We start from the raw sequence: 57,671 nt of genomic DNA, 5'->3' as shown, positions 1-57,671 counted from the left end.
AAATTTCCGATGCTCTCCATTTAAGAAACGAACCTCAATGACGTCCTGCTGAGAACTAGCTTTCACTTCAGCGATGCTTCCAAGTCCATACTGTTCACGTTCTTTGCTTGATAAAGATAATAAATGCTTTTGATGTGCTTGAATAAATAATCTGCGCTCGGCATCGGTTAAGTTTTCATATCCTTCAATTGGTTTCATAACAATTTTCCTTTCTAGATTATTTGCCTCGGATTTCCATCCTTAGGTTATCCAGATATCGGCTGAACATCCGATGCCCGTCCAGGATTTGTGCTGGTTCTGTTTCCCCGCAAGCAATGATCATTTCAACTACACCCATTTCCTTGCCCTTTTCTCGATGGTGATTGACTAGTAGCTGGCATACTTGGTGTCTGTTCACGCAGCATCACCTCCTGCTTTCTCTTCTTTAAGTCGTTTGCGGGCTTCTTCAATGCGCTTATCAAATGCCACCCTTCTGGCCTGCCATTCTTCATCCGTGAGCGGCTTTCGCCCAGGCTGCGGCTGAAACGTATACATTCCAGCTCCTTTATATGCCACCTGACGCGAATCACTGCTTTGTAAAATGATTGAATTGTTTTGTTCAGACACCCTTTAATCCCTCCAAACGATGATTTAATTCCAGTCGATTCCCTTCGATCACAACCGTGAAATCTTGGCACATTTCATAAATTCGGGAGCCAAGCGCCTCATCCACTTCATCAAGCTGATCAACATCCAGTTCGGATGAAACCAGGATTGGCAGATGGTTTAGGTATCGGTAGTTGATTACTGCATACATTTGCTCGATCTGCCACTCGGTTGCCCGAGGCTTACGATTTGTTCCCCGGCCTACCGGCTTAAACAGATCATCAATAAACAGCACATCTGCTTTTTTCATTCGGTCTAGCTTGGGTGCTATCTGCTCAAAATCTTCTTTCAGGTCATTAAAGCCTTCCACGTAAGGAAAGTAGTGAACTGAAATGCCTTTCTTAATGAGCAAGTTATTCGATATCGCCATCAGCAGGTGTGTTTTTCCGCTGCCAGGCTGTCCGAGGAGCGCCATGCTGTTAGCTCGCCCGCCACGGATTTTATCGAATTCTTTGTAGTAATCCATGGCACATTCTTTCATGTCAGCAACAATCGCAGCTTTGCCGTCCGTTCTGAAATTTTGGAAGCCAAGTTGTTTGAATTCGTCCGTAATGTCACTGGATTTCATCAGCCGATGCAGACGCACCTTCTTCACACAGTCACACCGTACAGAATGTTTTTGCTGCCACTGATTTGCTTCTTCCGGTCCGCATACCCTCATTGCAAGAAAATCGAATTCAAGCACCATTCGGTTCGGATCTGGAGTCAGCTTTCCGGTGTCAGGGTTTTCAGTCCATTCAGCATCTTTATGAACACGGTAATTGATCATCAGCTGGTCTTCACACTTTAAGCAATTAACCTTTTTTTCTGCCAAGCCAACCGGTTTTGCCGCCGGTGAGGGAATCCCTCTTTGGTGAAGTTCGGCCATGATGTCCGCTAGTTTTCTTGCCATCGTCTGGTATCCTCCGTTTCGCTAAAATTTTGGCAGCCTCTTTTGCTTCTAAGGCTTGATGGTGATCAAGGATATAGTCCTTGCAATATTTAAAACTGGTAATCTTGCCGTTTGGCTTACGCTTTTTATAATCCGCAAAGCATTGCTCAAGAAATTCGATAGTTCGGGAGACCGACACTCCGTGGACGACTATCTGGGCGATTTCTTGATAATCTTCAATGCTCGGAAAACTTACTTTGCCTTGCTGGGCTGTTTTCAAATCTGCAAACCGTTCAGCGATTAAATCGACAGGGTCAGATTCTTTAGTAGTATTAGTATTTTTGTTTATCCCTGTAATATCTTTATTAGATGCGACACTTTTGTCGCTTCTCTTGGACAAATATGTCGTATCACTATCCGACTGATCAGACATTTTTGTCTCATCACTGAGTGAATGAACCGACATATCTGTCGTATCACTTTTTTCTGATGCGACAGATATGTCTGGCTTATTAATGTACTTCTTCGAATTTCTTACTGAAAAAATTAATCCATGAGGAGCACGGGTAGTTTTGATATACTCGTATTTCTCCAGGTCATTGATCCAGCGCTCTACTGTCTTTTCGCTAACTCCGAAAATTGGCGCAATGTCTTTCTTCTTCAACGGCTTGTTTCCTAGCACGATGCCCCAGTTCACCCCGTCTCGCTCGACTTCTTTTGTTGTTGAACTGACACACCAGAGAAATAGCCACAATGCTGAACCGATCTTTTTGTAATGTTCTGGCTCCAACAAACCGGAGTACATTGGAAACGGATAACTGTCTGGCACCAAATCACCGCCTTAGTGTTCTTTCTTAACCAGTACTGCCTGTTTTTCAATGCGCAGAAGCTTTAGATGAGGATGAGAAGACTTAAAGTAGCCTCTCACCCATCGGATATATTCATCGTTGTCTTTGCTCATCTGCCTTATAAAACTCGGTATCACCATTTTGTATTCCATTACTACTTACCGAATGGAAGGTCTTCTTCTGCTATATCAATCGAGTCAAAATCAATATCCTTTGCTGACGGCTTTTTTCCTTCTTTCTTCTCAGGCTGTTCAAGCTGTGTCTCCTGGTGTTCTTCCGGCAGCTCAATTAGCTCAGGCTGCACATCGATTACTTCACTCATATCTGGAGCAATTTCTTTCTTAATAGTTGAATCAGCTTCAACTGTCTTTTGAAATTCAATCGATTTTGGAGCATACTTTAAAACTTCCTTCAAAACAGTCTTCTTTGCCATCGCGTCATAGTTAGTTTTCCAAGGGCTTGTCCACCCTTTCTGAACAGCCTGGCTAAACTTCTTGGCATGCTGATCAATGCGTTCACGCGTCCAGTAAACAAAATCAAAACCGCCATTCTGTAAGTGATACACTGCGTAATAGCCAATTGGTTCTCCTTCTGGAACACTCGCCGGAATATGTTTTAAATCCTTATACAGACCATATTCAAAAGTTAATTCGTCGTTCTTATACACCTCGTGTGCGTAGATCGCTTTGTACTGACCACTTCGCACTGCTAGATCGATAAGTCCTTTATAGGAAAGCTGAAATTGTACCTGCTTGCCATACGGAATCAAATAAGCCTGGCCAAGTCCTGTATTTGGTTCAACGCCCAGCTGAGCTGACTGCATAAGTGCTGCAAGGAATGACATTTGATCACACTCAAGAAGTTTAGGTGTAGTCCGGACTGCAGTTAAAGCAATACGTGCCATTCGATCAGCATCCATATGTTTTGGAAGAGCCCTTTGAATTTCAGGACCCATTCGTTTTAATAAGCCATTCAGCTGCTGTTCTGGCGCTACCTGTTTAGACGGTGCGTTCTGCTGTTTCTTAGCTAACTCATTTTTCATAGTGTTATTTGTCGCCACAGTAAAACCTCCAATTATTTAATTTTGAAAGGACGGGAAATGCTTTGTTTGACGTATTCTTCGTAAATTTCCGGTTTTTCTTTCTTGAGCCGGGCAGAATCAATTCGGTTTGAAAACTGAGCTTTCCATGTAATCTTTTGATCACCGATAAAAGCTGTTTCGTTCTCTTTCATGGCATCTTTCAAGATGTTTTGGCATTCAGCCATTTTAAGTTCAATCTCTTTTTTGTCTGCTTCCAGCGCTTTATATGAGTCAATGTAGACCTGTAGATCGGTCGTCAAATTGATAGAAGTTCCTGGTTCATGCTGCGGATAAAGAGCTTTAAGCAGGTCGCTTGAAGCAGCTGTTCCATCAAATGGCGGTGGGTTATTGGTCAAGACATGATTTTCCCAAAACTCTTTTTCAATATTGATGAGGTAATCAATCAGCTCTTTATCTCTCTCAATTCGTTTATGGATAAATTTATTGCCGCCAATCAGGACTGCAATCCACCAAGCCTCATATCCGGTTACTGCCATGTAATGCTGGCACTGCAGCAAATAAGACGCTGGGATTTCATCGCCTTCCCATTCTCCTTTTAAAAACTCAGAAGCTGTTTTACATTCAAGTCCCTCTTTTTTGCCAGCAATCAACCGGTCCACATTCGCGTAGATAAAATCATGCTCAGGATGTTTTAAGATCGCGTTCCGCCGGCGAACTTTTAATCCAGTACGACGGGAAAACTCTTGGGCAACTAAGTCTTCGTTTAAGACCCCGAAATAAGCAGCTTCACTTCCGTCTTCAAATCCGCCCTGATCGTTCACCGTAAAAATCTCTTCCGATTCAATTTGATTCGTTTTCTCCAGATATACTTTCATCGGTGAGCTGTACTTATTGACACCAGCAATGGCAGCACAATCACTGCCACCAATGCCATTGCGTCTTGCCATAAGCCAGTCATGGCGGGATAGATCAACTGTTGAAATGGCACCCATGTTCTTTGCCAAATTCTTCACTCCCTTGATTGATTTTTTGAAGTACAGTAGAATGTTCTTAACGAAATATTTTTAAACAGTCGACTCCTGCTCCAACAGGAGTCTTTTTCATGCTTCCGCTTGTTTTTCGGATGCGTCTAAATACTGGACTGCATATTCAGCAAGATTTTGTTCCAATACAACTGAGCCATCTTTCATAACGAAATAAATATCGTTGCTCATAATCTCATCACCAAAAATGTCTTCTATTGGATAGTCAGATTCACGCTCTTGAAAATGCTCTGGAAAACCTGTCCGTTCAATTTGCTGTATAAGTGGATGATCCATTTCGTTTACCTTCTTTCTGTTGGATGATGTTTTATTGATAGGGTGCGAAATTATGTGAGACGAAAATTTTTCGACATTTATCGACAAATACTTAGTGCATATCGATTAACAACGTGGTATGATGTACCCATACATAAGTAACGTTCGCTCCGATATTTTTATCAGCGGGCGTTATTTTTTTGCTCTTTTTTATATCGATCCCACACAGGCCGTGTCACCCAGGCCATTAACCAAATACTGATTCCCATGATTGTTAAAAGGATTGTTTGCGCCGCATCAAATATCCAATACATAACGTTTCACCGCTTTCACTGGAATGTTTTTTTGATTTAATCGAATAACCATTTTCTTAATCCTTGAATATGGCTGACGCCGCTTCCTTGGCTTGTCCTTCTTTTTCATGCTTCGTACTTCCTTGCCTTGAGACTAACCCGCCACTGTCGGAAGATGGCTTTCATTGATAAGTGGTTCTCCTTGCAAAGCTCCGCAACTAAATTCACCATTGAAGCAGCTGCATCGAGCAATTCTAAAATCGTTCTCTCAACTGCTTCTTTTTCAGATTCATCACGTTGATTAGCCGGCTTAAACCATGTCATCTGCTCTACATGAAGGAGCGCTTCACTTGTTTCGCTTTTGACCAGATACACCATGGAAGATGCCTTGCGATCTATATAAGCCCCGTCAAAATAAGGAATGCTCACAAACCCTGTGGTCTCTTCCCACACTTCGAAATAAAACTGTTCATCATCAAGTGCTTCGGCAACCGGCTTATGCATATTCTTTGGAAACCGCCGGCTGCCATTTTCGTATTTAGATATGGATTCTTGCGACATAAATACTTCTTCGGCTAACGACTTTTGTGAATCGCCTGTTCGCCCTCTTGCTTCTGTAATTTTCTTTCCAATGCTCATGCATGGTTCCCCCTTTTCTTCTTTGAACGCTGCTCCTCAAACCAAGTGATAAGAAACGCTTCCGCTTCTTTCGCTGGGAAGTACCACTTGTTACCGATTAAGTATTTTGGAAAGCGTTCGTCGAAAAAGAAGTACTTCTGCATGGTGTTCAAGTTCATACATGTACGGCGCGATAATTCTTTTGTATCCCACAGAATCAAATCTTTACTGGTTTCCTCGAGCTTCTTTTGGACTTCTTCACGGTAGATTGCCAACAATGCTTCCTGATCCACAGAAACAGAAATTAGATTTTGCATGTTATCCCTCCTTTTGTACTAAGTTTCAGATTATGGATGTACATCTGTTCCAGTAAGCTTGTCTTATGAAAAAAATTCGCCGTTTGTGGAAGGCGAGGCCGTGAAGCGCCTCTATTCTTGATCACCTTCCTTTCCTAGCTGACTTCCTTTTTGATACCGCACGTTTTGTGTTGTTTATCTTCAAAAAAAAGCTCTTGAACTGTGACGCCGTAGTATCCTGCAATTTTAACCTTGATTTCATCTCTTGGGATACGTTTGCCATTCTCATACATTTGGAGAGCGCTAATGCTAATTTCCAAATCTAAGGCAACTTTATCTCTTGAATTGTTGCCTCTTAATTTTAAAAGCTTTTCACCAATTACTTTTGCGTTCATATTCACCACCCTATCCGCACAATGCGTGCTGTTTGTAAATCAAATATACACCCGCACAATACGTGTTGTCAACACATATCGTGTTGTTTTTAAAGTTTTAATATAAATAAAGTTAAATTGGTAACACGTTATGTGTTATTATTGAGAAAGGGTGATGCTTTATGAAACAATTAGGAGATCGTTTAAAAGAACTTCGATTGACTAATACACCAAGGCTCTCACAAAAAGAATTTGGCAAAAAATTTGGATTAAGTGAGAGTACAATTGGTATGTATGAGCGCAGTGAAAGAAAACCTGATTATGATATACTTCAAAAATTCGCTGAGTTTTACAATGTAACGATTGATTACTTAATTACAGGAAAAGAAAAAATTTCAAACAAAGAATCAAACTTAAGTGATGAGGAACGCGAAATGCTCGAATTTTTTAATGATCCAGAAACAGGACTGTTCTTTCGTGAAATGAAAGAAGCACCAGAAGATCAACTTGAAGAAATAAGACAAATATGGGAAGTATTGAAGAGACGTGGATTAAAATAAAAACACCGGACACTAATTAAAGTGATCCGGTGTTTTTACATTCATTTATTTATTTCGTTTTAGCAGCTCTTCTTTTAAACGGTGTGCCTGCTCTTTTATACTTTCTGTTTCTTCTTTTAACACTTCAGCCTGTACACTGCCATCCAGCAATTCGACCTTCAAAATATCGCCTTCTTGCAGTTCAGTGGCCAGTTGCTCAGCCGATACAACTTCTTCAACCAATTCATCCTTACGTAATAGCAATTTTACTAGCCCTTTTTCGATCGAATCAACAGTGTAGATGCCAGGCTTCATCTTTCACACGCCCATCCATCTTGATCACGATCCATTTTGTCTTGATAAGCTGGATGGCCACGTTTCACACCGTCCGGATACACTTCACGTAATTCGGTGCAGTTGGTGAAACCTGTTTGAACTGGTGGTTCTGGTGTTGGTTCAGGTTCAGGCGTTGGTTCTGGAGCCGGTTCCGGCAAAATAACAGTACCTTCATCGTCCTGGCTAAAATACACATACTGGCCATCAGTCCAGGTTTCAATGTTACCTTCAGGCGTATGCCATATATCAGCACCCGCAGCCGTTAAGCGATTCACAACGTTTGATGTAGGATGGCCATATTGATTGCCTTCACCATACGATAAAATCGCATCTAACGGATCCACCGCGTCAACAAATGCCTGTGAAGTACCTGTATCCGAGCCGTGGTGTGACACTTTCAATACTTCCGCATCTAAATCATACTGCTCAATCAGCTCTTCTTCCACTTCAATACCGGCATCTCCAGTTAATAGATACTCAATGTCACCATAGCTGACCATAAGTACAATAGAACCGTCATTTAGATCTGCAGCATCGCTGTCAACGTGCAGAACTTCTACCGATATTCTTTCATCGAGAGAAATATCTTGTCCTTCTTTAGCCATCTTAAAAGAAGCCCCAGATGCTTGGATAGCCGCAAGGTAGTCAAGGTAGGTTTCCGTTGTATGATCCTGGCCAGAATCAATAACATTTTTCACGCCGTAGTTTTTAATGACGTAATCCGCACCACCGATATGATCGGCATCCGGATGGGTTGCGACAAACGTATCAATAGAAGAAACGCCTAAATCAGTCAATGCTGTTGAAATGGCCGTATCCCCGCGCGCTGCATCGATCAGCATCTTTTTCCCTTCTGGGAACGTCAGCAGAATTGCGTCTCCTTGTCCTACATTAAGAAAATCTACATGGAAATCAGGCAGTTTGATACCCGGCATAATGTCTAATGCTCTCGACATAAAAGCTGCAAATTGGCCGCGTGTCACAGCTGTGTCTGGTCGGTATGTATTATCTGGATAGCCTGCAGTAATATTTGCCGCGATGATTTTGCCAATGTAAGGATACGCAGCACTGCTTTGTGAAACATCTTTGAATGTCACCGGTGCTGAATTCTCCAGTTCAAATGCACGTGTCAACAAAATTGCAAGCTGACCACGTGTGACGGTCTGATCCGGTTTAAATGTGCCATCCGGAAATCCTGAAATAATGCCCTCTTCAACGGCCGCCGTGATATACCCTGACGCTGCCGTATTAATACCTACATCCATGAATGGCGTCGGTCGTTTGGTACCATCAAGCTCAAGAGTCCGTCCAATCATAATCGCAGCCTGGGCACGGGTTACCTGGTTGTCCGGTGCAAACCGCCCATCTGGAAAACCACTAATGATCCCTAGATCTGACAGAAAATCAATTTCTTCCTGGAATCTGTAGCTCTCTGGCACGTCTTTAAACGAAGCTGCTTCCGCAAATGGAGCAGCGATGCCAAGCGCAAAGATAGCACTTGATAGTAAAGCAAAGGGTTTCTTCAAAATGGTTTCCTCCTCTATGTATTATCTTGATTATAACCTCCCACCTGTTAATTTGTAATAGTTTTTCCAAAAATGAAAGAGTATTTACAAAAAATAACCTTATTCGCTTTTATTTTACTAGAATGTATTATATACTATTAACCAAACGTATATTCCCATATTTGTAAATTGGAAAAGAGGCGGTCGCATGAGCTATACAAAAACACACCTTGAAGAGTTTGTTGAAGCACTTTATAGAAACATGAATATTGAACATCCCGAACAAATCGACATGGAGTTAATCTCTCGTAGACTTGGCATTCTTATTGATTACATTGATACACCCAGTAAAAGCGTTTATGATGCAGGATTCGTGATGATCTTAATTAACAAACAAGTACCTCTCCCTGTTCAATGGCAAGAATTTGCCCATGAATTAGCTCACATATTGCGCCATGCTGGCAATCAAACTCTGTTGCCTGATGGTTTACGTATGATGCAAGAATGGCAGGCTGAGCACTTTGCAGCTTATTTCTGCGTACCAGGATTCATGCTTGAAAAGATTGAACTTCCCTCTTCCTTACAAGAAGCTATTCCCATTATTTCTGAGAAATTTAATGTGATGCCCTGGTTTGCTGCAGCTCGATTTAATCAGTGGTTTCATCGCTATTTTTTTTAACCCCAAAAAGAACATATATTCTCAAAAAGATAACTTAGTTGAGAAATAGTACAAAACTTACTTTCTTATTTACTCTCAACAACCATTTTAGTCATGCTTTGTCCTAGGACAGATATCGATCAAGTATTGTATTATCGTTACACTCAAAACAACGTACCAGAAGGGAGATCGTTCACATGGCTTCATTTCGAAAACGCGGAAAATCATGGGAGTACCGTATTTCTTATAAGGACCCCTTTGATCAGGAATACAAAATAAAATCTAAAGGCGGTTTTCGTTCAAAAAAAGAAGCTCAAGCTGCAGCATCTTTAGTAGAAGTTGAGATCGAGGAGGGTTTTGAAATTAATCGTCAACCTTTATCTCTCTCTTCCTTCCTAAGAAGCTGGCTACTCGAGTACAAAAAAGGCACAGTACGCAAAAATACATATATTCTACATGAGAGAAATGTTGAAAAGCATCTTCTACCCCACTTTAAAAATTTGAACTTGCAAGATATAAAGCCTTTTATGTATCAGAAGTTTTTGAACCAATTAGCTGACCAAAACTACAGCAAACGCACTATTGAGATCATTCACGGAACCATGTTTAATGCTATGCAAAAGGCTGTTGTTCTTCAAAAGCTCAAAAGCAATCCATGTATTGGTGCCACTATACCAAAGCAACGCGAGCCACAAAGAAAGGAATTAAAATACCTTTCTCCCGAAAATATTACTTTGTTTCTGAAAACGGCCTATGAAGATAATTATATTTACTATATGTTCTTTAAAGTATTAATCGAGACAGGAATGAGAAAAGGAGAAGCTGCTGCTCTTCAATGGTCTGATGTTGATTTAAACGAGGGGAAAATTTCTATTACAAGATCGCTGGATTTTCAAGCTAATGATGAAGAAGAACTTTTTGGAGACACCAAGACCTTTAGTTCATCAAGAACAATTATTATGGGTCCTTCTTTATGTAGCGAATTAAAAGATCATTTAAAGTGGCAAAATAAAAATAAATTGATGTTAAATGATTTGTACCGTCATGATTACAATTTAGTTTTTTGCCGGAATAATGGTGACTTCTTGCCAAAATCAACTTTATTTAATGCTTTCTCACGCACTTTAAAGAAAGCCGGCCTTCCACAACTGCCAATCCATTCACTGCGTCACACGCATGCTGTTATGCTGCTCGAGTCAGGCGCCAGCATGAAATATATCCAGGAACGCCTTGGACACGGAAGCATGGCCGTTACAGCCGATGTGTATTCACATATTAGTGACCGGTTAAATAAGGAGACAATTAAGGAGTTTGAGAAGTACGCAAATCGGTTTTTAAAATAATTTTGGTCCGATTTTGGTCATTAGCTAAAATAAACTATAAAAATAGCTTTTGACCAAAACAAGAAAAACCCCTTGAAGCCATACGGCTCAAGGGGTTGTCCATTTTAGTACATTGACATGTACTGTTCGCGCTCCCATGGGTGTACTTGAGTGCGGAACATATCCCATTCAATTTCTTTTGCTTCGATGAAATGCTCAAGAATGTGCTCGCCTAGCGCGTCTTTGATTGTGTCGTTTTGCTTCAACACTTCAAGAGCTGCTGCTAGTGTCGCTGGAAGGTCGCGTACGCCTTCTGCTTCGCGCTCTTCTTTGTCCATTGCGTAGATGTTGCGGTCTACTGGAGCTGGAGCTGGCATTTTGTTTTTAATACCGTCAAGACCTGCTTTTAGAAGCACAGCCATTGCAAGGTACGGGTTCGCTGATGGGTCAACAGAACGTACTTCTACACGTGTGCTCATGCCGCGTGATGCCGGGATACGGATAAGCGGGCTGCGGTTTTGTGCTGACCATGCAACGTAGCAAGGAGCTTCGTAACCTGGTACAAGGCGTTTGTAAGAGTTAACTGTTGGGTTACAGATCGCTGTGAACGCTTCTGCGTTTTTCACTGTACCTGCGATAAATTGGTAAGCTGTTTCGCTTAGTTTCAATTCGCCGCTTTCATCAAAGAACGCGTTTTTGCCGTCTTTGAATAGAGACAAGTTCATGTGCATACCAGAGCCGTTTACACCGAACAATGGTTTTGGCATGAATGTCGCGTGCAAGCCGTGCTTGCGGGCAATTGTTTTAACAACAAGTTTAAATGTTTGAATGTTGTCACAAGCTGTAACGGCATCCGCATATTTAAAGTCGATTTCGTGCTGTCCTGGTGCTACTTCGTGGTGAGATGCTTCGATTTCAAAGCCCATTTCTTCAAGCTCAAGTACGATGTCGCGGCGGCAGTTTTCACCAAGGTCTGTTGGCGCAAGGTCGAAATATCCACCGTTATCATTTAGCTCAAGAGTTGGTTCACCTTTTTCGTCCAATTTGAACAAGAAGAATTCCGGCTCAGGCCCAAGATTGAAGTCTGTGAAGCCAAGCTCTTCCATTTCTTTTAAAACACGTTTTAAGTTTGCACGCGGATCGCCTGCGAACGGCTCGCCTTCTGGAGTGTAGATATCACAGATAAGACGCGCTACTTTACCTTTTTCAGCAGTCCAAGGGAATACAACCCAAGTGTCAAGGTCTGGATAAAGCTGCATGTCAGATTCTTCAATACGCACAAAACCTTCGATTGAAGATCCATCGAACATCATTTTGTTATCAAGCGCTTTGTCAAGCTGGCTCACTGGAATTTCTACGTTTTTGATTGTGCCAAGAATGTCTGTGAACTGAAGACGAATGTATCTTACGTCTTGTTCTTTCGCTAAGCGCTGAATGTCTTCACGTGTGTACTTACCCATTTGTATCCATTCCTCCTCAAATATGTAAACCTTGTATGCAAAAGATTAGTGAAAAAACCGCCGGTCCATTCCAGAAGAACGGTTGAAGCGCCCAGCATTGATCAGTTCTTTGCGAAGCAGCTTGCGAAGTTCTTCATCCGTGAACTCTTTTTTCGGTTTTTGGCCACTATCTCTTGTTTCTAATTCGAGCTCCTGCGATCCGTCTTTAAGCAGGATTTTTTTAATCCCGGCCATATTGATGCCCTGGTCCAGAAGATCTTTCACTTCTAAGAGGCGGTCAATATCGTTCAATGAATAGAGACGCCGGTTTCCATCAGAACGATCCGGGGTAATTAATTGATGCTGCTCATAATAGCGAATCTGCCTTGCGGTTAAATCCGTTAATTTCATGACGGTTCCCATTGGAAAAAGCGGCATCGTCCGGCGTATTTGGCTGCTCATATTATCCCCCTCCTTTTTCTTATCTGATCTGATACCTTTACTATAAATCATGTAAGATCATTTGTCAACTCGGTGTAACGTTTTGTCACACTTCATTCATTTGTTGACTCATAGGTTGTCAGATTTTTTCTGTTTCCATTAAATAGTCAATCGCGCTTGCCACCGCGATTTTTACATGCGCATACGTAAGTCCGCCCTGTACGTATGCCGCATATGGCGGACGCAGCGGCCCGTCTGCGGTCAGTTCGATGCTGGCACCCTGTACGAATGTGCCTGCCGCCATAATTACGTCATCCTCATAGCCCGGCATATAAGCAGGCTGCGGGGTTACATGCGAGTTTACAGGCGAGGCAAACTGAATTGCCTGGCAAAAAGCGACCATTTTATCGCGGTCACCAAACTCTACCGCTTGAATTAAATCTGTGCGTGGCTCGTTCCATGCCGGTGTGGTATTCATGCCAAAGCCTTCAAGCATTGCTGCTGTAAACACAGCGCCTTTTAAGCTTTCCGCCACTACATGCGGAGCGAGAAACAGCCCCTGGTACATTTCCTGAAGGCTGTAAAGGCTGGCGCCTGCTTCCGCTCCGATGCCCGGTGAGGTCATGCGGTACGAACAGCTTTCCACATATTCCTTTTTGCCAACAATGTAGCCGCCGGTTTTAGCAATGCCGCCGCCCGGGTTTTTAATGAGGGAGCCGGCCATCAAATCAGCGCCGGCATGCAGCGGCTCTTCCTGCTCCACAAATTCCCCGTAGCAGTTGTCTACAAACACGACAGCATCGGGCTTGGTTTCTTTCACAAACGAAACCATTTCTCGAATGTCTTCTATCGTAAAAGACGGCCGCACGGCATAGCCTTTTGAACGCTGGATCGCAATCATCTTCGTCCGTTCGTTGATACTGGCGCGGATACGGTCAAAGTCCGGCCGGCCGTTTTCATCCAGATCTACATGCCGATAGGAAATACCAAATTCACGAAGTGAACCATTGGATGGTCCGTTTATGCCGATAATTTCATCTAATGTATCGTATGGTTTTCCGGTAATATAAAGCAATTCATCGCCGGGACGCAAAATGCCGAACAGTGAAATGGTGATCGCGTGCGTACCTGAAATAATTTGTGGACGCACAAGGGCATTTTCACCGCCGAATACGTCTGCGTATACTTTTTCAAGTGTTTCCCTTCCCGCGTCATCATAACCATAGCCGGTAGATGGGGTAAAGTGAAAATCACTTACTTGATTCGATTGAAAGCTTTTGAGTACACGAAATTGATTGAACTCCGCCCGCTCGTCAATCTGCCGGTGAGTACCGGCAATTTTCGCCTCTGCCTCTGCCGCTTTTTCGCCGATGGCAGCGCCGTTTTTCAGTAAATCAAATATGCTGGTCATTATTGTGTTCCTACTTTCTTATTCGCTTTTTTCATCATAGCAAAATACCGAATTTCTTGAAAGAAAAAGTAGATGTGAATTAAAAGAATGGTTTATAATAGAAGCCGAACATTAATCATTTTGAATGAAGGAAGGTTCGGAATGGAGCTTACATGGGATGTTTTTACGATCCTTGGCACGATTGCGTTTGCGATTTCAGGGGCAATTGTGGCAATGGAAGAAGAGTATGATTTGTTTGGCATATATATTTTAGGGATGATTACCGCGTTTGGGGGCGGTGCCATCCGGAATTTATTGATCGGCGTTCCGGTTTCCGCGCTGTGGGAGCAGGGAGAATTTTTTACGATCGCAGCTCTTTCCATTACGGCGGTCATTTTGTTTCCACAAAATCTGCTCCGCCACTGGCCGGTATGGGGGAATTTTTTTGATGCGATCGGCCTCGCTGCTTTCGCTGTGCAGGGCGCATTATATGCAGCCGGCATGAATCATCCGCTCAGTGCTGTTGTTGTGGCAGCTGTACTGACTGGAAGCGGCGGTGGGCTTGTACGAGATGTGCTGGCACAGCGAAAGCCTGCGCTGCTTCGCGATGAAGTATATGGCGTCTGGGCGGCGCTTGCCGGCTTGATTATTGCCCTTGGCGGTGCAGAGACGCCGGCGCAGCTTATTATTTTATTTCTGTTTATTACGGTGCTGCGTATTCTTTCTTACAAATACGGCTGGCATCTGCCAAAACGTACGGTTAAACTGTAAGAGCCCGTCTCAGACGGGCTTTTTTTGTGCAAAAAAGAACCCGTTTACTGAACGGATTCTTTCTTTAGCAGGAATTGATCTCCTTTCCCGGCTTTCATGGCGCTTTCGGTCAACAGGGAATGCAGCATCATATCATTAAAAATACGGGCGATATCTTCAATCGATAATTCGCCTTCTTTTTTAAACCATTTGTACATCCAGTTGATCATTCCCATAATCGCCATGGTGGAAATTTCAGCCGGCACTTCTGGACGGAAATCGCCATTCTCCTGTCCTTCACGGATAATCTGGAGAAGCAGCTGGCGGTACTGGTCACGTTTTTCGTTAATCTGCTTTTCAAAATCTCCTTTTAAATACGTACTTTCCTGGTAGAATACCGTAATATGCGGCTTATACAAATCAAAGATTTTTGTAAACGAAGTAATGATTCCGCACATTCGTGAAACAGGGTCTGTTTCTTTTTCGTACGATTCTTTGGCTTTATTAAGCAGATACGAAATAAACACGTCATGAATATGGTACAGCAGCTCATCTTTTGAGCGGAAATTGTGATAAAATCCGCCTTTTGACGTTCCGCACTCATCTACAATCTGGTCGATGGTCACTCCGTGGTAGCCGTGTTTTTCAAACATTACTAAAGCGGTTTCAATGATTCTTTCCTTCACAGGCTTTTTTTTCATCTTCATCATCCTTTTGGACATTCTAACATATGTTTTTTTATTGTGACAATTGAAAATCTTCCCCTTTCAATGTTTTCAGCTCTTTTTTTGAATGGGCGGTCTGCTTCATCAGCCGGATCGCCTGGCGCCGGGCCGCTTTTTCAATGAGCGTCCGCACATTCCTCCCGTTTGCGAAACGAAACCCCGCCCGCCGTTTTTCCTGTTCAATCATCGCCTGAAGGACAGCCCGGCCTTCCCGGTCGATTTCATAATTTTTTTCTCTGGCGATCACATCCGCGATTTGAAGCAGCTCCTCCGTTGTATAATCCGGAAAGTGGTGAACAATTGGAAATCTTGACTGAAGCCCCGGATTCATCGACAAAAAGTGCGCCATTTCCCGTGGATAGCCGGCCAGTATTAAAATAAAGCTGTTTTGATGATCCTCCATTTGTTTCACAAGCGTATCAATCGCTTCTTTGCCAAAGTCTTTTTCTCCGCCCCGCGCCAGAGAGTAGGCTTCATCAATAAACAGCACGCCGCCAAGCGCTTTTTTAACGAGATCGCGTGTTTTTTGTGCCGTATGACCGATATATTCCCCGACCAGGTCCGCCCGCTCAGCTTCAATAAAATGACCTTTTTCCAGCAGTCCGATCCGCTTAAACATCGAAGCAAACAGCCGCGCAGCGGTTGTTTTTCCGGTGCCCGGGTTTCCGGTAAACAGCATATGCAGCATTTGCCCGCGCGTATCGATGCCGGCTTCGATGCGCTTTTTGCTGATATAGGCTGCTGCATACAGCTCCCGTATGAGTATTTTGAGGCCGCTCAGGCCAATTAACGTATCCATTTCTTCTTCAATCTTGCGAAGCACCCCGTGTTCCGGATGCTCCGGCCAGCCGTCAGCAAGCGGCGCCGGCTTTTCTTTTGGGTTGAGGACGACATGAATACGGCCTTCCTTGTTTGTCTGCTTCATGCTGCGCCCCTCCTTTATAAGAAAAGATATGCAGGCGCACAAAAAAAAGACCCGCCCTAGGCGGATCTCTGGAGTCTTCTCTTATTGTTCTTCGAAATTCAAATTGACGCTGCGCTGAGGAGCAAATGTCGAAATGGCATGTTTAAACACAAGCTGCTGTTTCCCATCGGTTTCTACCAGAACGGTAAAGTTATCAAATCCTTTAATCAGCCCGCGCAGCTGAAATCCATTCAGTAAAAATACGGTAACCATCGTATTTTCTTTGCGCAGCTGGTTTAGAAATTGGTCTTGAATGTTAATTGGCTGTTTCATGCTTGGTTCCTCCTCTTTCTCTCTGAATCCATTATTACTAATTCTACCTTAGATTCAGCTTTCCTGCCAGCAGCGAGCAAATTTGTTGTTTTTTTTCTTTTCGTGCAGCTTCATCCGTTACATCAAACCAGTCAATCTCCATTTTATTGCGAAACCAGGTAAGCTGGCGTTTGGCGTACCTGCGTGAATTTTGCTTGAGCACATCGAGCGCTTCTTCAAGCGTCTGCTCACCGCGCAAAAACGGAAACAGCTCTTTGTAGCCAATCGCCTGAACAGCCGGCACATCGGACAGCTGCTGGCGGTACAGCCATTCTGCTTCTTCCAATAAGCCCTGCTCGACCATCAAATCTACCCGGCGGTTGATTCGGTTATACAGCACATCTCGGTCCATCGTCAGCCCAATCATGGCACTTTCGTATTTTTCTGTTGGTGCTTCGGCACTTGGCCGCTGGGATGGCGGCTCGCCTGTTGTCCGGTAAATTTCAAGCGCCCGGATCGTCCTGCGCACATTGTTCGGATGAAACGTGGCAGCTGTTACAGGGTCCACCTGCTTCAACTCATCATGGAGCGCTTGTGGCCCTACTCTGTCCGCTTCTGCTTCAAGAGCTGCCCGAACGGTGCCGTCTGTCTCTTCACGGGCAAATTGGTAGTCGTATAAAACAGATTGAATGTAAAGACCCGTGCCGCCGCATATGATGGGCAGCCGGCCCCGCGCGTTGATATCCGCGATTTTTTCGCGGGCGAGCTGCTGAAACTCGGCAGCAGAAAAAGGTTCATCTACATTTTTAATATCAATTAAATGATGCGGGACCCCGTCCATTTCTTCTTCTGTTACTTTTGCGGTTCCGACGGAAAGCCTCCGGTAAATCTGCATGGAATCCCCGCTGATCACCTCACCGTCGAATTGTTTGGCCAGGTGAATACTTAAATCGGTTTTTCCGGATGCTGTCGGGCCAATCACGACAGCGACTTTGTTTTTTGTCACGTTTTTCACAGCCTTTTATGGATAAGTATCCTTATTATAGCGGATACGGACCCTTACGAACAGGCATCGATCTCTTTTTGAAGCTCTGTGGCATGTTTGGCCCTTTCTTCTTCTGACCAGCCGAACAGCCGGGCCATTTTGTTTATCACCTGCTCTTTGTACATAAGGACAGTTTGGATATCAAACAGCAGGGCCCCTGTACGGCGGATGAAAAAGTCTGCCGGCGTATACGCCATTTCTTCCTCAATTGCATACATGAGCTGGGCATGTAACAAGTCCGGCAGTTCACTGTCTTCCTTGTAGGCAAATACTTTTTCCGCATTGGACCCGTACATACGGGCAATTTTTTCTGCATCCTTTTGAGTAAAGCCTTTGGCTGCACCGGCTGCTGTTTTCGATTGTACAAACGCCTGGAAGTTCGCCGAGCCGCCCACATCACCGCCTGAGATCGGCAGGTGCTTCGTTTCGGATGGGCTGTAAAGAACGCCCCGTTCCTCCTTCAGCCGCTTGGCAACCAGGTCCACAATGGTTTCGGCCATTTTTCGGTAGCCCGTCAATTTCCCGCCAGCGATCGTCAGCAGGCCGGATTCAGTTTCCCAGATTTCATCTTTACGGGAAATTTCAGACGGGTCTTTGCCCTCTTCGTAAATAAGCGGGCGGACACCCGACCAGGACGATTCAATATCGGCTTCGCCTGCCTTTACGGAAGGAAACATAAACCGGATTGCATCAAGCAGGTAAGCGCGGTCTTCCGCTGTAATATCTGGGCGGATCGGATCGGTGTTGTAGAATGTATCAGTTGTACCGACATACGTTTTGCCGTCACGCGGAATCGCAAACACCATCCGTTTGTCCGGCGTATCAAAGTAAACAGCCTGCTGAAGCGGAAAAACGGACTGATCGATAACAATATGAACGCCTTTTGTCAGGCGGAGGTGCTTGCCGTTTTCACTTCCGTCTTTTTTACGCATTTCATCTACCCATGGGCCGGAAGCGTTAATCACTTTGGCGGCCGTAATAGTCAGCGCTTGGCCGGTTAATTGATCAATAGCTTGAACGCCGGTTACTTTGCCGTCCTCATATGTAAAGCCTTCCGCTTTCACATAGTTCAGGCAGTGTGCCCCTTTTTCGGCTGCCCGCTTCATCACTTCAAGTGTCAGGCGTGCATCGTCTGTCCGGTACTCGACATAGTAACCGCCGCCTTTTAAGCCTTCACGCTTTACAAGCGGTTCCTGCTTCAGCGTTTCTGAAGCCGAAAACATTTTCCGGCGCTCTGACCGCTTGACACCTGCTAAAAAATCATAAACGCGGAGACCGAGAGACGTGGAAAGCGGGCCGAATGTACCGCCTGCGTGAAACGGAAGCAGCATCCATTCCGGCGTGGTTACATGCGGGCCGTTTTCATATACGATCGCCCGTTCTTTGCCGACCTCTGCCACCATTTTCACTTCAAATTGTTTTAAGTAGCGAAGACCGCCGTGCACAAGCTTGGTGGAACGGCTCGATGTACCTGCCGCGAAATCCTGCATATCAATTAAAGCGGTTTTCATGCCGCGCATGGAAGCATCAAGGGCAATGCCGGCGCCGGTGATGCCACCGCCAATTACGAGAATGTCATACTGCCCGTTTTGCAATGTCTGTATCGCTTCTGACCGCTGGTGATTAGTGAACTTCATTTTGTCATCCCCTTAGTGTTGGTTGTTTCTTTTTACCCCTGGATAAACAAAAAGAGACCTGAAAGAACAAAACAGCGATGCTGTCTTGCTTTCAGGTCTCTCCCGTTTCTCCGGACAATGTATTAACTTATATTTATTGTACCATTGCTGTTATTGAAACGCAATAGCAGCCTTTATCGCTTTTTTCCAGCCTGCGTATAATGTTTCACGGACCTCTTCCGTCATTTCCGGCTCAAATGTGCGGGCTACCTGCCAGTTTTGCGCGATTTCCGACCGGTCGTTCCAAAAGCCAACTGCAAGACCGGCTAGGTAAGCCGACCCAAGCGCTGTCGTTTCATTGATTTGAGTACGTTCAACCGGCACATTCAGCATATCGCTTTGAAACTGCATTAAAAAAGCATTCATGACGGCGCCGCCGTCTACACGGAGCGTTTTCAGCGAAATGTCGGAGTCCGCTTCCATCGCTTCAAGCACATCTCTCGTTTGATACGCAAGAGATTCGAGCACCGCACGAATAAAATGCTCTTTCTCCGTTCCGCGTGTAACACCAAACACGGCTCCTCGTACATCACTTTCCCAGTATGGCGTACCCAGTCCCACAAAAGCCGGTACCACATAAACGCCATCGGTGGACTCTACCCGCTCCGCATATTTCTCACTGTCTGCCGCTGTTTTGATCATCCGCATGCCATCACGTAGCCACTGAATCGCAGAACCAGCTACAAAAATACTTCCTTCAAGCGCGTATTCTACTTTTCCGTCAACACCCCAGGCAATCGTTGTCAGCAGACCATGCTCTGATTTCACGGCTGTTTCACCAGTATTCATAAGCATAAAGCAGCCGGTGCCGTATGTATTTTTCGCCATGCCTTTCTCGAAGCATGCTTGTCCGAAGAGCGCTGCCTGCTGGTCTCCTGCAGCACCGGCAACCGGAATTTCCTGTCCAAAAAAGTGAAACGGCGCCGTTTTTCCATATACTTCCGAAGAAGGACGAACGTCCGGCAGCAGCTGCTTTGGCACCGTTAAAATCTCGAGCAGTTCCTCGTCCCATTCCAGCGTATGAATGTTAAACATCAGCGTCCGCGCCGCATTTGAATAATCGGTCACGTGCGCTTTTCCGCCTGTCAGCTTCCAAATCAGCCACGTATCGATCGTACCGAATAATAGTTCGCCTCTTTCCGCCCGCTCGCGTGCTCCTTCTACGTGATTCAAAAGCCATTTTACTTTCGTTCCGGAAAAATAAGGGTCAACCAAAAGCCCTGTTTTATCACGGAATGTCTGTTCATGGCCTTTCGCTTTAATATCCGCGCAGATATCTGCCGTCTGGCGCGACTGCCAGACGATGGCGTGATAAATGGGACGGCCGGTTTCTTTGTCCCAGACGACTGCTGTTTCACGCTGGTTGGTAATGCCGATCGCTTCGATTTGGTCGGCATGAATATCCACTTCACTTAACACCGTTGCGATACAGGATAAAACGGATGCCCAAATTTCATTTGCATCATGCTCCACCCAGCCTGGATTCGGGAAATACTGCTTAAATTCTTTTTGTGCAGAATGAACGATTTCTCCTGCTTTATTAAACAAAATCGCCCGTGAGCTGGTTGTTCCTTGATCAATTGACATAATGTACTTTTCCATTCCAAAATCCCCCTTATTTATGTGTATAGCTTTGCACAGCAGTCCCCGCTGAAGCAAGCTTGATCATGAAAATAAAAACAGCCGACAGTGCCAGTGTAATAAAAAATGCGCCTGTTCCTTCATTCAGGAAAAATCCTTTATAAAAGAAGGCAGCCAGTACCGAGCCCAAAACCGGCCCTACTACCGGAACCCAGGCATACTTCCAGTTCGAACCGCCTTTACCGGCAATCGGAAGTAGAAAATGCGCAATGCGCGGGCCCAGGTCACGGGCCGGGTTGATCGCATAGCCCGTTGTACCGCCCAGCGACAGCCCAATGGCAATAATTAAAAACCCGACAATTAATGGATTCAATCCGTCCGTAAACTTATTCGCTCCAATAGTTAATAGTCCAATCACTAAAATAAAGGTTCCAATCGCTTCACTCACTACGTTGGCATACGGGCGGTTAACCGCCGGCGATGTAGCAAAAACACCAAGCTTCGCGCCAGGGTCGTCCGTTTCTTCCCAATGCGGCAGAAAGTGCAGAAACACAACCGCCGAGCCGATGATGGCACCGATCATTTGAGCTGTTACATATGATACAACATCTGTCCATGGAAAAGAACCAGTAATCGTCAGTGCAATCGTAATCGCCGGGTTCAAGTGCGCCCCGCTGGCTCCACCTACCGCATACACAGCCATTGTAACGGCCAGTCCCCAGCCAAACGCGATCACCATCCACCCGCCTCCATTGGCAAATGATTTTTTTAAACTTGTGTTAGCGCATACACCCGCTCCAAAAATAATGAGCATCGCCGTTCCAATCAACTCTCCCATAAAAGGTGTCATTCTGTTTTCATCCCTTCTTCTCGTTGTTTCGCCTTTTATGCCCGGGACGTTTAAAGCAGAAAACAAAAAAACTCACACTGGTCCCTTTGAAGGGTGTCAATGTGAGTCTCCATGTTCTCGGTCACAAATTTATGAACTTGCTGTTTATGATAACGCCAACTGAAAGCGGTGTCAAATATTTTTAAAAAATGTTGAAAAAGCGCGATAATGGGTATGGGAAAGAAAAGGAGGAATGAAGATGAAAATCCAATTGGAAAAATTAAAGCAGGACAAGCAGTTCACCGATAAAAAGGTGTATAAAGCCGAACTGGAAAAATACCAGCGGCGCCTTCTTGCCCTGCAGCAAACGCTGTTTCATGAAAAAATCGGCTTAATTATTGCATTTGAAGGCATGGATGCGGCCGGTAAAGGCGGGGCAATCAAGCGGATGAATGAACAGCTCGATCCGCGCGGCGTATTGGTTCATCCGATTTCTGCTCCCCAGCCGCATGAGCTGCGCTACCATTACCTGCAGCGGTTCTGGCGCAAGCTTCCGCAGCATGGGCAAATTGGGATTTTCGATCGCTCCTGGTACGGCCGTGTACTCGTTGAGCGAATTGAAGGCTATGCCGTCAACTGCGAATGGAAGCGGGCGTACGATGAAATTAATGCATTTGAAAAATCATTAACAGATGAACGATACATAATGATGAAGTTTTGGGTGCACATTTCCAAGGACGAGCAGCTGCGACGTTTTGAAGAACGGCAGCAAAACCCTTTAAAACGCTGGAAAATTACCGATGAAGACTGGCGCAACCGGAAAAAGTGGGATCAGTATGTGGAAGCAGCCGAAGAAATGCTCGAGAAAACAGATTTTGCTCACGCACCATGGTTCGTGATTGAAGGAAATGATAAAAAGTTTGCACGGGTAGAAGTTCTCAAAAGGGCCGTCTCGCATATTGAAGAATCGCTTCTGCAGCTTGAGCTGCCGCTGCCCGACTATGCCCTTTACGGTGCCAATTAAAAAAGCGCAGCCTTATTTGGCTGCGCTTCAATGTGTAGACAAAGTCTTTCGCTTTTAAAAGAGAGCCGATAAGTGGTGTTGAAGATCAAAGGACCGAATAGACATTTCTTCTTTTTTAAATAGAAAGATATGACCTTATGAGCTCTATACCATCTTGTTGCAAGCCACTTGGCGGCGGAAGGGCGGCGCAGACTCCTATGGGACTAGCGGTCAGCTGAGACCGGTGGAGGCGCTAGGCGAAGTCGGGCTCAGCGCCTGCCCCATGGAAAGCGGAGCTGCCTGGACGCCGGTCCATCCCATTCATGTGCACGGTCATCCATATTATTTGTCTACGGTCTGAAGCGCAGCCTTATTGACTGCGCTTCTTTTTAGCTCCCGGCAAATTCTTTCCACAGGGCGACATCTGATGTGGTTACAGCAGACGCACCTGCCGAAAGAGCGGCTTCTACTTCCTCTTTTGTTTCGATCAGCCCGCCCGCAAAAACCGGCTTTCCGGTTTCACGGCGGATCAGCTGGATAATCTTTGGCGCTACACCCGGCAGCACTTCAATAAAGTCCGGCTCCGCTTTTTGTGCAAGCCGAACGCTTCTGTTGACCGCATTCGAATCTAGAATAAAGGCCCGTTGCGTGGCCACGAGCCCTTTTTGCCTTGCTTTGACGAGGGCGCTTCCTTTTGTAGAAATAATGCCGTATGGCTTGGCGTATCGGGCAATAAATTCCACACCATGATCATCACCGGCAAGCCCGTTTATTAAATCAAGGTGAACAAACATCTTTTTCTCATTTTGCTGGGCAAGATCAAGCACACTTTTTACCTGCCCGATGTGCAGATCTAAAAACACACCGTATTCATACTTCATGGAGAGCATTTTCTCAAAGTCTTTCATTGACCGGATTGCCGGCAGAATTACTTGTCCATTAAAAGACATCGTGCCACCTCTTTACATAATTCGTTTGAACATTTTTTCAATATCATAGTTGGACAGATGAATGGTGATGGGCCGGCCATGCGGACACGTAAAAGGGTCTTCGCTGCGTCGCAGATCGGCCAGCAGCTGCTCAATTTCATCATTCCGCAGATGGCGGTTCGCTTTGATTGATCCTTTGCAGCTCATTAAAATCGCTGCTTCTTCGCGAATTTTTTTCACATCCGGTTTTTTCATCGCCAGTACTTCTTCAATCATTTCTTCGATCACATCGCGCTCTTCATTTTTCGGAAACCAGACTGGATGCGCACGGACAACGTACGACCGGTCGCCGAATGGCTCTAAAAATACACCGACGTCTTCAAGTGCGGACCGGTTTTCTTCGATTTTCATAAACTCGTCCGCTGAAAAATCAAACGTGAGCGGAATAAGCAGTTCTTGAAGCTCCGGTTCCGTTTGTCCGACTTTTTCCCGGAAGTATTCATATTTAATCCGCTCTTGAGCGGCATGCTGGTCGATCATATACAAGCCGTTTTCGTTTTGGGCAAAAATATACGTGCCATGCATCTGGCCGATAGGATACAGCATCGGCATGCGCTCTTTCGACTCTGCCGGTTCGGCAAGCACAATTGGTGCTTCCTCTTTTACCTGCTTTAGTTCTTTTACCGGATCCGGTTCGGCAGGCGTTTCGTGATCGGCTGGATAAAACGCGGTGTGCGGCGGCACTTCTTTTACCGTCTCCTCGTAATACTCAGGCTTGTACAGCTTTTCCACTTCCGACGCCGGCGGCATGGCCGGTTTGTGCGGAGGAGGCGGCGCATCAAATTGAAAGGCCGGCTGCTCTGTAAAGTCTTTACGCTTTTTCAGTACAGGCAGTGCATCTGGAATCAGCGTTTCCTTTTGCAGCGCTTCTTTAATGGAGGAGGCAATCAGTGCGCAAAGCTCCGCTTCTTTACTAAAGCGCACTTCCAGCTTCGCTGGGTGCACGTTTACATCAACAAGCAATGGGTCCATTTCAATATTTAACAGCACGATCGGATAGCGTCCAACCGGCAGAAACGTGTGATAGCCTTCTAAAATAGCGTTAGAGATCTTAAAGTTTTTAATAAACCGTCCGTTAACAATCATCGACATATAATTTCGCGACGCACGTGTCACTTCCGGAAGCGACACGAAGCCGGACAGCCGAAAATCGAGCGACTGCGCTTCGACCGGAATCATTTGCTTGGCAATAGACGTTCCGTAAATAGCGGCAAGTACCTGTCTTGCATCGCCGTTTCCGTTTGTTTTTAATAGCTCACGGCCATTATGGCGGAGACGGAACGACACATCCGGGCGGCTTAAAGCCATCCGGTTGACTCCGTCGGTAATATTGCCGAGCTCGGTGTGAACGCTCTTCATGTATTTCAGCCGGGCCGGCGTATTAAAAAACAGGTTCGAAACTATAATTTCCGTTCCTTTACGGGCAGGCCCCGGCCGCTTGGACCGGATGGCGCCGCCGGACAAAACAATCTCCGTACCGGCGCCGTTCCCTGTAGACGTAGCCATCGTTATATCAGATACCGAGGCGATACTCGGCAGCGCTTCGCCCCGAAAGCCGAGTGTGCGGATGCGGAACAGGTCATTTTCATCTTTTATTTTGCTTGTAGCGTGCCGGTAAAAAGCCCGCTCTACATCATCCGGCTCTATCCCGGACCCGTTGTCGGTAATTCGGATCAGCCCAAGACCGGCTTCTTCCACATCAATTTCAACAACCGTGCTTCCGGCATCAAGCGCATTTTCGGTTAGTTCTTTCACAACTGAGGCCGGGCGCTCCACCACTTCACCGGCCGCAATTTTATTGGATAATGACTCGTCAAGCTGGCGGATAATCCCCATTTATGTTCACCTCATTTTTTTGCTTCTTTTTGCAGAGCATATAATATATTCATTGCTTCCATCGGCGTCATTTCCATAATGTCATAGCTGAGCAGCTTGGCGACAATAGACGGATCTTCCTTGGATTGCTTTGGCTCCTTCTCAACCGGAGCTGGAACAGGCGCTTCCTCAAAGAAAGAAAGCTGTCCTTCCTGGTGAGCCGCAGCCGGCGCATCGTGCTCCTCACGATTTTCTAAAGAGTGCAAAAGTGTTGACGCCCGCGAAATCACCGCTTCAGGCAGGCCGGCCAGCTCCGCTACATGAATGCCGTAGCTTTTATCGGCCGCGCCGTCTTTCACTTTGTGTAAAAAGACGACTTTTCCGGCCTGTTCCGCTGCAGTGACGTGAACATTTTGCATATGCTCGAGAGATTGGTCTAGCACTGTTAACTCATGGTAATGAGTAGAAAACAGTGTTTTCGCACCAATTGTTGTATGAATATATTCAATCATCGCCTGTGCAAGCGCCATCCCATCATACGTGGATGTACCGCGGCCAATTTCATCAAATAAAATGAGCGAACGGTTTGTCGCGCTGACGATCGCATGCTTCGCTTCAAGCATTTCAACCATAAATGTACTTTGTCCGGACACCAAATCGTCCGCTGCACCGATCCGGGTGAATATCTGGTCAAAAATCGGCAGCACCGCTTCATCTGCCGGTACATAACAGCCGATTTGCGCCAAAATGGCAATCAGCGCTGTCTGGCGCATATACGTACTTTTCCCGGACATATTCGGTCCGGTAATCAGCAGTACGTTCCGGCCTTCTTTCATATGGCAGTCATTCGGCACAAATCCTTGCGCGTCCATTACTTTTTCTACAACCGGATGGCGGCCTTCTTTAATCCACATCCGTCCTTCCTTTGAAAACACCGGGCGGACAAACCGGCGCGACTCACTTACCGCCGCAAAGCATTGCAGCACATCCACTTCACTCACCATGCGGGCAAGGAGCTGCAGGCGCGGAATAAAACTCTTCACGTGCTCGCGTAGCTCGCAAAACAGGTCATACTCAAGCTCCACCATTTTTTCGTTTGCTTCTAAAATAAGCGCTTCTTTTTCTTTCAGTTCCGGCGTGACAAAGCGTTCGCAATTGGCGAGCGTCTGCTTGCGCTCATACTGGCCTTCTTCAAGCAAGCCAAGATTGGCTTTCGTTACTTCAATATAGTAGCCAAAAATGCGGTTGTAGCCGATTTTGAGCGATTTAATGCCTGTTTTCGCACGTTCCTGCTGCTCGAGTTCCGCGATCCACTGCTTGCCGTTGCGGGAAGCATCCCGGTATTCATCGAGCTGAGCATGGAACCCGTCCCGGATCATGCCGCCTTCTTTTACCGAGACAGGAGGCTCTTCCACAAGTGCCTGCTCCAGCTCGTCCAAAAGCTCCTCGCACGGATCCAATGAATCAGCCAGCTTATCCAGCTCGGCTCCATTCATTTGTTTTAATACGTGAACAAGCAAAGGAATTTGTCCAAGTGATTTTTTCAACTGAACCAAATCACGCGCATTTACACTGCCAAAAGCGACCCGGCCGGCAAGCCGCTCTAAATCATACACTTCTTTCAGCTGTTCACGCAGCTCTTCCCGCTCAAAAAAAGCCTTGATAAACGTATCTACAACCTCCAGGCGGCGTCCGATTTCTTTTTCATCGAGCAGCGGACGGTCAATCCACTGCTTTAGTAAACGCCCGCCCATGGCGGTTTTTGTTTCATCGAGCAGCCAGAGAAGCGAGCCTTTTTTCCCTTTTGAACGGATCGTTTCTGTCAGCTCTAGATTTCGTTTTGAAAAGTAATCGATATTCATATAATTGCGAATTTCATACGGCTCCGCGGGCTGGAGGTGATCCAGGCTGCGCTTTTGTGTCCGGTGCAGGTAATGATACAAGCGGGCCGAGGCCTGGCGGAGCAGTCCGTGCGTCAGCTGGCTCAAAAGAGGGCTGAATGCCTCTTCTTCTACCGCTTCCTCTACCGAAAGAACCGCGCCAAGCCGGCCGTGCATTTGCTTTGCTTCCGGCTCATCCAGCGTACCGTCCGTAATCACTTCCTTTACCCCGTAAGCTGCCAGCTCATGAAGAGCCGCATCAAACGAAGGAAAAAGAGCTGTTTTACACTCGCCGGTTGTCACATCCGCTGCCGCTATCGCATAGTCATTGCCGGAACGCTCGAACACAGCCAGGTAATGATTTTCTTTTTCTTGAATGCCGGACCCTTCCATCATGGTCCCCGGCGTAATGACCTGTACAACTTCCCGTTTGATCACGCCTTTTGCCTGCTTCGGATCTTCCCGTTGCTCACAGATGGCTACTTTATGGCCTGCTGCGACCAGCCGCTCTATGTACCCTTTGGCAGAATGATAGGGCACGCCGCACATCGGAATCCGGTCAGCGCTGCCGCCGTCCCGCGATGTTAAAGTGATTTCTAGTATCTGACTTGCATTTAACGCATCCTCAAAAAACATTTCGTAAAAATCGCCGAGGCGAAAAAATAAAAAGGCATCTTGGTAGTCTGCCTTTACACGCAAATATTGCTGAATCATTGGAGTATATTGTGCCATGTCGCATCCCTCTCTGTCTTTCTTCTTCTGATAGTATAGCACACGAAAAAAAAAGCGGGAAAACGGTTCGTTCCCCGCCAGCTCATTTAGTGGTCATGGTGTTCTTCTGCTGTTTCCCGCTCGCAATCCCATTCGTCTTCGTAGTCATGAAACGCCACGCAGACTTTTGTCTCACCTGTGACTTCTACAAGCAATTCGCGTTCCGCCTGCACATTGATTTTCGTACCACAGTCAGAAATGACGGCTTCCTGGCAATTTGGCTGTTGCAGCACTTTTACCCAAACATGGTCATCTCCGTCGTACTCATCATCCCGGTACGTTAATTTCAACACGTCTTTGTATTCAACTTTATCCGTGACAACAGCCGTTTTCGTGTGGTTGTGATAAGAATACCAGACATTGATTTCGTACGTGCCAAATACTTCTACTTTATTGCCGGCTTTTTTCGCTTTGTACTCATGGTTGATAATCCAGCATCCTAAAATGCCGGACGGCTTATTCGGCGGCAGAACAGCATGGTGCGACTGCGTATACTTCCGGCCTTTGGCAACGACGGACTTTGTGATGATCTCGCGGAATTGGCTCAATCTGTTGTCCCTCCTCTGATGTGGTCTTCCTATTGTATGCAGAGAAAGTGAGACGGGTGCCCAAGATTGAAAAAAATCCCGCCTAAAAGGCAGGATTGTTTTTTACGAGCAGCTCCCTGGCGGGCGGTTTCTTACCTGGGCACCTGTTTCACCACGAAGCAGGTCGCCGCCTGTTTCCGTAATAATATTGTCGGTCACTTTATTAGAGATGGCTGTCGCAACCATTTGTAAAATGGCGTTTACGTCTGTCTGCGACTGCTTGAATTGCTGCACGATCGGCATTTCATCAAGTTCCTGCTCAATTTTAGCGATTTTTTCTTCTGTTGTTTTCAGCGCTTCTGTTTTTTTATAGTGCTGGAAATTAACAGCTTGCTTTTGCAGGCTTTTTAAACCCGCCATTTTTTCACGGAGCTTCTGGTTTTCGTGGATTTTGGCTTCTGCCTGTTTAAAAAACGCCACTTCTTCTGTAGCCGAAATCATATTGGCGAGTTCTGTTGCTTTGGCAATAATCTCGTCTTTTGTGTAAATGGCTTTCTCCATTTTAGTTCACCTCGGCCATATTTTCGATTTCTACCGCTTCCCCGTCCATTGACCATGATTTTGTTTCCGTAATACGCACCGGAATAATTTTTCCAATGGCCGATTTTGGTGCTTTTACGTTTACAAGCTTGTTCTTAGATGTGTAGCCAGCAAGAACATCCGGATTTTTCTTGCTTTCTCCTTCAATAAGTACTTCAACGATTTGGCCTTTATACTGCTTCATGGACTCATTAGACAGTTCGTTCACAAGTGCATTTAACCGCTGCAAACGCGCTTTTTTCACGTCCATCGGCACATTATCAACCATTTTTGCAGCCGGCGTGCCTTCACGCGGTGAATACAAGTACGTATACGCCATTTCAAAGCCGACTTCACGATAAAGCGACATTGTTTCTTCGAATTGTTCTTCTGTTTCATTCGGATAGCCGACAATAATATCGGTTGTCAGTGCTACATCCGGCATCGCTGCTTTGATTTTACGCACAAGCTCTAAAAACTGCTCGCGTGTGTATTTACGGGCCATGATTTTGAGTATATCGGTTGAACCGCTTTGCACCGGCAGATGGATATGGTCCATCAAGTTGCCGCCTTTAGCGAGCACCTCGATTAAATGGTCGTCAAAATCACGCGGATGGCTTGTTGTAAAGCGCACACGCGGAATGCCGATCTGACGGATTTCATCCATCAAGTCTCCCAGGCGGTATTCCATATCGGCAAAGTCTTTTCCATAGGCGTTTACGTTTTGGCCAAGCAGCATCACTTCCTGGTAGCCCTGCGCCGCAAGCTGGCGTACCTCCTGGATAATTTCTTCCGGACGGCGGCTCCGCTCTTTTCCGCGTGTATATGGTACGATACAGTACGTGCAGAACTTGTCACAGCCGTACATAATGTTTACCCAGGCTTTTACATTGCCCTGGCGTACTTTTGGAAGGTTTTCGATTACGTCTCCTTCTTTAGACCATACTTCTATAACCATTTCCTTGGACATATAGGCTTCGTTTAGGATTTCCGGCAGACGGTGAATGTTGTGTGTACCGAAAATCATATCCACATGATGATACGATTTTAAAATTTTGCTTACTACGGATTCTTCCTGGGACATACAGCCGCATACGCCGAGAAGCAGGTTCGGGTTATCCCGCTTTAAATGTTTCAGGAACCCGATCTCACCAAACACTTTGTTTTCTGCGTTTTCACGGATGGCACATGTATTCAGTAAAATAACATCTGCTTCTTCCGGTGTTTCCACCGCATTGTAGCCGAGTGCCATAAAAATACCCGCCATGACTTCCGTGTCATGGGCATTCATTTGACATCCGTATGTGCGGATATAAAAGTTTTTGCCATTGCCCATCCCTTGAAAACGCTCGTCGATTTTAAAATCATTATGATACGCTACTTCTTCTTTTCCGCGCTTTTTAGCGTCTTTTAAAGAAGGCGGCGTGTAAACAGATTGGAAATACTGGCTGTAGTCCTTAACGGATTTTTTGTCCGATGGACGAGCCTGCTCGCTATTTTTTCGTTGTTCTTCGTTCATGGTGAATCCCCTTTCCGATCTTTCAAACTATCGTGCACATTCCTTAAGTATATACCGTTCAAAGACCGCACTCAAGCAAGGCACAGAAAAAGCACAGAGATTTCTTCTCTGCGCCATAGATCTTACATAAATTCTTCAACAAGCTTCTTAAATGTTTCTTCTCCAAGGTCCAGGTCCGCTTCAGTGAGCGGCGTTCCCGCGTAGCCTTCAACGAGATCCTGGTAAGAAGGACGCTCTGTATCCTGATAAATGATACCTGTTACCAGGTCGTCGTGCTGCATCAATGTATTCATCGCAGCCTGGCGGTCAGACGGATCGTAGCCTTCAATTGTCGAAAGCTTTGTTAAGTTTTCTTTAAACCAGTCATACGTGTTCACTTTATTATACGTTACACACGGGCTGAACACGTTAATAATAGAAAAACCTTTATGGTTAATACCCGCTTCAATGATCGCTGTTAAATCTTTTAAATCCGTTGAAAAGCTTTGTGCCACAAACGTAGCGCCTGTTGTAACAGCCAGTTGCATCGGTGACAATGTCTGCTCAATCGCACCAAGCGGTGTTGATTTTGTTTTAAAGCCGGCCGCTGAACGCGGAGAAGTCTGGCCTTTTGTTAATCCGTAAATTTGGTTGTCCATAACGATATACGTTAAATCGATGTTGCGGCGCATCGCATGAATGGTATGCCCCATTCCGATCGCAAATCCATCGCCGTCACCGCCGGATGCGATAACTGTCAAATCTTTATTGGCCATTTTCACGCCTTGCGCAATCGGAAGCGCCCGGCCGTGAATGCCATGAAGTCCGTATGAATTAATGTAACCGGAAATTCGGCCGGAGCAGCCGATCCCGGAAATAACCGCTAGTTTTTCGGGCGTTAACCCCACATTGGCTGCCGCGCGCTGAATAGCCGCCTGCACGGAGAAATCACCACAGCCGGGGCACCAGTTAGGCTTCACACTATTACGGAAATCTTTAAATGTTGCAGTTGTTGCTGTTGCCATGATTAAATCAGCTCCTTGCTGCTCTCAACAATATGATGCGGCTGGAATGGATTACCGTCATATTTCAAGATGCTTTTAATTTTATGGGGGTAGCCGGCGTTCATTTTAATGATACTTGCCAGCTGGCCTGTCGCGTTGTTTTCTACAACAGCGACCTGTTTTGCCGACTCAATAAGCGGCAGAATTTCTTCTGTCGGGAACGGGTGGATCAATCGGATGCGCGCATGGTTTACTTTGATGCCGTCCGCTTCAAGACGCTCCATCGCCTCTTCAATCGCACCGCCGGTAGAATTAAAACCAATCAATAAAAGGTCTGCTTCCGCATGCTTGGCATTTTTATAAACAGGGTTCGGGAACACATGTGGAAGGTTTTCGAGTTTCCTCATACGCTTGTCCATTTGTGCGTTCCGGTTAGCCGGCGACTCGGACGGCTTGCCTGTTTCATCATGCTCAACCCCGGTTACGTGGTGAATCCCGCCAACAACGCCCGGAATCACCCGTGGAGATACACCGTCTTGTGTGACTTCATACCGTTTAAAATAAGATTTATCTTCGCGCGGTGCAATGCCCTCTTTTACCAGTTTGCCGCGGCGAATGTTCACCCGGCTATAATCCAGCGGCTCCACCGTGTGTTTGCCAAGTGAAAGCTGCAGGTCAGACAGGACAATTACAGGCACCTGATACTCCTCAGCAATGTTGAACGCTTCTACTGTATCGTAAAATCCTTCTTCTGCCGTTCCCGGCGCGATTACCACTTTTGGAATTTCACCGTGTGTTCCGTAAATCATTGCCATTAAATCAGACTGCTCCTGCTTTGTTGGAAGTCCTGTTGACGGACCGCCGCGCTGTGTATCAACGACGACAAGCGGCGTTTCCGTCATGCCGGATAAGCCAATGGCTTCCATCATAAGAGACAGTCCCGGCCCGGCTGATGCCGTAAAGGATCGGATACCGCCGTAGTTAGCGCCGATTGCCATCGTCGCAGCTGCAATTTCGTCTTCCGTTTGAATAACAGTGCCGCCGACTTTCGGTAATTTTTTAATTAAATACTCCATAATTTCCGAGGCGGGTGTAATCGGATAAGCTGCCATTAAGCGTACACCTGCTGCAAGCGCACCAAGCGCTATCGCATCGTTACCGATCATAAACATCCGCTTCTGTCCATCTGCCGGAGGAAGCTGAAGAGCGCTTGTCCCACCGTCAAGCTGTTCTTTCATGTACGCATAGCCCTGCTGTATAGCTTCCATATTTTTTTGAACGACCGTTTCACCTTTGCGGCCAAAAATCTCTTCTACGACTCCGAGAAACACAGAAACGTCGAGGTTAATAACGGCACATGTAGCACCAACAGCCACCATATTTTTCATCAGTGAGGTGCCAAGCTCCGTTGCGATTTCGGTGAATGGAACCGCATAAAAACCAGCTTCTGTGTCATCCGGCTTGACCGGTTTAAATTTCGTATCCGCAATAATAATCCCGTTTGCATGAAGCTCGCGGTAATTCACATCAATCGTTTCCTGGTCAAAAGCCACCAATATATCAAGGTCATCTGCGACCGAGCTTACTTTTTTCGTGCTGACACGAATTTTATTGTTTGTATGTCCGCCTTTAATACGGGATGAAAAGTGGCGGTATCCGTACAGGTAGTATCCAAGGCGGTTTAACGCCATTGAGAAAATTTCACCTGTACTTTCAATTCCTTCCCCTTGCTGTCCTCCCACTTTCCAAGAAAGCTGCTCTGCCATTGTTTCTAACACTCCTTTAAATATGACCCCATCATTTTTCTGCTTCTTCTAGTGTATCACTTTTAAACTTAAATCACTATACGAATGCTTCATCCGTAAAAAATGTCTTTTTGTGTGTTTTATGGTGTCTCAAAGGGCCCCACTTAAAAAAGCATTCCAGCCAAATGGCTGGAATGCTTATCGGGATTGGACAATTAATTTCATTGCCGTTCGCGCTTCTCCCGCGATTACAATACTTGTAAAAGCGGGGATACAAATAAGATCGATGCCGCCGGGTGCGACAAATCCTCTCGCAATAGCGACTGCTTTAACCGCCTGGTTCAAGGCGCCTGCTCCGACGGCTTGTATTTCTGCACTGCCTTTTTCCCTCATGGTTCCGGCCAGCGCACCTGCGACCGAATTCGGGTTTGATTTTGATGATACTTTTAACACATCCATTCCCTAATCCCCCTTCTAAAGCCTCCATTCGTCTTTCATATATATTCAAAGGAAGAAGGGCTATGAATCAATAATCGTGAAAAGGGTGGTCATCGTTAATTAAAATACGCTCTATCGACTTGGCACGTCCTGTTTTCCGGTCTGTTTGAATGAGACATGCTGATAATTGGGTGCGTCCTTCTTTTGGCACCTCGAATCGGGCCGGGAGCTGGTTTTGAAACTTTTGGATAATCGTTTCTCTTTCCATGCCTAAAATCCCGTCGTACGGCCCTGTCATGCCTACATCCGTTAAATAAGCGGTTCCGCCTGGCAGCACCCGGTTATCTGCTGTCTGTACATGTGTGTGTGTGCCGACAACAGCGGTTACCCGTCCATCTAAAAACCAGCCCATTGCCTGCTTCTCACTTGTGGTTTCCGCATGAAAATCAACAAAAATAAACGGCGTCCGCTTTCTTGCTTCTTCTACAAGCTGATCTGCTTTTTGAAACGGGCAGTCCAGATCGTTCATAAATACGCGGCCTTGTAAATTAATAACTGCTACTTCGAATTCACCGGCCGGCACATAAGCAATCCCTTTTCCTGGAACGGATGCCGGAAAGTTCGCCGGACGGACGAGCCATTTTGCCCCATCAATAAAATTAAATATATCCCGATTGTCCCATGCATGGTTGCCGAGTGTGACGACGTTGGCACCATCCTGCATAAAGGTTTTATAAATTTTTTCTGTGATGCCGCGTCCCGCCGCTGCATTTTCACCGTTAATGATGGTAATAGCCGGGCGGTACTTTTTCTTTAATTTCGGCACGTACTCACTTACCATATCGCGTCCCGGGGAGCCGACAACGTCCCCAACAAATAATAAATCCATATTTCTCCTTCTTTCTTCTTGTTAAAAAAAGAAAAGCGGTGTGATTTTCGCACACCGCTTTCACTTATTTTGCGTATTCAACTGCTCTCGTTTCACGAATAACGGTTACTTTAATATGGCCCGGATAATCGAGCTCCCCTTCAATTCGTTTGCGAATATCGCGTGCAAGACGGTGAGCCTGCAAATCATCAATTTGCTCCGGTTTCACCATAATACGTACTTCGCGTCCGGCTTGAATAGCAAATGATTTTTCAACACCATCGTATGATTCTGAAATTTCTTCCAGTTTTTCCAAACGACGGATGTAATTTTCAAGTGTTTCGCTTCGTGCACCCGGTCGTGCGGCAGACAAGGCATCTGCTGCTGCAACAAGAACGGCAATAACAGATGTTGGCTCTGTGTCACCGTGGTGAGAAGCAATGCTGTTGATGACAACAGGATGTTCTTTATACTTTTGACCAAGCTCTACACCGATTTCAACGTGACTACCTTCTACTTCATGATCGACTGCTTTACCGATATCATGAAGCAGGCCTGCTCGGCGGGCAAGTGTTTCATCTTCGCCAAGTTCCGCTGCCAGTAAGCCGGAAAGATAAGCCACTTCGATCGAGTGTTTCAGTACGTTTTGCCCATAGCTTGTCCGGTATTTCAAGCGGCCAAGAATTTTGATGAGATCTGGATGCAATCCATGGACGCCGACATCAAATGTAGTTTGTTCGCCAATTTCGCGAATATGCTCATCCAATTCACGCCGGGCTTTATCGACCATTTCCTCGATACGCGCCGGATGAATACGTCCATCCTGCACCAATTTCTCCAACGCAATGCGGGCCGTTTCACGGCGAATTGGATCAAAGCCGGAAAGGATGACCGCTTCAGGCGTATCATCGATAATTAAATCGATACCGGTAAGCGTTTCAAGTGTACGGATATTCCGCCCCTCGCGCCCGATAATGCGCCCTTTCATTTCATCATTTGGCAGTGAAACGACGGATACGGTCGTTTCTGCCACATGGTCAGCTGCACAGCGCTGGATGGCAAGTGATAGTACTTCACGTGCTTTTTTATCGGATTCTTCCTTCGCACGTTGTTCATTTTCTTTCACCATGATTGCAATATCGTGGGATAATTCCTGTTCCGTCCGTTCTAAAATGATGGAGCGTGCATCTTCACGTGTCAGAGCGGAAATTCGCTCAAGCTCGGATTGCTGCTTTTTCACCATCTCATCCACTTTGCTGTCCATCTCTTCAATATGTTGTTGTCTTGTGTTTAACGATGCCTCTTTGTTTTCAAGAGTTTCTTCCCGTTTATTCAGGGATTCATCCTTTCGATCAAGGTTTTCTTCTTTTTGAAGGAGGCGGTTTTCCTGTTTTTGCAATTCATTTCGTCTTTCACGGAGTTCATGCTCTGTTTCCGTGCGCAATTTATGAATTTCATCTTTTGCCTCTAAAAGAGCTTCTTTTTTCGACGCTTCCGCTTCCCGCTTTGCATCTTCAACAATCTGGTCAGCAACGCTGCGCGCGCCTGCGATTTTTGATTCGGCAATTGATTTTCTTACAAAATAGCCAACAACGACACCAATGATAAGGCCAAGCAAAATGGAGATGATTGTAATGGGTTCCATCATTTCACCTCCTCTTGCTATAAATAATTGTCATGTGCTTCACATGTTGGCTGCTGTCGCATAAGTTATGAAACAAACAGCACTACATTTCCATTTTCAAGATAAAAAATGTCAAATATACAAGTTTAATTTTATCGGTGTAAAATTTCATTGTCAAGGTTTTCTCCATGAAACCCCTCATTTCGAAAGAGCCTAACAAAAAAGCAGGAAAACGGGCTGACCCGCTCTCCTGCTTTTTCTCTTATTCTTCGTCAAACAACGTATCTGCTCCGTTGTCTTCTTCGGCCGGCGGAAGATCCTGAACATTGTCCAATCCATAACGCTCACGGATTTTCATCATAATCTCGTGACGTACATCTGGATTTTCTTTCAAGAACTGTTTCGCATTTTCACGGCCCTGTCCAAGACGTTCACCATTGTATGAATACCAGGCGCCGCTTTTTTCCACAATATCTTCTTCAGAACCCAGGTCGATGATTTCCCCTTCGCGCGAGATGCCTTCTCCGTACATAATATCTACTTCGGCTACACGGAACGGCGGCGCCACTTTGTTTTTCACGACTTTGATTTTTGTTTTGTTTCCGACAATGTCGTTCCCTTGTTTCAACGCTTCTGCACGTCTTACTTCAAGACGAATAGAGCTGTAGAATTTAAGCGCACGTCCGCCTGGAGTTGTTTCCGGGTTTCCGAACATAATTCCTACTTTTTCACGGATCTGGTTGATAAAGATTGCGATCGTGTTTGATTTATTGATCGCACCTGATAATTTACGAAGCGCCTGCGACATCAAACGTGCCTGCAAGCCGACGTGCGACGCACCCATTTCGCCTTCAATTTCCGCTTTTGGTACAAGTGCAGCTACCGAGTCAACTACGATAATATCAATCGCGCCGCTGCGTACAAGAGCTTCTGCAATTTCAAGTGCCTGCTCACCTGTATCCGGCTGTGATAGAAGAAGCTCATCGATGTTTACGCCAAGTTTCTGTGCATAAACCGGATCAAGCGCATGCTCAGCATCGATAAAAGCAGCTTGTCCGCCTTTTGCCTGTACTTCTGCAATCGCGTGAAGAGCAACCGTTGTTTTACCAGAGCTTTCCGGTCCATAGATTTCGACAACACGCCCGCGAGGATAGCCGCCTACTCCAAGGGCGGAGTCAAGTGCAAGCGATCCACTCGGTGTAGTGGACACACGGCGCTCCGCCTGCTCACCAAGCTTCATAACCGAGCCTTTACCGAATTGTTTTTCAATTTGTTTAAGTGCCATATCTAAGGCAGCCTGACGATCGTTCACTATAAAATTCCTCCTCTAAAATGTGTATCTATATGGGAACAGCTGTTATGCCGGTTGTTGTTTTAACCTGCTTTAACTATACCTTAATTGGCGGTGAATTACAAGCAAAAAACGAACATTTATTCGATTTTTTCACCCTTCCTAAAATTGGAATATGCTTGTGGAATGAAGAGATAGAATTGAGTAAAAAGCTATGAAGAAAAAGAAGATCAGTTGAAGATTTTTACTTGCTTCAACCGGTTTACTGCTTTCTTATTATACCACGAAACCTATTAAAAAAGCCCGCCGGAACTACCGGCGGACCTGCATTTATGAAGAAATTTTTTGTCTGTAAAACTGCCGTGCCAAGTCGGCTTTCCGGCCTTCTGCCAGCCGTGAATCACGACGCCCGTTTCTTCGAAAAACGCCCTTTTCAGCCCTGCTCGGCTTCATCAAGCAAAGCAAGCAAATAGTGGCAGCCATATTTGACTGTACGCTTGCGGATTCCAGCCCGGCTTCCAGCCATTTTCAGCGGATGAACAATGGTCTGCTGTCCTGCACGCGCAATCGCCAGGAAGACAGTGCCCGGCTCGTGCCCTTCTAAGGGGTCCGGACCCGCTGCTCCTGTGAAAGAAATGCCGATGTCTGCGCCGCACAGCTCACGAACATTTTCAGCCAATTCTTTTGCACATTCTGCGCTGACTGCCCCATGAGCCGCTAACGTTTCACTTTTTACCCCCAGCACCTTATGTTTTACTTCGTTTGTGTAACAAACGATACCGCCTTTCACAACAGCGCTTGTACCAGGGATCGCTGTAAGTTCACCCGAAAACAAGCCGCCGGTTAAGCTTTCTGCAGCAGCAACCGTCACTTGCTTTTCTTTCAATTTCGCCGCCAGTTCAGACGCGATCGTTGTTTCTCCATAGCCATAGAAAAAAGCACCTACTCGCTTTAAAATGTCGTCTTCTGCCTGTTGAATCAAACGTTCTGCTTCTGCTAACGATTCATGCTTAGCTGTAATCCGCAAAATAACTTCTCCGTCTCCTGCGAGCGGAGCAATCGTCGGATTGTTCTGCTTGACTAAAATATCATCAATTTCCGTTTCAAGAGCTGATTCGCCAATGCCGAAAAACCGCAGTACGCGCGACTCAATGCGCTCTATTTTTTCCATTGTCTTCAAAATTTCAGCGCGGCCGTAGTTCGTAAACATCGGCTGCATTTCACGCGGCGGACCAGGAAGAAGCATATAATATGTGTCGCCTGTTTTTGCAAACATCCCCGGAGCCATGCCGTTATCGTTTGGCAGCACGGTGCTGCCTTCGATCACGAGCGCTTGTTTTTTATTGTTTTCCGTCATAGTACGGCCGGTTTTTTGGAAGTACGCCTCGATACTCTCAAGCGCTTCTTCGTTGTATTCGAGCGTCTTCCCAATTAAACGGGCAATGGTTTCTTTTGTTAAGTCGTCTTTTGTCGGACCGAGGCCGCCTGAAAACACGATTAAATCCGCCCGTTTTTGCGCGAGCTGAACGGCGTCCACCAGGCGCTGCTCATTGTCGCCGACGACCGTATGATAATAAACGTTTACGCCGATTTCCGCCAGATGCTGAGACAGGAAGCGGGCATTGGTATTGGTGATCTGGCCAAGCAATAATTCGGATCCTACTGCGATAATTTCTGCATTCATCTTATGTATACACTCCTTTTTAGTAAGCGAAAGGCACCGTGGAGAATCCAGGGTGCCTCTTTGCTCATTTCGAGTCTTTAAAAACATCTTTATTTAACTTAAAGTAATCCCAGCCGGACCAAAGCGTGAAGAACAGGGCGACCCAAAGCATAATATCGCCAAATGGAAAGCCTATACTTTCAAACGGCGCATTATGCAGCAGCAAAACGGCAATGGCAACGATCTGCGTCCACGTTTTAATTTTCCCAAGCATATTCGCTGCCACCACTTCGCCCGTTTCCGCCAGAATAAGGCGAAGCCCTGTTACCGCGAATTCACGGCAAATAATGGCGATGACAATCCATGCGGGTGCGAGCTGCAGTTCCACAAGCATAATAAGCGCTGCTGATACAAGCAGTTTGTCTGCCAATGGATCGAGAAACTTGCCGAAATTTGTTACCAGGTTGTACTTTCTTGCAATGTAGCCGTCAATCCAATCTGTTGTTGAAGCAATGATGAAAAGAAGCGCTCCGACAAAATGCTCGACCGGCATATTCGTTCCCAAAGCCCGTATTGTTCCCCATCCAAAATCAACCGACATAATTAAGATAAAGAATGGAATCATTAAAATACGTGAAATGGTAATTTTATTAGGTAAATTCAAAACTGTTCCCTCCAGAAACGATCGTTATTGTGCTTTCGGGCGAATGATAATATCCTGCAGCACCTGGCTGTCTGCCGGCAGTTTGTATGCAAGTGCCTGGCCATTCACCGTAATAACGGTATCCGGGGCAAAGCCGACTTTAATCTTCGCTTCTTTTTGACCGGTCATATTATGTGTTTGCGTTTGTCCTTTTGCAAGCATGCCGCTGAAATAGCTTTTGCCGCTTCCGTCCGTAATTTCAATCCATGTTTCTCCTTTGGAAGCAACAGCAATTTCTAGCTTGTCCGCTCCGAAAAGCTCATAAACCGTCTGGCGTCCGCTTGTAGATACGGCTGAAAGTGTTTGAGCCGGTGCCGCTGGTTTAGCCGGTTCTGCTTTTTCTTCCTCAGCTGGTTTTTCTTCAGTTGCCGGTGTTTCTTCCACAGCCGGCTTCTCCGTTTGCGGCTCTTCTACCTGTACCTCTTCCTCTACAGCTGGATCACTTTCTGAACCGCTTTTTGGAATAAGCACATAAACGAGTGCAATTGCGCCAATGATAAACGCCCCTACTAAAAGCTTCGGCAGATAATCAAGCCATTTAGAAGATTCACGAACGGGCTTTGATGCATCAACGCGTGTTTTCTGCTCAGACAAAGCGGCGCCCGTTGGACGAAGCGGCACTTCATCTTCGTTAGAGGACGGCACCTCGCTTTTAAATTCTTCAAATAGCTGTTCTGCATTTAAACCGACCGCTTCCGCATATTGCTTAATAAATGCCCGGACATAAAATTTGCCCGGCATAATGTCGTATGTGCCTTCTTCAATACCTTCAAGATACCGTTTTTGAATTTTAGTGGTTTCCTGAACATCTGAAAGTGACATTCCTTTTGCTTCGCGCGCTTCCTTCAATCTTCTCCCTAATTCTGTCACCCATAACACCTTCCAATATTAAAAGTTAAACCCACCGAACTCCGAGTCCTGAAATAGGTTATTTTTTTCGACTGCTTCATATGTAATCTCTTCATCCGGTTCATTGCGCAGCTCGATAATATAGTCAAAATCGTCGATTGAATAGTGACTGTTTTCTGCAAATACATCCGGGTGCTCTACCACTTTTACAGCCGGAAGCTGCATCACTTCCCGAATAAGCTGCCAATGCTTTTCACCAGCACGTTTGGCTGAGATCACTCCATCAAGAATAAAGATATTCTTTGGGCTGTATTCATCACGAAGCAGTTGTTCACGAACGGTCTGTTTAATCATGGTGGACGACATGAACAGCCATTTTTTGTTCGCGCATACACTAGCCGCGACGATAGATTCCGTTTTTCCCACTCTTGGCATGCCACGAATACCAATTAATCGATGGCCATCCATTTTGTACAATTCTGCCATAAAATCAACCAGAAGTCCAAGCTCACTTCGTACAAAGCGAAAAGTTTTCCGATCATCCGCATCGCGTTCAATATAACGGCCGTGGCGCACCGCCATTCGATCCCGCAGCTTCGGCTCTCTCAGTTTCACAATCTCAATTGTGTCCATTGTACGCAAAATAGATTCAAGACGCTTGATTTGGTCTTCACTTTCCGCACGCATTAATAAACCGCGGTTTTGATCATCCACACCGTTAATCGTGACAATATTAATCGACAGCATGCCCAGTAGAGAAGAAATATCCCCGAGCAGGCCGGGACGGTTTTTTTTAATTTTGTATTCAAGGTAATATTCTTTTTTTACCATCATATTCCTCCAGCATGGCTTGTATAGTGCAGCCATGGACCCTTTTACTATAATAAAGGATATTATGTATTTTTAAAAGCACAAGTAAAAAGAAAACCCTTTCCAGCTTTAAACAGCTGGAAAGGGCAGCACATTTTTATTATTTTTGAACGAGTTTCATCATGCATGATGCGATTGCTTTTTGCTCAGATTCATCGGCAACAGACCATAAATCGGCTAAAACACGCTCCTGCTCGTTTTTTGGATCTACATTTGCGTACAAATAATCGCCGATCTCATACGCCAGCTTGTCAATTGCTTCATCCGGCATACCACGGTGCAGGGCATTGTCCATTCGGTTTCCTAAAAATCGTTTCCAATCCTGCCAATTGTCGAGTACAGACATGTTGAGCATCCTCCTTTTCAAGTAAGAATCCTCTTTAGTGTGTACCCGGGGCATGAATTTATGCGTACCATCCACCATTTACCGACAGTGTGTGGCCGGTAATGTAACCGGCTTCGCTGGAAGCTAAAAAAGAAGCCGCCGAAGCAATTTCATCAGGAAGAGCAAAACGGCCAAGCGGGATACCCGAAGTGATCTCCTCTTTTTCCTCCTGGGAAAATTCGCTGTTCATCGGTGTATCCACTGCACCGGGTGCAATCGTATTTACACGAATTCGGGACGGTCCAAGCTCTTTCGACAACGCTTTGGCAAAAGCAATCTGGGCGCCTTTCACAGCCGAATAAACGGATTCACACGAAGCACCCGTTTCACCCCAGACCGACGAAATAAACGTGATGGAAGCCGGCGCTTTCCGAAGCAAAGCCGGCAGCAGCTCTCTCGATAAAATCATCGGCGCTTTTACATGAACAAGCCACAGCCGTTCCATTTCTTCATCTGAGACATCCTGGAGCAGGCCGTACTGGCTCATGCCAGCGGCAAAAATCAGCGCTTCGGCTGATTGAGATGCTTCTGCCAGGCGCTGAACATCCTGCCGGTTTGTTAAATCCGCTTGAACGGTCAAAGCTTCTCTGCCCATTTTTTGAATGGTCTGTGCCGCCCCGCGCACCGATTCTTCGTTGCGGCTATAGTGAAGTATGGTATCCCAGCCTGAAGCGGCCATTTTCAAGGCAATCGCCCGGCCAATGCCGCCTGATGCCCCGGTAATTAACACTGTTTTTTTCATTTATGCCGTCTCTTTTGGCAATACAAAGCAGGAAGAAAAACGTTCAGCTTGAATCATTTCTTTTGCAAAAGCAGTCACATCCTGGAGAGTCATCTCTTCTAATACCGGTACTGTATCAAATAAATTCAGTTCATTGAACTGATACCGCGTAAATTGGTTGGCAATGTACTCAGGCGAGTTAAACGCGCGGAGTGTAGCGCCGATTTTCTTTTTGCGGGCACGTTCAAACGCTTCCTCCGTTAAATGACCGCCTTCTTTTGCTTCTAACAGCTGTGTTTGAATGCGCTCAGCCAGCGTATTCGGATCATTGGAATCCCCGCCGACAAGCGCGAAGCTGAACCCTCGTTCTGCTGTGTAGTCAAAGCCGAACGTGTCGTCAATCAAGCCAGATTCGTACGCTTTTTCATAAAACTCGGCTGTTCTGCCAAACAGCATTTCAAGCAAAAGGCTTGCCGCCAGTTCTTCCCGCAGCTTATCCTTGCCTGTGCGGTCTGAGGCCGGCATTTTAAAGCCTACTTCGCATTTTGGCGTATTCACACTCATGCGGATCTCTTTATGCTCAAGACCTGCTTTTTCAGCCTCTTCAGGGAACCGCCGCTCAACTGGAACGGGCTCCGGAAAAGACTTTTTCGATTGGTTTTCTTTCACGAAAGCCATCATTTCATCGGCATCCACTGGTCCAACAATAAACAGCGACATGTTGACTGGATGGTAAAAGGTATTGTAGCACGTGTAAAGGTGGTCTTTGGTAATATCGGCAATGGATTCGACCGTGCCGGCAATATCAATTTTTACAGGATGGTCTTTATATAAATTTTCAATTAAGCCAAAATATACGCGCCAGTCAGGATTATCATCATACATCCGGATTTCCTGGCCGATGATGCCTTTTTCTTTCTCGACCGTTTGTTCCGTAAAATAAGGATCTTGAACAAAATCAATCAATGTTTCTGTGTTTTCTTTTATGTTCGATGTGGCTGAAAACAAATAAGCCGTCCGCGTAAAAGAAGTAAAGGCATTCGCTGATGCCCCCTGGCTGCTGAATTTTTGAAATACATCACCGTCTGCTTTTTCAAACATTTTGTGCTCAAGAAAATGGGCAATGCCGTCTGGCACATGAATAAATTCTGTTTCTCCATTTGGGATAAAGTCATTATCGATCGATCCGTAGTTTGTCGTAAAGGTTACGTACGTTTTATTAAACCCTTTTTTCGGAAGGATATACACATTAAGCCCATTGTCGAGCTGTTCATGATAAACCGTTTCATTCATTTGGTCAAAAACTGTTTTCTCCATCACTCTTCCTCCTTGCCTGACAGAAAGTACACCGTATCAATCGTAATGGTTTGGGCGGCCGCTGCTGCCTGTTCTTTTGTCACAGCATCAATCTCTTTCAGCCATTGATTGATTGGGCGCTTTGTCCCCGATGCGAGGTTATGGTAAAGCACTTCTACCAACCCGCGTGCTGTATCGGCTGATTCCTGCAACTGGTTTTTCAAGAGTGCCTTTGTTTGATTCATTTCCAGATCGGAAATATGGCCGTTTTTCATTTCTTCCAGCTGTTCTTTCATGATGCGGACTGTTTTTTCATAATTTTTTTGATCAATACCCGCAAGCATCGCCACAAAGCCTTTATGGCTGTCGAGGCGGCTTGCCGCGTAATACGCAAGACTTTCTTTTTCACGGACATTCATAAACAATTTCGAGTGGGAAAAAGCACCAAATACACCATTTGCGACCTGCATGGCGACAAATTGCGGATCTCCATACGTAATGGTTGTACGGCAGCCGATGTTCAGCTTGCCTTGATTGATATCCTGCTTTTCATGAATTTCGCGTACTTCCTGAGCGACCGTGCCCGGCTCTGTTTGGACAGGTGTTGCAGTCCGGTTTTGGAACGGAAGATGCGACTCGATTTTGGCAGCGACTTCTTCTGCTTTTACATCACCAATCACGAAAATATCAATGATATCTTCTGCCAGCGCTTTTTGGTAATACGTATACAGTGATGCTGCATCAATCGAACCCGCTTTTTCCAATAAGCCGCCGGCTGGCAATGCATACGGATCATCTCCGTACATTTCTTCCACAAGCTTAAGTGAAGCATAACGGGTTTTATCATCATAAATGGACCGGATCCGCTGCTCCAGACTCCGTTTTTCCTGCTGAACGACTTTGTCAGGGAAAACCCCTTCTTTTAAATGGGGACGAAACAGCACGTCGGCCAAAAGTGTAAGCGCCCGGTCGAACAAACCATTCTCGCCGTGCAGGTACTTTTCATTGGCTGCTTCCATTGTAAAGGTAAGCACGTGCTCGTTTCCTTTTTTTGTGGAATCTGAAAAAAACAATGCACCGTATAGTTCATCCAGCTCTGTACGAAAAGCAGCTGCTGACGGCGCATTTTCGGTGCCGGACTGCAAAACATGCGGCAAAAGTGCACGCATCGTCACGGTCTCTTTTTGGAGAGGCGCCCTCATTTTAATAATAATCGTATTGGTTTTAAATTTTTCCGTCTCAATCGTGTGAATATTATATCCTGGTTTAGCAAATGTCTGTTCACGTGTCGTTTCCATCGAATTCCTCCTCTGAATCCAGTTGCTGAATACCTTTTACTAGTATATCTTCACTATCTTCCTATAGGAAATATAATGTCTTAAAGGAAACAAAAACCTTATATATAATGAAGAATTTGGGCAGGATATACCTGTCAACATGTACGAACTTTAAAAACAGTATGAGAAAAAGCAGGCGTTTTTAATCACCTTTTCTCCTTCTGTTTTAAAGAATGATGTAAAAGGTAAACAAAAGGCTATGACCTAAAGCAAAAAAAAAGAATCCCGCATATAGCGGAACTCTTTTTTATCTGCTGCCTTTAACATAGGGTGTACCCGATGCTTTCGGTGCATCAGCACGTCCGATAAAGCCGGCCAACGCTAAAATGGTCAGCACATATGGAGCAATCAGCAGGTAGACATCCGGAACATCCTGCAAAAACGGAATGTTCGAGCTGACAATACTGAGGCTTTGAGCAAAGCCAAAGAAAATAGCCGCTCCCATCGCGCCAAGCGGATGCCACTTTCCGAAGATCATGGCTGCAAGTGCCATAAAGCCCTGGCCGGTAATGGTAGCGTGGCTGAAATCCAGTGAAATAGACTGGGCATACACCGCGCCGCCAAGACCGCCAAGAAGTCCTGAAATAAACACGGCGATATAACGTGTTTTGGCTACATTCACGCCCATTGTGTCAGCCGCCATTGGATGCTCCCCAACAGAGCGGAGACGCAGGCCAAACGGTGTTTTATACAGCACAAACCAGGAAATAATGGCGATTGCAAAAGCTAATATAGTTGGTCTTGCAATATCGCTAAAGAAAATATCACCAATGACCGGAATATCACTTAAAAAAGGAATATCTTTTTTAATAAAATTCATTTTGATCATGTCTGTCTGTCCTTTGTCATACAGCAGTTTCACAAGAAACAGGGACAGGCCGAGCGCGAGGAAGTTAATGGCGACCCCGCTGACAACTTGATCGGCACGGAACGTAATAGACGCCAAACCGTGAAGCAGTGACAGCAATCCTCCGGCTAGCATGGCCGCCAGAAGCGCAACCCAGGGTGTTGTACTGCCAAGTGTATCAGCAAATGTTAAGTTAAAAACAATCGCTGTAAATGCGCCGATAATCATCAGTCCCTCCAGGCCGATGTTTACAACGCCGGATTTTTCCGAAAATACGCCGCCAAGTGCTGTGAAAATAAGCGGTGTAGCTGCGAACAAGGACGAAGAAACGATTAACGCAATGATCGTTAACGCATCCATTTATTTCGCCTCCTTCTTTTTAAAGCGGCCTAGAAGCCAAGTAATCATATAGCTTGATGCTACAAAGAAAATAATCAGCGCAATGACAATTTCAACGAGCTCATTCGGCACGCCTGATTCGATTGGCATATTCAATGAACCTACTTTTAATGCACCGAACAAAAGAGCCGCCAGCACAACGCCGATCGCTGTATTTCCTCCCAAAAGTGCAACGGCGATACCGTCAAAACCGATACCGGAAAATCCGGAATTAATAAACATATTGCCAAATGTACCAAGCCCCTGCATGGAGCCGCCAATACCGGCAAATGCGCCTGAAATGACCATGGACAAAATAATGTTTCGGTTTACACTCATACCGGCATATTCAGAGGCGTGCTGGTTGTAACCAACTGCACGCAGCTCATAGCCAAGCGTTGTTTTTTCCAGCATAAACCACATCACAATGGCAGCCACAACTGCTAAATAAATTCCGTTATGAAGTGATGAAAAATCTGTTATACTTTGCAGAAACTCCGATTGAAGGCTGGCTGTTTCATGCACAGGATCTGTTGCATCCGCTCCATCGCTGATTACGTCACGGATAAAATAGTTTGTTACGTGAAGCGCTGTGTAGTTCATCATAATGGTTACAATAACTTCATGTACACGCAGACGCGCTTTTAGGAAGCCGGGAATAAAGCCCCAGGCTGCTCCTGCAGCCGCTCCCGCCAAAATAGCGAGCGGCAGATGAATGAATTTCGGAAGCTCAAATGCCAGACCGACCCACACCGAAGCAAGCCATCCGACAAGAAGCTGTCCTTCTACCCCGATATTAAATAAACCTGTTCGGAAAGCGAATGCAACGGCAAGGCCTGCAAATACATATGGCGTCATTTGGCGCAATGTTTCACCTGTATAAAACGAATCACCGAATGCTCCGTTCCATAAGGCGGCATACCCCGCTGCTGGATCATTTCCACTGACCAGCATAATAATGGCCCCCGCAAGCAGGCCAAGCAGAACGGAAATAACCGGAACTGCCAGTACAGTCCAATTTTTAGACACGCTCATCCGCCCCCTTCTTTGATCCGGCCATTAGGAGGCCGAGTTCCTGTTCTGTTGTTGTTTTCGGATCCACGTTGGCGACAATCTGCCCTTCATAAATAACCGCGATCCGGTCTGATACATTCATAATTTCATCAAGCTCAAACGAAAGAAGCAAAACCGCTTTTCCACTGTCACGCTGTTCGATAAGACGTCGGTGAATAAATTCAATTGCTCCGACGTCAAGTCCGCGTGTCGGCTGGGCGGCAATTAACAGGTCGGGGTTGCGATCCACTTCCCGGCCGATAATGGCTTTTTGCTGGTTCCCGCCCGAAAGAGCCCGTGCCAGCGTTGTCTCAGACGGAGTCCGTACGTCAAATTCCTTGATCAGCGTAGCTGCTTTTTTATACACTTCTTTATAATTCATAATGCCCGCTTTTGAATATGGCTTTTGATAATACGTTTGAAGGACGATGTTCGTACCAATCGGGTAGTCAAGCACTAAGCCATGCTTGTGCCGATCCTGCGGGATATGCCCGACACCGGCTTCGGTCACCTTCCGCGGCTTAAAGCCTGTAATATCTTTGCCATTCAGCTGAATAGAGCCCTCAGCTGCTTTTCGAAGTCCAGTAATGGCTTCGATCAATTCTGTCTGGCCATTGCCGTCTACACCGCAAATACCGACAATTTCACCGGCCCGCACATCGAGGTTTAAATTGCGCACCGCTGGGACACCGCGCGAATCGTTTACCGAAAGTCCACGTACCTCGAGCACATCATGAGCTGGAGCGGCTTCCGTCTTCTCGGTCGTAAAGGTGACATCGCGGCCCACCATTAAGCTCGCTAAATGATTCGGATTTGTTTCCGATACGTCTACCGTGCCAATTCCTTTTCCTTTTCGAATGACCGTTACCCGGTCACATACTTCCATAATTTCTTTTAATTTGTGCGTAATGAGAATAATTGATTTTCCTTCTTTAATGAGCGCACGCATAATTCCAATCAATTCTTTGATTTCCTGCGGTGTCAAGACGGCGGTTGGTTCATCAAAAATTAAAATCTCCGCACCACGGTATAGTGTTTTTAAGATTTCGACACGTTGCTGCATACCCACTGAAATATCCGCAATTTTCGCTGTCGGATCAACCGAAAGGCCATACTGCTCTGACAATTCCCGCACCTTTTGTTCGGCTTTTTTCATATTTACCGTTCCGAATTTTTTCGGCTCATTGCCCAGCACAATATTTTCCGTTACAGTGAACGTGTCCACCAGCATAAAATGCTGATGCACCATGCCAATGCCTAAATGGTTCGCTTTATTCGGATCAGTAATGTGAACGTCCTGTCCATTTACCTGAATGCGTCCTGCTTCTGGCTGATAAAGACCGAAAAGCACATTCATTAAAGTCGATTTTCCCGCTCCATTTTCACCGAGAAGAGCATGAATTTCTCCTTTGGCGAGCTGCAACGTAATATTATCGTTCGCCACGAATCCGTTAAATTCTTTTCGAATGCCAAGCATTTCGATTACATAATCCATCTTTCTCACTCTCCTTTTTAAAACGCTTATAATCCAGTAGGATGTCTGACCTTATGAGCAAAATTTTTTTAAAAATCAAGGCAGTATAGCTTGTCTATACTCCCGTCATCTTTAAAAAGGGATGCCGGCGTTCAATCCGGCATCCACTAAACGGATTATTTTCCGCTTGGTTTTGTTGGCACTTCAACTTCACCATTTTTAATTTTATCTGTCCATTCTTTTACAGCAGCTTTTGATTCTTCTGTTAAGTTATCCTGTGTCGGCGCAATGCTTACACCGTTTGCCTCAAGACCATACTCAATCACTTCGCCGCCCGGGAATTCACCGTTTTGGGCTTTTGTTGCTACGTCTTGAACAGCAAGGTCTACACGTTTGACCATAGAAGTCAGCGTTACGTTCATTTCCTTGCCGCCTGCTGTTACTTTTCCTTCTTCTGCCTGGTCGCGGTCAACACCGATAACCCAGATTTCTTTGCTTGGATCTTTTTGTTTTAAGCTTTTCGCTTCTGAAAATACGCCGTTTCCTGTGCCTCCGGCTGCATGGTAAATGATATCAGCACCGGAAGAGTACATAGCAGATGCCATTTGCTGGCCTTTATCCGCTTTATCAAATGCACCAGCATATTCAATAACAACGTCCGCGTCTGGGTTTACAGCTTTGACACCGGCTTCAAAACCGCCGGCAAACTTGTCGATCAGTTCACTTTCAATTCCGCCAATAAATCCGACTTTGTCTGTTTTTGTTTGAAGGCCTGCTACTACCCCAACAAGGAATGAACCTTCATTTTCTTTGAATGTAATGCTTGTCACGTTATCTAAACCTTCTACCACATCATCCACAATCGCAAACTGGCTGTTTTTCCGCTGTTTTGCCACTTCTTCAATAGCTGGTTTTAACTTATAACCAATACCATACGTTAAATCAAAGCCATTTCGAACTGCAGTATTCAAGTTTGTTTTGTAATCGGCATCGCTTTTTGATTGAATGTAATCAAAACCATCCGTGCCTTTTTCAAGGTTGTTTTCTTTACCGAATGCCTGAAGCCCTTCCCAGGCAGATTGGTTAAAGGATTTATCGTCAACACCGCCGACATCTGTTACCATCCCAACCGTAAACTTATCGGATTCTCCTGTACTGTTGCCGCCGCCGTTATTATCAGCTTCTTCACCACCGCCGCATGCACCTAAAATTGTGCCGGCTGCTAAAACCATGGACATTGCAAAACCAAAATTACGTTTTTTCATTCTTTTATGCCCCCTCTAGTAATTTAATTAACGTGGATGCCTGGATTACATACGTCTGCGCAGAACATGAAAACTGAACTTGTCCGCCCGAAAATAATTCACCGAGTACAAAACCGGCACATCATTCTCCGTATAATGAAGCTGCTTTAGGGCAAGCAATGCGGTTTCAGGCTCACAATCCAGAATCGGTGATACTTTTTCATGCCAGCCATATGGTTCAATGTTGGCTACAGCATGGGAAACAGGATGTGCAGCATGCTCGTCAAACAAAGTAAACAAGGATTCCTGTCCTGCGTCAAATTGCCCCGGAAACAGGACTTTCGGTATTTTATCAATACAATAAACAACCGGTACTCCGTTGGCGGTCCGCACACGCTCAATCACCATTAATTCCGCATCCGGCTCACATGCCAGCCTGCGCGCATCCTCCTCAGTTGCCTGCATCACTGCAGACGAGAGAAAAATGGTACTTGGTTCCATGCCAGCATTTACAATCATATCCGTTACGCTGATCAACTGCTCAATGCCGGATGTGAATAATGGCTTGGAATGAACAAATGTGCCTACTCCATGGCGCCGGATAATCACATTTTCCTCCTCGAGTATACGCAGCGCTTCCCGAAGAGTGGCTCTGCTGACGCCAAGCTGTTTGGCCAGCTCAAATTCTGAAGGAAGCTTTTCTTTTTCTTTATAGATCCCTTCTTCAATGTCTTTTTTCAGCCGGTCAATTACCTGAAGGTATAAATGCCGGTTGTCCTGTTTAATGGACACGGAATCGTCACCACCTTTTCCTTTCATTCGCACGAGACATCAGACCTCTGAGGTTTAACATTTACGCTAATTTCATTTAACATATCATTTTTTTTGATAATTGAAAAGATACTATTTAATAGTGAAAAGAAAGAATTTCTTAAACATTCTCCCATTCGTATTATTATACAAGCAAAGCAATAACCACAAAGAAACCGTTTGCAAAAACATGCATATGCTAGTAAAAAAGTTTTTTAAAAAAAGAACAGCCCTGCGGCTGTTCTTTTACATATGCTCTTCAGACGGCTTCGGAACGAGCACCGTTCTCGGTTTGCTTCCTTCGTACGGACCAATAACGCCTCTCATTTCCATTTCGTCAATTAAACGTGCTGCCCGGCTGTAGCCGATGCGAAAGCGGCGCTGCAGCATAGACACCGACGCAGTCTGCATTTCAGCAATCAGCTGCACCGCGTCATCATACAGCTCATCCTCCGACTGGCCGGCTGTTTCCGGCACATCTTCTGGAATCATTTCTTCCTGATATTGCGCTTTTTGCTGGGCAATCACAAAATCTACGATATCTTCTACCTCTTCATCTGACAAAAAGGCACCTTGAACCCGAATCGGCTTTACCGCTCCAGACGGGTAAAAAAGCATATCCCCGCGTCCGAGAAGTTTTTCGGCACCGCCCATATCTAAAATGGTGCGGGAATCGGTTGCCGAGGAAACAGAGAAAGCGATGCGCGAGGGGATATTCGCTTTAATAACGCCGGTAATAACATCTACAGATGGACGCTGGGTGGCAATAATTAAATGAATGCCGGCTGCACGGGCCATTTGAGCAAGCCTTGTAATCGAATCTTCTACGTCGCTTGAAGCAACCATCATTAAGTCAGCCAGCTCGTCCACAATCACAACAATGTACGGCAAATGAGGCTGCTTCTCGCCCGTTTCGTTATTGTGCTTGGTCACATGCCCATTATAGCCTTCGATATTTCGCGTGCCTGTATGCGAAAACAAATCGTACCGGCGTTCCATTTCTCCTACTACTTTTTTCAATGCCTGTGATGCTTTTTTCGCGTCTGTTACAACAGGGGCGAGCAAATGCGGAATGCCATTGTATACATTAAGCTCCACCATTTTCGGATCAATCATCATCATCTTCACTTCGTGCGGCTTAGCACGCATTAAAATACTGGTGATAATGCCGTTGATGCAGACACTTTTTCCGCTGCCCGTTGCCCCGGCAACAAGCAAGTGCGGCATTTTATTTAGTTCAGCTGCAATGGCTTCACCGGTAATATCACGCCCGAGTGCAGCCAAAAGTTTTGAATCCTTTTTTTCATGCTGCTTTGCTTCAATCACTTCACGAAAGCTGACCATCGCCACTTCGGCATTCGGCACTTCAATTCCTATAGCGGATTTGCCCGGAATTGGCGCTTCCATCCGAATGTCTTTTGCTGCAAGCGCCAGCGCCAAATCATCCGTCAAGCCGACAATTTTGCTTACCTTTACGCCGGTATCCGGCTGTACTTCATATTTAGTGACAGCCGGACCAAGATGGATCTGAGTCACTTTGGCTTTGACACCAAAGCTTTGAAAGGTTTTTTCGAGTTTTTGAGCATTTTTTTGAATATGTTTTTTTTCATTGCTTTGATCTGCCTGCTGCGGTTTTTGGAGAAGAGAAGCTGGCGGCAGCTTGTAATCTTTGTTTTCTGATTCTGTAAACGATAGAACCGCTGGCTCTGCTTCCTGCGGTGCTGCCGGTTCATGTTTTTTCTGCAGCGCAACCGGTTCTTCTGTGTAGGCTTTTTCAGCAAAGCTTGAAATAAGCGGTGCGGCCTCCGACATAACAGGCTCTTCTTTGCTTTCTACTTCAGGTAGAGCTTCTTTTACCGCTGCTCTCGTCTTGTCCTTCTCAACCTGCTCCTGCTCCTGCTCCTGCTCCCGTTCCTTCCATTCTCTTCGTTCTGCCCACTGTTCCCTCGCTTGATGCCAGGAATCGTTCAGCTTTTCGCCCGCAAGAGCGGCGCCATGTACCAATTTTTCAACAAGCGGCTTGCCGCCTACTAACACAATCCCTGCGAAAAATAAAGTCAGTCCAAAAATCCATGTACCCGGCCGGCCAAATAGAAAGAAAAAAAGATGAAATAAGGCTCCGCCAATCATTCCGCCGCCTATATCCATCGTTCCGACACCTGAAACGCTTTGTTTGTATAAATACCACGTTTCAGCTGTGTAATTCACACCTTCTGCCGGATTTTCAAACAGGCGAATATGCAAAAATACAAGCAGACTGGCAACCACCAGCAGGCTGCCCGTAATTTTACGTTCCCAAACCGGCGGCCGTTTTCGCCTTACAATCATATAAAGTGCCATACCGCATAGACCGATCAATCCGAGCGCATACAGCGCGCCAAAGAAAAAAGCGGCCGCTCCTTTGATAATAGCTCCAGCGACCCCGGTGCCAAGCAGCCCCACAGCGCAAAGAACAAAGATAAGAGCGCCCGCTCCCTGGATCTTCAATGATTCTATTTGCTTTTTTTCTTTATTGGTCCGGCGCCGGACCGGTTTTTTTCGTTTTTTTTGTGCCATGTCGTCACCCTACTTTTCATGATCTTTAAACAGTTGAAAGCAGCCGGTTTCGGCTGCTTTCACATTATATCATATGATCGACACATGAGAACATATGAGCGTTTATACTTCCATGATAATCGGCAGGATCATTGGACGCCGCTTCGTTTTTTCATGCAAGAATGAGTTTAATTGATCACGAATATCCTGCTTAATACCAGACCATTCAAACGTTTCACCCGCAAGATTTTTCTCAACAATACCTGTCACAAGCTTTACGGAATCATCGATCAGCTTTTCTGACTCGCGCACGTACACAAAACCGCGCGAGATAATTTCCGGTCCGGCAACAATTCTTTTTTGTTTTTTGCTTAACGTAATCACAACCGTGAAAATGCCATCCTGTGACAGTAGCTTTCGGTCACGAAGAACGATATTGCCTACATCCCCCACACCAATTCCGTCAATCAGGACATTGCCGGCGGTTACACGGCCGGCCGGACGCATCCTTCCATTTTTAAATTCAATGACATCCCCTTTTTCTGGGATGTACGTATTCTCTTCCGGCACGCCAGTCGTAAGTGCCAGGTTTTTGTGTGCTTTAAGCATACGGTATTCCCCTTGAATCGGAATGAAATACGTCGGCTTCATTAAATTGAGCATAAACTTTAAGTCTTCTTGAGATCCGTGTCCGGAAACGTGCACACGGCGGCTGCCTGTTAACACATTTGCGCCGGCACGGTAAAGAAGGTTGACTGTTTTAGCCATCAGCAGCTCTAAGCCTGGAGATGGAGATGCAGTAATCAGCACCGTATCGCCTTCTTTAATTTTCACATGACGGTTTGTTCCCTTCGCCATTTTCTGAAGCGCCTCAATTGGCTCACCTTGTACGCCTGTGGCGAGGATCACCACTTCATGATCAGCATGCTTGCTGATTTCATTTAAGCTGATTAAAATATCATCTTCGACTTGCAAATAGCCAAGCCGGATAGCAATATCATTTACACGCTGAATGCTTTTTCCGCTCACCGCTACCTTGCGGCCATTTTCATAAGCGGCATCAAATACCTGCTGCATACGAATTAAGTTAGACGCAAAAAGTGAAACGATAATCCGGCCTTCAGCTGAATGAAACGCATCTGAAAGCTGAGAGGCAATGACTGCCTCAGAAGTTGTATGACCCGGACGTTCAGCTTCTGTAGAGTCAGAAAGCAAAGCGAAAACACCATTTTTGCCAAGCGCCGCCATTTTGCCGATATCCGGTGCGTAGTGGCCTTTTGCACTTTGGTCAAATTTAAATTCACCTGTGTGTACGATGGCGCCTTCGGATGTATGGATGGCGACACCGACAGAATCCGGAATGCTGTGTGTTGTCCGGAAAAAAGTCACGTCCGCATGATCAAAACGCAATTTTGATTCGGAATGAACCGTGTAAAACTTCACATCTTCTTTTACATTCTCTTCACGCAGGCGCATCTTGGCAAGCGCCAGCGTTAATTTGGTTCCATATACAGGTGCCTGTACTTTTTTAAGTACATACCCGAGCGATCCGATCGCATCTTCATGACCATGCGTCAGGAAAATACCTTTCACTCGCTCCTTGTTTTCTTCCAGGTATGTAATGTCCGGAATGACAATATCGATTCCAAGCATTTCATTCTCAGGAAACATAAGGCCGGTGTCGATCACGAAAATATCCTGATCCACCTCTACGACTGTCATATTTTTCCCGACTTCCCCGACTCCGCCCAGCGGGATAATCTTAATTAATTCATTTGTTCTCTTGCTCACATTATTTCCTCCTAAACATTTAAAAGACCCGATCCAAACATTACGTCTATTATAAGCGATGAAGAAAATGAAAGCCAATACTATCTGCCGGGAAATAAGAAAAGCCGGTTTTTGCAGAAGTTCTGCAAAAACCGGCTTTATTTTTAAAGCAGTGTCGACAGGGTTGTTCGCTCCTCTTCTGTTAAAGGAAGAAGAGGCAGACGGACACCGCCCACATCGAGACCTTTCATTTGAAGGGCCGTTTTGACCGGCACCGGGTTTGGTGCGGCAAACAATCCACGGAAAAGCGGAAGAAGGGTTTGATGAATGGAGGCTGCTGTTTGAACGTCCCCGCTTAAATAAGCATTCACCATTTGCTTCATTTCTTTTCCAGCCACGTGAGATGCGACAGAAATGATTCCCGTGCCTCCTACCGAAAGAACCGGCAGTGTCAGCCCGTCATCACCGCTGTATACAAGAAAATCGTCTCCAGTATTTGCAACGATTTCTGTGATGATATCCAGGCTGCCGCTCGCTTCTTTTGTTGACATGATATTTGGTACTTCATTGGCAAGACGGATCGTTGTATTTGGCTCAATCAAAACAGAAGAACGGCCTGGAATGTTATAGATCATAACGGGAAGATGAGTAGATTCCGCTACTGTTTTAAAGTGCTGGAACAACCCTTCCTGGTTCGGTTTATTATAATAAGGAGCCACGAGCATAATGGCGTCAACGCCTTCTGCCTCCGCTTTTTTCGTTAATTCAATGGACGCTTTTGTATTGTTGCTTCCCGTACCGGCAACGACCGGAATACGGCCATTGACTACTTTAACGGTATGGCGGAAAAGCGCCACTTTTTCCTCAGTTGTAAGTGTTGGTGATTCACCGGTTGTTCCCGCTACGATAAGCGAATCGGTTCCGGTTCCGATTAAATGTTCAATCAGCTGTGTGGTTTTTTCGAAATCAATGTTTCCTTTTGAGTCAAACGGCGTCACCATTGCCGTCGACAACCGGCCGAAAGAAATCATGTGCAATCGCCTCCTAATTCCGGCTTCCTCAATCAATTCAGCCTATTCATTTATTTGTTCAAGTAAAAATGCATCATGCAGCGCATTAACAGCAGCCGGCATCTGGTCTTCTTTCACTAACACCCAGATCGTCGTATGACTGTCCGCGGACTGCATAATAGAGATACCTTTTGCAGCAAGCGCTGAAACAATTTTTGATGTAACCCCGGGTACGCCGGTCATGCCAGCGCCTACAACTGACACTTTCGCACAATCTGGGTCGAGAAGCGGGGTATATCCATTTTCCTCTAAACGCTGTTTTGCTTTTGGCGCATCTGCGTCTACAACTGTGTACGTGACACGATCTTCGGAAATGTTGATAAAATCGACACTGATGCCTTCTGACGCCATCAATGCAAAAATATCCGCCTGCTCTGTCGTTTGTATTCGAATGCGCGTGATGCCCGTTACGTGGGCAATCCCCGTTACAAGCCGGTCACGTGTGTCAGAGCCGCGGTTTTCATCCGGAGAAGAAGTGACAAGGGTACCTGTTTCCTCCGAATACGTAGACCGTATACGAAGCGGCACCTTCGCCTGCATAGCAATTTCCACAGCCCGCGGATGAATGACTTTCGCACCTTGATAAGCCATGTTGCATACTTCTGTATAAGTTACAACAGACAATGGCCGAGCATTTTTGGCAATTCTCGGATCGGCTGTCATAATTCCGTTTACATCTGTAAAAATGTCGATAAAATCGGCCTGCAATGCTGCACCGAGCGCTGCTGCAGACGTATCGCTGCCGCCGCGTCCAAGAGTTGTAATTTCACCTGTGCTTGTCGCACCTTGAAAGCCTGCTACGACAACGACGTCGCACGATTCAAATTCTTTCAGCAGCCTTGACGGCTCGATTTTGACAATTTTCGCATCCGTATGGTTATGGTCCGTTAAAAAGCC

Annotated in this window: 58 protein-coding genes (2 of these 58 running past the window's edge); 6 read left to right on the top strand and 52 right to left on the bottom strand. The window is 45.8% G+C overall.

The genetic code is table 11. The features are described from left to right. From RIN81_RS02770 to RIN81_RS02720, 11 genes are all read right to left on the bottom strand, one after another. A protein-coding gene (locus RIN81_RS02770; protein WP_309087165.1) for a hypothetical protein crosses the window boundary here: on the bottom strand, window positions 1–198 show its 5' portion. 24 nt of this gene lie to the left of the window's left edge; 198 of the gene's 222 nt are visible here — the first part of the coding sequence; it begins with the start codon at window positions 196–198; the stop codon falls past the left edge of the window. Between the two features lie 19 nt (window positions 199–217). Continuing rightward, on the bottom strand, window positions 218–397 hold the full coding sequence (locus RIN81_RS02765) for a hypothetical protein (protein ID WP_309087164.1): 180 nt from the start codon (window positions 395–397) through the stop codon (window positions 218–220). Beyond that, on the bottom strand, window positions 394–606 hold the full coding sequence (locus tag RIN81_RS02760; RefSeq protein ID WP_309087163.1) for a hypothetical protein: 213 nt from the start codon (window positions 604–606) through the stop codon (window positions 394–396). The genes RIN81_RS02765 and RIN81_RS02760 overlap by 4 nt, the downstream gene beginning before the upstream one ends. Further along, window positions 599–1,537 carry an ATP-binding protein gene (locus RIN81_RS02755; RefSeq protein WP_309087162.1) on the bottom strand — a complete coding sequence of 313 codons (939 nt, stop codon included), beginning with the start codon at window positions 1,535–1,537 and terminating at the stop codon, window positions 599–601. The genes RIN81_RS02760 and RIN81_RS02755 overlap by 8 nt, the downstream gene beginning before the upstream one ends. Then, window positions 1,440–2,345 carry a hypothetical protein gene (locus tag RIN81_RS02750; protein ID WP_375164475.1) on the bottom strand — a complete coding sequence of 302 codons (906 nt, stop codon included), beginning with the start codon at window positions 2,343–2,345 and terminating at the stop codon, window positions 1,440–1,442. The genes RIN81_RS02755 and RIN81_RS02750 overlap by 98 nt, the downstream gene beginning before the upstream one ends. Window positions 2,346–2,518: 173 nt before the next feature. After that, entirely contained in the window at window positions 2,519–3,424 is a 906-nt protein-coding gene (locus RIN81_RS02745) for a recombinase RecT (protein ID WP_309087160.1), read from the bottom strand. A 14-nt stretch (window positions 3,425–3,438) separates the two neighbouring features. Continuing rightward, a complete protein-coding gene (locus RIN81_RS02740) occupies window positions 3,439–4,398 on the bottom strand; it encodes a YqaJ viral recombinase family nuclease (protein WP_309087512.1) in 960 nt (319 codons plus the stop codon). A gap of 108 nt (window positions 4,399–4,506) precedes the next feature. After that, entirely contained in the window at window positions 4,507–4,725 is a 219-nt protein-coding gene (locus RIN81_RS02735; RefSeq protein ID WP_309087159.1) for a YqaI family protein, read from the bottom strand. A gap of 398 nt (window positions 4,726–5,123) precedes the next feature. Continuing rightward, window positions 5,124–5,636, bottom strand: coding sequence for a helix-turn-helix domain-containing protein (locus RIN81_RS02730; protein ID WP_309087158.1), 513 nt, complete (start codon window positions 5,634–5,636; stop codon window positions 5,124–5,126). After that, entirely contained in the window at window positions 5,633–5,932 is a 300-nt protein-coding gene (locus tag RIN81_RS02725) for a group-specific protein (RefSeq protein ID WP_309087157.1), read from the bottom strand. The genes RIN81_RS02730 and RIN81_RS02725 overlap by 4 nt, the downstream gene beginning before the upstream one ends. A gap of 134 nt (window positions 5,933–6,066) precedes the next feature. Further along, complete coding sequence (locus tag RIN81_RS02720; protein ID WP_309087156.1) at window positions 6,067–6,306, bottom strand: helix-turn-helix transcriptional regulator; 240 nt, start codon at window positions 6,304–6,306, stop codon at window positions 6,067–6,069. Window positions 6,307–6,467: 161 nt separating this feature from the next. Between RIN81_RS02720 and RIN81_RS02715 the strand changes: the two genes are divergently transcribed. After that, entirely contained in the window at window positions 6,468–6,845 is a 378-nt protein-coding gene (locus tag RIN81_RS02715; RefSeq protein ID WP_309087155.1) for a helix-turn-helix domain-containing protein, read from the top strand. 45 nt (window positions 6,846–6,890) lie between these two features. Here RIN81_RS02715 and RIN81_RS02710 read toward each other — a convergent pair whose 3' ends face one another. Continuing rightward, window positions 6,891–7,139 (bottom strand): DUF3006 family protein, encoded by a 249-nt coding sequence (locus tag RIN81_RS02710; RefSeq protein ID WP_309087154.1) that lies wholly within the window; start codon window positions 7,137–7,139, stop codon window positions 6,891–6,893. After that, entirely contained in the window at window positions 7,136–8,686 is a 1,551-nt protein-coding gene (locus RIN81_RS02705) for an S-layer homology domain-containing protein (RefSeq protein WP_309087153.1), read from the bottom strand. The genes RIN81_RS02710 and RIN81_RS02705 overlap by 4 nt, the downstream gene beginning before the upstream one ends. 187 nt (window positions 8,687–8,873) lie before the next feature. Between RIN81_RS02705 and RIN81_RS02700 the strand changes: the two genes are divergently transcribed. Continuing rightward, complete coding sequence (locus RIN81_RS02700) at window positions 8,874–9,344, top strand: ImmA/IrrE family metallo-endopeptidase (RefSeq protein ID WP_309087152.1); 471 nt, start codon at window positions 8,874–8,876, stop codon at window positions 9,342–9,344. Between the two features lie 176 nt (window positions 9,345–9,520). Continuing rightward, entirely contained in the window at window positions 9,521–10,666 is a 1,146-nt protein-coding gene (locus RIN81_RS02695) for a site-specific integrase (RefSeq protein ID WP_309087151.1), read from the top strand. 104 nt (window positions 10,667–10,770) lie between these two features. On the opposite strand, the gene glnA is transcribed toward RIN81_RS02695, so the two are convergent. From glnA to RIN81_RS02680, 3 genes are all read right to left on the bottom strand, one after another. After that, window positions 10,771–12,105, bottom strand: coding sequence for a type I glutamate--ammonia ligase (glnA, locus tag RIN81_RS02690; protein WP_242234511.1), 1,335 nt, complete (start codon window positions 12,103–12,105; stop codon window positions 10,771–10,773). A gap of 45 nt (window positions 12,106–12,150) precedes the next feature. Then, complete coding sequence (locus tag RIN81_RS02685; RefSeq protein WP_242234510.1) at window positions 12,151–12,546, bottom strand: MerR family transcriptional regulator; 396 nt, start codon at window positions 12,544–12,546, stop codon at window positions 12,151–12,153. Between the two features lie 118 nt (window positions 12,547–12,664). Beyond that, window positions 12,665–13,936, bottom strand: a complete 1,272-nt coding sequence (locus tag RIN81_RS02680; RefSeq protein ID WP_309087150.1) for a methionine gamma-lyase family protein — start codon at window positions 13,934–13,936, stop codon at window positions 12,665–12,667. 141 nt (window positions 13,937–14,077) lie between these two features. Between RIN81_RS02680 and RIN81_RS02675 the strand changes: the two genes are divergently transcribed. Next, window positions 14,078–14,686, top strand: a complete 609-nt coding sequence (locus RIN81_RS02675) for a trimeric intracellular cation channel family protein (RefSeq protein WP_242234509.1) — start codon at window positions 14,078–14,080, stop codon at window positions 14,684–14,686. 44 nt (window positions 14,687–14,730) lie between these two features. On the opposite strand, the gene RIN81_RS02670 is transcribed toward RIN81_RS02675, so the two are convergent. The 7 genes from RIN81_RS02670 to RIN81_RS02640 all read right to left on the bottom strand — a co-directional run bounded on the left by RIN81_RS02670 (window position 14,731) and on the right by RIN81_RS02640 (window position 21,758). Continuing rightward, window positions 14,731–15,366: a TetR/AcrR family transcriptional regulator gene (locus tag RIN81_RS02670; RefSeq protein WP_251270171.1), complete on the bottom strand. Its 636-nt coding sequence runs from the start codon at window positions 15,364–15,366 to the stop codon at window positions 14,731–14,733. Window positions 15,367–15,403: 37 nt separating this feature from the next. Then, the gene (locus RIN81_RS02665; RefSeq protein WP_242234507.1) at window positions 15,404–16,315 is read right to left on the bottom strand and encodes an AAA family ATPase; all 912 of its coding nucleotides are present in this window, start codon (window positions 16,313–16,315) and stop codon (window positions 15,404–15,406) included. An 81-nt stretch (window positions 16,316–16,396) separates the two neighbouring features. Then, window positions 16,397–16,627, bottom strand: coding sequence for an RNA chaperone Hfq (gene hfq, locus RIN81_RS02660; RefSeq protein ID WP_242234506.1), 231 nt, complete (start codon window positions 16,625–16,627; stop codon window positions 16,397–16,399). 43 nt (window positions 16,628–16,670) lie between these two features. Further along, window positions 16,671–17,612: a tRNA (adenosine(37)-N6)-dimethylallyltransferase MiaA gene (gene miaA, locus RIN81_RS02655; protein WP_309087149.1), complete on the bottom strand. Its 942-nt coding sequence runs from the start codon at window positions 17,610–17,612 to the stop codon at window positions 16,671–16,673. Window positions 17,613–17,665: 53 nt separating this feature from the next. Continuing rightward, window positions 17,666–19,288, bottom strand: a complete 1,623-nt coding sequence (locus RIN81_RS02650) for a glycerol-3-phosphate dehydrogenase/oxidase (RefSeq protein WP_309087148.1) — start codon at window positions 19,286–19,288, stop codon at window positions 17,666–17,668. A gap of 150 nt (window positions 19,289–19,438) precedes the next feature. Next, window positions 19,439–20,929, bottom strand: coding sequence for a glycerol kinase GlpK (gene glpK / locus RIN81_RS02645; protein WP_309087147.1), 1,491 nt, complete (start codon window positions 20,927–20,929; stop codon window positions 19,439–19,441). 13 nt (window positions 20,930–20,942) lie between these two features. Beyond that, window positions 20,943–21,758 (bottom strand): MIP/aquaporin family protein, encoded by an 816-nt coding sequence (locus tag RIN81_RS02640; RefSeq protein ID WP_309087146.1) that lies wholly within the window; start codon window positions 21,756–21,758, stop codon window positions 20,943–20,945. 238 nt (window positions 21,759–21,996) lie between these two features. On the opposite strand from RIN81_RS02640, the gene RIN81_RS02635 reads away from it, so the two are divergent. After that, the gene (locus RIN81_RS02635; RefSeq protein ID WP_309087145.1) at window positions 21,997–22,761 is read left to right on the top strand and encodes a polyphosphate kinase 2 family protein; all 765 of its coding nucleotides are present in this window, start codon (window positions 21,997–21,999) and stop codon (window positions 22,759–22,761) included. A 368-nt stretch (window positions 22,762–23,129) separates the two neighbouring features. On the opposite strand, the gene RIN81_RS02630 is transcribed toward RIN81_RS02635, so the two are convergent. The 12 genes from RIN81_RS02630 to recA form a co-directional block, all read right to left on the bottom strand. Further along, window positions 23,130–23,690, bottom strand: coding sequence for a glycerol-3-phosphate responsive antiterminator (locus RIN81_RS02630; RefSeq protein ID WP_309087144.1), 561 nt, complete (start codon window positions 23,688–23,690; stop codon window positions 23,130–23,132). A gap of 12 nt (window positions 23,691–23,702) precedes the next feature. Beyond that, the gene (gene mutL, locus RIN81_RS02625) at window positions 23,703–25,565 is read right to left on the bottom strand and encodes a DNA mismatch repair endonuclease MutL (RefSeq protein WP_309087143.1); all 1,863 of its coding nucleotides are present in this window, start codon (window positions 25,563–25,565) and stop codon (window positions 23,703–23,705) included. Between the two features lie 11 nt (window positions 25,566–25,576). After that, window positions 25,577–28,156, bottom strand: a complete 2,580-nt coding sequence (gene mutS / locus RIN81_RS02620) for a DNA mismatch repair protein MutS (RefSeq protein WP_309087142.1) — start codon at window positions 28,154–28,156, stop codon at window positions 25,577–25,579. An 86-nt stretch (window positions 28,157–28,242) separates the two neighbouring features. Next, entirely contained in the window at window positions 28,243–28,743 is a 501-nt protein-coding gene (gene cotE / locus RIN81_RS02615; RefSeq protein ID WP_242234497.1) for an outer spore coat protein CotE, read from the bottom strand. A gap of 102 nt (window positions 28,744–28,845) precedes the next feature. Next, on the bottom strand, window positions 28,846–29,283 hold the full coding sequence (locus RIN81_RS02610; protein WP_309087141.1) for a YlbF/YmcA family competence regulator: 438 nt from the start codon (window positions 29,281–29,283) through the stop codon (window positions 28,846–28,848). A 1-nt stretch (window position 29,284) separates the two neighbouring features. Next, window positions 29,285–30,820: a tRNA (N6-isopentenyl adenosine(37)-C2)-methylthiotransferase MiaB gene (miaB, locus tag RIN81_RS02605; RefSeq protein WP_309087140.1), complete on the bottom strand. Its 1,536-nt coding sequence runs from the start codon at window positions 30,818–30,820 to the stop codon at window positions 29,285–29,287. Between the two features lie 122 nt (window positions 30,821–30,942). Then, window positions 30,943–31,824 carry a 2-oxoacid:ferredoxin oxidoreductase subunit beta gene (locus tag RIN81_RS02600; RefSeq protein WP_309087139.1) on the bottom strand — a complete coding sequence of 294 codons (882 nt, stop codon included), beginning with the start codon at window positions 31,822–31,824 and terminating at the stop codon, window positions 30,943–30,945. Between the two features lie 2 nt (window positions 31,825–31,826). Then, window positions 31,827–33,569: a 2-oxoacid:acceptor oxidoreductase subunit alpha gene (locus tag RIN81_RS02595; RefSeq protein WP_309087138.1), complete on the bottom strand. Its 1,743-nt coding sequence runs from the start codon at window positions 33,567–33,569 to the stop codon at window positions 31,827–31,829. Window positions 33,570–33,746: 177 nt separating this feature from the next. Further along, window positions 33,747–34,007 (bottom strand): stage V sporulation protein S, encoded by a 261-nt coding sequence (locus RIN81_RS02590; RefSeq protein ID WP_050181379.1) that lies wholly within the window; start codon window positions 34,005–34,007, stop codon window positions 33,747–33,749. A 67-nt stretch (window positions 34,008–34,074) separates the two neighbouring features. After that, window positions 34,075–34,875 (bottom strand): TIGR00282 family metallophosphoesterase, encoded by an 801-nt coding sequence (locus RIN81_RS02585; protein WP_309087137.1) that lies wholly within the window; start codon window positions 34,873–34,875, stop codon window positions 34,075–34,077. A gap of 64 nt (window positions 34,876–34,939) precedes the next feature. Then, on the bottom strand, window positions 34,940–36,499 hold the full coding sequence (gene rny, locus RIN81_RS02580) for a ribonuclease Y (RefSeq protein WP_251270185.1): 1,560 nt from the start codon (window positions 36,497–36,499) through the stop codon (window positions 34,940–34,942). Window positions 36,500–36,740: 241 nt separating this feature from the next. After that, entirely contained in the window at window positions 36,741–37,790 is a 1,050-nt protein-coding gene (gene recA, locus RIN81_RS02575) for a recombinase RecA (RefSeq protein WP_309087136.1), read from the bottom strand. 32 nt (window positions 37,791–37,822) lie between these two features. On the opposite strand from recA, the gene RIN81_RS02570 reads away from it, so the two are divergent. Next, the gene (locus tag RIN81_RS02570; protein ID WP_242234490.1) at window positions 37,823–37,987 is read left to right on the top strand and encodes a hypothetical protein; all 165 of its coding nucleotides are present in this window, start codon (window positions 37,823–37,825) and stop codon (window positions 37,985–37,987) included. A 215-nt stretch (window positions 37,988–38,202) separates the two neighbouring features. On the opposite strand, the gene RIN81_RS02565 is transcribed toward RIN81_RS02570, so the two are convergent. The 17 genes from RIN81_RS02565 to dapG form a co-directional block, all read right to left on the bottom strand. Then, window positions 38,203–39,453, bottom strand: coding sequence for a competence/damage-inducible protein A (locus RIN81_RS02565; RefSeq protein WP_309087135.1), 1,251 nt, complete (start codon window positions 39,451–39,453; stop codon window positions 38,203–38,205). A gap of 64 nt (window positions 39,454–39,517) precedes the next feature. Next, on the bottom strand, window positions 39,518–40,096 hold the full coding sequence (pgsA, locus tag RIN81_RS02560; RefSeq protein ID WP_309087134.1) for a CDP-diacylglycerol--glycerol-3-phosphate 3-phosphatidyltransferase: 579 nt from the start codon (window positions 40,094–40,096) through the stop codon (window positions 39,518–39,520). 24 nt (window positions 40,097–40,120) lie between these two features. Further along, on the bottom strand, window positions 40,121–41,005 hold the full coding sequence (locus tag RIN81_RS02555) for a helix-turn-helix domain-containing protein (RefSeq protein ID WP_309087133.1): 885 nt from the start codon (window positions 41,003–41,005) through the stop codon (window positions 40,121–40,123). Between the two features lie 18 nt (window positions 41,006–41,023). After that, window positions 41,024–41,815, bottom strand: a complete 792-nt coding sequence (locus RIN81_RS02550) for a DUF3388 domain-containing protein (protein WP_242234486.1) — start codon at window positions 41,813–41,815, stop codon at window positions 41,024–41,026. Window positions 41,816–41,954: 139 nt separating this feature from the next. Then, window positions 41,955–42,200, bottom strand: a complete 246-nt coding sequence (locus RIN81_RS02545; protein WP_309087132.1) for a DUF3243 domain-containing protein — start codon at window positions 42,198–42,200, stop codon at window positions 41,955–41,957. 58 nt (window positions 42,201–42,258) lie between these two features. After that, a complete protein-coding gene (ymfI, locus tag RIN81_RS02540) occupies window positions 42,259–42,981 on the bottom strand; it encodes an elongation factor P 5-aminopentanone reductase (RefSeq protein WP_309087131.1) in 723 nt (240 codons plus the stop codon). Beyond that, window positions 42,982–44,277, bottom strand: a complete 1,296-nt coding sequence (gene yfmH, locus RIN81_RS02535; RefSeq protein WP_251270190.1) for an EF-P 5-aminopentanol modification-associated protein YfmH — start codon at window positions 44,275–44,277, stop codon at window positions 42,982–42,984. It abuts the gene before it with no gap. Then, entirely contained in the window at window positions 44,277–45,554 is a 1,278-nt protein-coding gene (gene yfmF / locus RIN81_RS02530; RefSeq protein ID WP_309087130.1) for an EF-P 5-aminopentanol modification-associated protein YfmF, read from the bottom strand. Before yfmF ends, yfmH begins: the two co-directional genes overlap by 1 nt. 286 nt (window positions 45,555–45,840) lie before the next feature. Then, a complete protein-coding gene (locus tag RIN81_RS02525) occupies window positions 45,841–46,800 on the bottom strand; it encodes an ABC transporter permease (protein ID WP_309087129.1) in 960 nt (319 codons plus the stop codon). Further along, window positions 46,801–47,847 (bottom strand): ABC transporter permease, encoded by a 1,047-nt coding sequence (locus tag RIN81_RS02520; protein WP_251270193.1) that lies wholly within the window; start codon window positions 47,845–47,847, stop codon window positions 46,801–46,803. After that, window positions 47,840–49,366: an ABC transporter ATP-binding protein gene (locus RIN81_RS02515; protein ID WP_309087127.1), complete on the bottom strand. Its 1,527-nt coding sequence runs from the start codon at window positions 49,364–49,366 to the stop codon at window positions 47,840–47,842. The genes RIN81_RS02520 and RIN81_RS02515 overlap by 8 nt, the downstream gene beginning before the upstream one ends. Window positions 49,367–49,521: 155 nt before the next feature. Next, a complete protein-coding gene (locus RIN81_RS02510) occupies window positions 49,522–50,610 on the bottom strand; it encodes a BMP family lipoprotein (protein ID WP_309087126.1) in 1,089 nt (362 codons plus the stop codon). A 45-nt stretch (window positions 50,611–50,655) separates the two neighbouring features. Then, window positions 50,656–51,381: a GntR family transcriptional regulator gene (locus tag RIN81_RS02505; RefSeq protein ID WP_242234477.1), complete on the bottom strand. Its 726-nt coding sequence runs from the start codon at window positions 51,379–51,381 to the stop codon at window positions 50,656–50,658. A gap of 264 nt (window positions 51,382–51,645) precedes the next feature. Further along, on the bottom strand, window positions 51,646–53,955 hold the full coding sequence (locus RIN81_RS02500) for a DNA translocase FtsK (protein WP_309087125.1): 2,310 nt from the start codon (window positions 53,953–53,955) through the stop codon (window positions 51,646–51,648). A gap of 102 nt (window positions 53,956–54,057) precedes the next feature. Further along, a complete protein-coding gene (locus RIN81_RS02495; RefSeq protein ID WP_309087124.1) occupies window positions 54,058–55,725 on the bottom strand; it encodes a ribonuclease J in 1,668 nt (555 codons plus the stop codon). Window positions 55,726–55,868: 143 nt separating this feature from the next. Then, window positions 55,869–56,735 (bottom strand): 4-hydroxy-tetrahydrodipicolinate synthase, encoded by an 867-nt coding sequence (gene dapA, locus RIN81_RS02490; RefSeq protein ID WP_309087123.1) that lies wholly within the window; start codon window positions 56,733–56,735, stop codon window positions 55,869–55,871. Window positions 56,736–56,777: 42 nt separating this feature from the next. Continuing rightward, window positions 56,778–57,671, bottom strand: partial view of an aspartate kinase gene (dapG, locus tag RIN81_RS02485; protein WP_309087122.1) — the 3' portion only. The gene runs 315 nt beyond the window's last position; only the last 894 of its 1,209 coding nucleotides appear in the window; its start codon lies off the right edge, out of view; its stop codon occupies window positions 56,778–56,780.

Origin of the sequence: Domibacillus sp. (assembly GCF_031181085.1) — a bacterium.
Lineage (GTDB): Bacteria > Bacillota > Bacilli > Bacillales > Domibacillaceae > Domibacillus.
This window is presented reverse-complemented; position numbering and strand designations above follow the sequence as displayed.

Excerpts from the sequence above, each read along its gene's own strand:
- RIN81_RS02755 (WP_309087162.1), bottom strand. The coding sequence starts at position 1,537 with ATGGCAAGAAAACTAGCGGACATCATGGCCGAACTTCACCAAAGAGGG.
- RIN81_RS02740 (WP_309087512.1), bottom strand. The coding sequence starts at position 4,398 with ATGGGTGCCATTTCAACAGTTGATCTATCCCGCCATGACTGGCTTATG.
- RIN81_RS02735 (WP_309087159.1), bottom strand. The coding sequence starts at position 4,725 with ATGGATCATCCACTTATACAGCAAATTGAACGGACAGGTTTTCCAGAG.
- RIN81_RS02730 (WP_309087158.1), bottom strand. The coding sequence starts at position 5,636 with ATGAGCATTGGAAAGAAAATTACAGAAGCAAGAGGGCGAACAGGCGAT.
- RIN81_RS02725 (WP_309087157.1), bottom strand. The coding sequence starts at position 5,932 with ATGCAAAATCTAATTTCTGTTTCTGTGGATCAGGAAGCATTGTTGGCA.
- RIN81_RS02720 (WP_309087156.1), bottom strand. The coding sequence starts at position 6,306 with ATGAACGCAAAAGTAATTGGTGAAAAGCTTTTAAAATTAAGAGGCAAC.
- RIN81_RS02715 (WP_309087155.1), top strand. The coding sequence starts at position 6,468 with ATGAAACAATTAGGAGATCGTTTAAAAGAACTTCGATTGACTAATACA.
- RIN81_RS02710 (WP_309087154.1), bottom strand. The coding sequence starts at position 7,139 with ATGAAGCCTGGCATCTACACTGTTGATTCGATCGAAAAAGGGCTAGTA.
- RIN81_RS02700 (WP_309087152.1), top strand. The coding sequence starts at position 8,874 with ATGAGCTATACAAAAACACACCTTGAAGAGTTTGTTGAAGCACTTTAT.
- RIN81_RS02695 (WP_309087151.1), top strand. The coding sequence starts at position 9,521 with ATGGCTTCATTTCGAAAACGCGGAAAATCATGGGAGTACCGTATTTCT.
- glnA (WP_242234511.1), bottom strand. The coding sequence starts at position 12,105 with ATGGGTAAGTACACACGTGAAGACATTCAGCGCTTAGCGAAAGAACAA.
- RIN81_RS02685 (WP_242234510.1), bottom strand. The coding sequence starts at position 12,546 with ATGAGCAGCCAAATACGCCGGACGATGCCGCTTTTTCCAATGGGAACC.
- RIN81_RS02680 (WP_309087150.1), bottom strand. The coding sequence starts at position 13,936 with ATGACCAGCATATTTGATTTACTGAAAAACGGCGCTGCCATCGGCGAA.
- RIN81_RS02675 (WP_242234509.1), top strand. The coding sequence starts at position 14,078 with ATGGAGCTTACATGGGATGTTTTTACGATCCTTGGCACGATTGCGTTT.
- RIN81_RS02670 (WP_251270171.1), bottom strand. The coding sequence starts at position 15,366 with ATGAAAAAAAAGCCTGTGAAGGAAAGAATCATTGAAACCGCTTTAGTA.
- RIN81_RS02665 (WP_242234507.1), bottom strand. The coding sequence starts at position 16,315 with ATGAAGCAGACAAACAAGGAAGGCCGTATTCATGTCGTCCTCAACCCA.
- hfq (WP_242234506.1), bottom strand. The coding sequence starts at position 16,627 with ATGAAACAGCCAATTAACATTCAAGACCAATTTCTAAACCAGCTGCGC.
- RIN81_RS02650 (WP_309087148.1), bottom strand. The coding sequence starts at position 19,288 with ATGAAGTTCACTAATCACCAGCGGTCAGAAGCGATACAGACATTGCAA.
- glpK (WP_309087147.1), bottom strand. The coding sequence starts at position 20,929 with ATGGAAAAGTACATTATGTCAATTGATCAAGGAACAACCAGCTCACGG.
- RIN81_RS02640 (WP_309087146.1), bottom strand. The coding sequence starts at position 21,758 with ATGACACCTTTTATGGGAGAGTTGATTGGAACGGCGATGCTCATTATT.
- RIN81_RS02635 (WP_309087145.1), top strand. The coding sequence starts at position 21,997 with ATGAAAATCCAATTGGAAAAATTAAAGCAGGACAAGCAGTTCACCGAT.
- RIN81_RS02630 (WP_309087144.1), bottom strand. The coding sequence starts at position 23,690 with ATGTCTTTTAATGGACAAGTAATTCTGCCGGCAATCCGGTCAATGAAA.
- mutL (WP_309087143.1), bottom strand. The coding sequence starts at position 25,565 with ATGGGGATTATCCGCCAGCTTGACGAGTCATTATCCAATAAAATTGCG.
- mutS (WP_309087142.1), bottom strand. The coding sequence starts at position 28,156 with ATGGCACAATATACTCCAATGATTCAGCAATATTTGCGTGTAAAGGCA.
- RIN81_RS02610 (WP_309087141.1), bottom strand. The coding sequence starts at position 29,283 with ATGGAGAAAGCCATTTACACAAAAGACGAGATTATTGCCAAAGCAACA.
- miaB (WP_309087140.1), bottom strand. The coding sequence starts at position 30,820 with ATGAACGAAGAACAACGAAAAAATAGCGAGCAGGCTCGTCCATCGGAC.
- RIN81_RS02600 (WP_309087139.1), bottom strand. The coding sequence starts at position 31,824 with ATGGCAACAGCAACAACTGCAACATTTAAAGATTTCCGTAATAGTGTG.
- RIN81_RS02595 (WP_309087138.1), bottom strand. The coding sequence starts at position 33,569 with ATGGCAGAGCAGCTTTCTTGGAAAGTGGGAGGACAGCAAGGGGAAGGA.
- RIN81_RS02590 (WP_050181379.1), bottom strand. The coding sequence starts at position 34,007 with ATGGATGTGTTAAAAGTATCATCAAAATCAAACCCGAATTCGGTCGCA.
- RIN81_RS02585 (WP_309087137.1), bottom strand. The coding sequence starts at position 34,875 with ATGGATTTATTATTTGTTGGGGACGTTGTCGGCTCCCCGGGACGCGAT.
- rny (WP_251270185.1), bottom strand. The coding sequence starts at position 36,499 with ATGGAACCCATTACAATCATCTCCATTTTGCTTGGCCTTATCATTGGT.
- RIN81_RS02570 (WP_242234490.1), top strand. The coding sequence starts at position 37,823 with ATGGGAACAGCTGTTATGCCGGTTGTTGTTTTAACCTGCTTTAACTAT.
- RIN81_RS02565 (WP_309087135.1), bottom strand. The coding sequence starts at position 39,453 with ATGAATGCAGAAATTATCGCAGTAGGATCCGAATTATTGCTTGGCCAG.
- RIN81_RS02550 (WP_242234486.1), bottom strand. The coding sequence starts at position 41,815 with ATGGTAAAAAAAGAATATTACCTTGAATACAAAATTAAAAAAAACCGT.
- RIN81_RS02545 (WP_309087132.1), bottom strand. The coding sequence starts at position 42,200 with ATGTCTGTACTCGACAATTGGCAGGATTGGAAACGATTTTTAGGAAAC.
- ymfI (WP_309087131.1), bottom strand. The coding sequence starts at position 42,981 with ATGAAAAAAACAGTGTTAATTACCGGGGCATCAGGCGGCATTGGCCGG.
- yfmH (WP_251270190.1), bottom strand. The coding sequence starts at position 44,277 with ATGGAGAAAACAGTTTTTGACCAAATGAATGAAACGGTTTATCATGAA.
- yfmF (WP_309087130.1), bottom strand. The coding sequence starts at position 45,554 with ATGGAAACGACACGTGAACAGACATTTGCTAAACCAGGATATAATATT.
- RIN81_RS02525 (WP_309087129.1), bottom strand. The coding sequence starts at position 46,800 with ATGGATGCGTTAACGATCATTGCGTTAATCGTTTCTTCGTCCTTGTTC.
- RIN81_RS02515 (WP_309087127.1), bottom strand. The coding sequence starts at position 49,366 with ATGGATTATGTAATCGAAATGCTTGGCATTCGAAAAGAATTTAACGGA.
- RIN81_RS02510 (WP_309087126.1), bottom strand. The coding sequence starts at position 50,610 with ATGAAAAAACGTAATTTTGGTTTTGCAATGTCCATGGTTTTAGCAGCC.
- RIN81_RS02500 (WP_309087125.1), bottom strand. The coding sequence starts at position 53,955 with ATGGCACAAAAAAAACGAAAAAAACCGGTCCGGCGCCGGACCAATAAA.
- dapA (WP_309087123.1), bottom strand. The coding sequence starts at position 56,735 with ATGATTTCTTTCGGCCGGTTGTCGACGGCAATGGTGACGCCGTTTGAC.